At 61.6% G+C, this 54122-nt stretch carries 64 protein-coding genes and 1 pseudogene; 10 read left to right on the top strand and 55 right to left on the bottom strand.

Features of this window, described 5'->3' with window-relative positions; translation table 11 throughout:
- Nucleotides 1–76: 76 nt before the first annotated feature.
- Nucleotides 77–202, top strand: a complete 126-nt coding sequence (locus M653_RS1000000138130; protein WP_084636826.1) for a hypothetical protein — start codon at nucleotides 77–79, stop codon at nucleotides 200–202.
- A gap of 57 nt (nucleotides 203–259) precedes the next feature.
- Here the strand turns inward: M653_RS1000000138130 and M653_RS0123965 are convergent, their stop codons facing one another.
- The 6 genes from M653_RS0123965 to M653_RS1000000138125 form a co-directional block, all read right to left on the bottom strand.
- Nucleotides 260–625: a PRC-barrel domain-containing protein gene (locus M653_RS0123965; RefSeq protein ID WP_027145612.1), complete on the bottom strand. Its 366-nt coding sequence runs from the start codon at nucleotides 623–625 to the stop codon at nucleotides 260–262.
- Nucleotides 626–708: 83 nt separating this feature from the next.
- Nucleotides 709–912, bottom strand: a complete 204-nt coding sequence (locus M653_RS0123960; RefSeq protein ID WP_027145611.1) for a dodecin family protein — start codon at nucleotides 910–912, stop codon at nucleotides 709–711.
- 78 nt (nucleotides 913–990) lie between these two features.
- Nucleotides 991–1833: a 3-deoxy-8-phosphooctulonate synthase gene (gene kdsA / locus M653_RS0123955; protein WP_027145610.1), complete on the bottom strand. Its 843-nt coding sequence runs from the start codon at nucleotides 1831–1833 to the stop codon at nucleotides 991–993.
- Nucleotides 1830–2714, bottom strand: coding sequence for a VOC family protein (locus M653_RS0123950; RefSeq protein WP_027145609.1), 885 nt, complete (start codon nucleotides 2712–2714; stop codon nucleotides 1830–1832). The genes kdsA and M653_RS0123950 overlap by 4 nt, the downstream gene beginning before the upstream one ends.
- A gap of 178 nt (nucleotides 2715–2892) precedes the next feature.
- Nucleotides 2893–3183, bottom strand: a complete 291-nt coding sequence (locus tag M653_RS0123945; protein ID WP_027145608.1) for a Dabb family protein — start codon at nucleotides 3181–3183, stop codon at nucleotides 2893–2895.
- A 135-nt stretch (nucleotides 3184–3318) separates the two neighbouring features.
- Complete coding sequence (locus tag M653_RS1000000138125) at nucleotides 3319–3453, bottom strand: hypothetical protein (RefSeq protein WP_280940117.1); 135 nt, start codon at nucleotides 3451–3453, stop codon at nucleotides 3319–3321.
- A gap of 332 nt (nucleotides 3454–3785) precedes the next feature.
- Between M653_RS1000000138125 and M653_RS0123935 the strand changes: the two genes are divergently transcribed.
- A complete protein-coding gene (locus tag M653_RS0123935; RefSeq protein WP_027145607.1) occupies nucleotides 3786–5042 on the top strand; it encodes a cyclopropane-fatty-acyl-phospholipid synthase family protein in 1257 nt (418 codons plus the stop codon).
- A 150-nt stretch (nucleotides 5043–5192) separates the two neighbouring features.
- Here M653_RS0123935 and M653_RS0123930 read toward each other — a convergent pair whose 3' ends face one another.
- Nucleotides 5193–7172: a bifunctional 2',3'-cyclic-nucleotide 2'-phosphodiesterase/3'-nucleotidase gene (locus M653_RS0123930; protein WP_027145606.1), complete on the bottom strand. Its 1980-nt coding sequence runs from the start codon at nucleotides 7170–7172 to the stop codon at nucleotides 5193–5195.
- A gap of 151 nt (nucleotides 7173–7323) precedes the next feature.
- Entirely contained in the window at nucleotides 7324–8589 is a 1266-nt protein-coding gene (locus M653_RS0123925; RefSeq protein ID WP_027145605.1) for an NAD(P)/FAD-dependent oxidoreductase, read from the bottom strand.
- Nucleotides 8590–8752: 163 nt separating this feature from the next.
- Here M653_RS0123925 and M653_RS0123920 point away from each other — a divergent pair, with 163 nt between their 5' ends.
- Entirely contained in the window at nucleotides 8753–9412 is a 660-nt protein-coding gene (locus tag M653_RS0123920; protein WP_027145604.1) for a 5-formyltetrahydrofolate cyclo-ligase, read from the top strand.
- 68 nt (nucleotides 9413–9480) lie between these two features.
- On the opposite strand, the gene M653_RS0123915 is transcribed toward M653_RS0123920, so the two are convergent.
- Complete coding sequence (locus M653_RS0123915; RefSeq protein WP_015317948.1) at nucleotides 9481–9954, bottom strand: Lrp/AsnC family transcriptional regulator; 474 nt, start codon at nucleotides 9952–9954, stop codon at nucleotides 9481–9483.
- 157 nt (nucleotides 9955–10111) lie between these two features.
- Between M653_RS0123915 and ald the strand changes: the two genes are divergently transcribed.
- Nucleotides 10112–11227, top strand: coding sequence for an alanine dehydrogenase (gene ald, locus M653_RS0123910; RefSeq protein WP_027145603.1), 1116 nt, complete (start codon nucleotides 10112–10114; stop codon nucleotides 11225–11227).
- A gap of 220 nt (nucleotides 11228–11447) precedes the next feature.
- Here the strand turns inward: ald and M653_RS0123905 are convergent, their stop codons facing one another.
- From M653_RS0123905 to M653_RS0123885, 5 genes are all read right to left on the bottom strand, one after another.
- Nucleotides 11448–11915, bottom strand: a complete 468-nt coding sequence (locus M653_RS0123905; RefSeq protein ID WP_027145602.1) for a DUF1203 domain-containing protein — start codon at nucleotides 11913–11915, stop codon at nucleotides 11448–11450.
- 215 nt (nucleotides 11916–12130) lie between these two features.
- A complete protein-coding gene (locus M653_RS0123900; protein WP_027145601.1) occupies nucleotides 12131–12694 on the bottom strand; it encodes a GNAT family N-acetyltransferase in 564 nt (187 codons plus the stop codon).
- A gap of 4 nt (nucleotides 12695–12698) precedes the next feature.
- The gene (gene sseA, locus M653_RS0123895) at nucleotides 12699–13565 is read right to left on the bottom strand and encodes a 3-mercaptopyruvate sulfurtransferase (protein ID WP_027145600.1); all 867 of its coding nucleotides are present in this window, start codon (nucleotides 13563–13565) and stop codon (nucleotides 12699–12701) included.
- A 39-nt stretch (nucleotides 13566–13604) separates the two neighbouring features.
- Nucleotides 13605–14348 (bottom strand): alanyl-tRNA editing protein, encoded by a 744-nt coding sequence (locus M653_RS0123890; protein ID WP_027145599.1) that lies wholly within the window; start codon nucleotides 14346–14348, stop codon nucleotides 13605–13607.
- Entirely contained in the window at nucleotides 14348–15382 is a 1035-nt protein-coding gene (locus M653_RS0123885) for a cysteine synthase A (protein ID WP_027145598.1), read from the bottom strand. Before M653_RS0123885 ends, M653_RS0123890 begins: the two co-directional genes overlap by 1 nt.
- Nucleotides 15383–15590: 208 nt before the next feature.
- On the opposite strand from M653_RS0123885, the gene M653_RS0123880 reads away from it, so the two are divergent.
- Together M653_RS0123880 and M653_RS0123875 are read left to right on the top strand one after the other, a co-directional pair.
- A complete protein-coding gene (locus M653_RS0123880; RefSeq protein ID WP_027145597.1) occupies nucleotides 15591–16412 on the top strand; it encodes an SDR family oxidoreductase in 822 nt (273 codons plus the stop codon).
- Between the two features lie 92 nt (nucleotides 16413–16504).
- Entirely contained in the window at nucleotides 16505–17479 is a 975-nt protein-coding gene (locus M653_RS0123875) for an alpha/beta fold hydrolase (protein ID WP_027145596.1), read from the top strand.
- 105 nt (nucleotides 17480–17584) lie between these two features.
- Here the strand turns inward: M653_RS0123875 and M653_RS0123870 are convergent, their stop codons facing one another.
- On the bottom strand, nucleotides 17585–19009 hold the full coding sequence (locus M653_RS0123870) for a DEAD/DEAH box helicase (protein ID WP_027145595.1): 1425 nt from the start codon (nucleotides 19007–19009) through the stop codon (nucleotides 17585–17587).
- A gap of 411 nt (nucleotides 19010–19420) precedes the next feature.
- Between M653_RS0123870 and M653_RS0123865 the strand changes: the two genes are divergently transcribed.
- Nucleotides 19421–20953, top strand: coding sequence for an acyl-CoA carboxylase subunit beta (locus tag M653_RS0123865; protein ID WP_027145594.1), 1533 nt, complete (start codon nucleotides 19421–19423; stop codon nucleotides 20951–20953).
- A 26-nt stretch (nucleotides 20954–20979) separates the two neighbouring features.
- Here M653_RS0123865 and M653_RS0123860 read toward each other — a convergent pair whose 3' ends face one another.
- Nucleotides 20980–22509, bottom strand: a complete 1530-nt coding sequence (locus M653_RS0123860) for a bifunctional ADP-dependent NAD(P)H-hydrate dehydratase/NAD(P)H-hydrate epimerase (protein ID WP_027145593.1) — start codon at nucleotides 22507–22509, stop codon at nucleotides 20980–20982.
- Nucleotides 22510–22866: 357 nt separating this feature from the next.
- Between M653_RS0123860 and M653_RS0123855 the strand changes: the two genes are divergently transcribed.
- Complete coding sequence (locus M653_RS0123855; RefSeq protein ID WP_006205430.1) at nucleotides 22867–23205, top strand: P-II family nitrogen regulator; 339 nt, start codon at nucleotides 22867–22869, stop codon at nucleotides 23203–23205.
- 61 nt (nucleotides 23206–23266) lie between these two features.
- Nucleotides 23267–24676 carry a type I glutamate--ammonia ligase gene (gene glnA / locus M653_RS0123850; RefSeq protein ID WP_015317961.1) on the top strand — a complete coding sequence of 470 codons (1410 nt, stop codon included), beginning with the start codon at nucleotides 23267–23269 and terminating at the stop codon, nucleotides 24674–24676.
- A gap of 664 nt (nucleotides 24677–25340) precedes the next feature.
- On the opposite strand, the gene M653_RS0123845 is transcribed toward glnA, so the two are convergent.
- Nucleotides 25341–26381: a glutamine synthetase beta-grasp domain-containing protein gene (locus M653_RS0123845; protein WP_027145592.1), complete on the bottom strand. Its 1041-nt coding sequence runs from the start codon at nucleotides 26379–26381 to the stop codon at nucleotides 25341–25343.
- 312 nt (nucleotides 26382–26693) lie between these two features.
- Here M653_RS0123845 and M653_RS0123840 point away from each other — a divergent pair, with 312 nt between their 5' ends.
- Nucleotides 26694–26888, top strand: coding sequence for a DUF2735 domain-containing protein (locus M653_RS0123840; protein ID WP_027145591.1), 195 nt, complete (start codon nucleotides 26694–26696; stop codon nucleotides 26886–26888).
- Nucleotides 26889–26967: 79 nt separating this feature from the next.
- On the opposite strand, the gene M653_RS0123835 is transcribed toward M653_RS0123840, so the two are convergent.
- From M653_RS0123835 to tuf, 38 genes and pseudogenes are all read right to left on the bottom strand, one after another.
- Complete coding sequence (locus M653_RS0123835; RefSeq protein ID WP_027145590.1) at nucleotides 26968–28857, bottom strand: MFS transporter; 1890 nt, start codon at nucleotides 28855–28857, stop codon at nucleotides 26968–26970.
- A gap of 184 nt (nucleotides 28858–29041) precedes the next feature.
- Nucleotides 29042–29833 (bottom strand): ATP12 family chaperone protein, encoded by a 792-nt coding sequence (locus M653_RS0123830; RefSeq protein ID WP_027145589.1) that lies wholly within the window; start codon nucleotides 29831–29833, stop codon nucleotides 29042–29044.
- Nucleotides 29834–29845: 12 nt separating this feature from the next.
- Nucleotides 29846–30718 (bottom strand): DMT family transporter, encoded by an 873-nt coding sequence (locus tag M653_RS0123825; protein ID WP_051442781.1) that lies wholly within the window; start codon nucleotides 30716–30718, stop codon nucleotides 29846–29848.
- A gap of 47 nt (nucleotides 30719–30765) precedes the next feature.
- Nucleotides 30766–31746: an RluA family pseudouridine synthase gene (locus tag M653_RS0123820; RefSeq protein WP_027145587.1), complete on the bottom strand. Its 981-nt coding sequence runs from the start codon at nucleotides 31744–31746 to the stop codon at nucleotides 30766–30768.
- A 104-nt stretch (nucleotides 31747–31850) separates the two neighbouring features.
- On the bottom strand, nucleotides 31851–32225 hold the full coding sequence (crcB, locus tag M653_RS0123815) for a fluoride efflux transporter CrcB (protein WP_027145586.1): 375 nt from the start codon (nucleotides 32223–32225) through the stop codon (nucleotides 31851–31853).
- A gap of 48 nt (nucleotides 32226–32273) precedes the next feature.
- Nucleotides 32274–33863, bottom strand: coding sequence for a hypothetical protein (locus tag M653_RS0123810; RefSeq protein WP_245262286.1), 1590 nt, complete (start codon nucleotides 33861–33863; stop codon nucleotides 32274–32276).
- Between the two features lie 307 nt (nucleotides 33864–34170).
- Nucleotides 34171–34992 (bottom strand): aspartyl/asparaginyl beta-hydroxylase domain-containing protein, encoded by an 822-nt coding sequence (locus tag M653_RS0123805; RefSeq protein WP_027145584.1) that lies wholly within the window; start codon nucleotides 34990–34992, stop codon nucleotides 34171–34173.
- Nucleotides 34993–35149: 157 nt separating this feature from the next.
- Entirely contained in the window at nucleotides 35150–35827 is a 678-nt protein-coding gene (locus M653_RS1000000137800; protein WP_245262285.1) for a DUF930 domain-containing protein, read from the bottom strand.
- A 5-nt stretch (nucleotides 35828–35832) separates the two neighbouring features.
- The gene (locus M653_RS0123795; RefSeq protein WP_027145582.1) at nucleotides 35833–37140 is read right to left on the bottom strand and encodes a replication-associated recombination protein A; all 1308 of its coding nucleotides are present in this window, start codon (nucleotides 37138–37140) and stop codon (nucleotides 35833–35835) included.
- Between the two features lie 145 nt (nucleotides 37141–37285).
- Nucleotides 37286–38779, bottom strand: a complete 1494-nt coding sequence (locus M653_RS0123790) for a DegQ family serine endoprotease (RefSeq protein ID WP_027145581.1) — start codon at nucleotides 38777–38779, stop codon at nucleotides 37286–37288.
- Nucleotides 38780–38956: 177 nt separating this feature from the next.
- Nucleotides 38957–39385: a 50S ribosomal protein L17 gene (gene rplQ / locus M653_RS0123785; protein ID WP_027145580.1), complete on the bottom strand. Its 429-nt coding sequence runs from the start codon at nucleotides 39383–39385 to the stop codon at nucleotides 38957–38959.
- 104 nt (nucleotides 39386–39489) lie between these two features.
- Entirely contained in the window at nucleotides 39490–40500 is a 1011-nt protein-coding gene (locus M653_RS0123780; RefSeq protein ID WP_006205443.1) for a DNA-directed RNA polymerase subunit alpha, read from the bottom strand.
- Nucleotides 40501–40602: 102 nt separating this feature from the next.
- On the bottom strand, nucleotides 40603–40992 hold the full coding sequence (rpsK, locus tag M653_RS0123775; protein ID WP_006205444.1) for a 30S ribosomal protein S11: 390 nt from the start codon (nucleotides 40990–40992) through the stop codon (nucleotides 40603–40605).
- Nucleotides 40993–41133: 141 nt separating this feature from the next.
- A complete protein-coding gene (gene rpsM, locus M653_RS0123770; protein WP_006205445.1) occupies nucleotides 41134–41502 on the bottom strand; it encodes a 30S ribosomal protein S13 in 369 nt (122 codons plus the stop codon).
- A 216-nt stretch (nucleotides 41503–41718) separates the two neighbouring features.
- Nucleotides 41719–42315, bottom strand: coding sequence for an adenylate kinase (locus M653_RS0123765; RefSeq protein ID WP_027145579.1), 597 nt, complete (start codon nucleotides 42313–42315; stop codon nucleotides 41719–41721).
- The gene (gene secY / locus M653_RS0123760) at nucleotides 42312–43652 is read right to left on the bottom strand and encodes a preprotein translocase subunit SecY (RefSeq protein ID WP_027145578.1); all 1341 of its coding nucleotides are present in this window, start codon (nucleotides 43650–43652) and stop codon (nucleotides 42312–42314) included. The genes M653_RS0123765 and secY overlap by 4 nt, the downstream gene beginning before the upstream one ends.
- Before the next feature lie 194 nt (nucleotides 43653–43846).
- Entirely contained in the window at nucleotides 43847–44320 is a 474-nt protein-coding gene (rplO, locus tag M653_RS0123755; RefSeq protein WP_027145577.1) for a 50S ribosomal protein L15, read from the bottom strand.
- Nucleotides 44321–44342: 22 nt separating this feature from the next.
- On the bottom strand, nucleotides 44343–44540 hold the full coding sequence (gene rpmD, locus M653_RS0123750; protein WP_006205449.1) for a 50S ribosomal protein L30: 198 nt from the start codon (nucleotides 44538–44540) through the stop codon (nucleotides 44343–44345).
- Nucleotides 44541–44564: 24 nt separating this feature from the next.
- A complete protein-coding gene (gene rpsE, locus M653_RS0123745) occupies nucleotides 44565–45128 on the bottom strand; it encodes a 30S ribosomal protein S5 (RefSeq protein ID WP_032933400.1) in 564 nt (187 codons plus the stop codon).
- 128 nt (nucleotides 45129–45256) lie between these two features.
- On the bottom strand, nucleotides 45257–45616 hold the full coding sequence (gene rplR, locus M653_RS0123740) for a 50S ribosomal protein L18 (RefSeq protein ID WP_027145576.1): 360 nt from the start codon (nucleotides 45614–45616) through the stop codon (nucleotides 45257–45259).
- A gap of 138 nt (nucleotides 45617–45754) precedes the next feature.
- The gene (rplF, locus tag M653_RS0123735; protein WP_013895694.1) at nucleotides 45755–46288 is read right to left on the bottom strand and encodes a 50S ribosomal protein L6; all 534 of its coding nucleotides are present in this window, start codon (nucleotides 46286–46288) and stop codon (nucleotides 45755–45757) included.
- An 88-nt stretch (nucleotides 46289–46376) separates the two neighbouring features.
- On the bottom strand, nucleotides 46377–46775 hold the full coding sequence (gene rpsH / locus M653_RS0123730) for a 30S ribosomal protein S8 (protein ID WP_006205453.1): 399 nt from the start codon (nucleotides 46773–46775) through the stop codon (nucleotides 46377–46379).
- A 12-nt stretch (nucleotides 46776–46787) separates the two neighbouring features.
- Complete coding sequence (gene rpsN / locus M653_RS0123725; protein ID WP_010909282.1) at nucleotides 46788–47093, bottom strand: 30S ribosomal protein S14; 306 nt, start codon at nucleotides 47091–47093, stop codon at nucleotides 46788–46790.
- A 27-nt stretch (nucleotides 47094–47120) separates the two neighbouring features.
- The gene (gene rplE, locus M653_RS0123720) at nucleotides 47121–47699 is read right to left on the bottom strand and encodes a 50S ribosomal protein L5 (protein WP_032935916.1); all 579 of its coding nucleotides are present in this window, start codon (nucleotides 47697–47699) and stop codon (nucleotides 47121–47123) included.
- Nucleotides 47692–48006 carry a 50S ribosomal protein L24 gene (gene rplX, locus M653_RS0123715; RefSeq protein WP_006205456.1) on the bottom strand — a complete coding sequence of 105 codons (315 nt, stop codon included), beginning with the start codon at nucleotides 48004–48006 and terminating at the stop codon, nucleotides 47692–47694. Before rplX ends, rplE begins: the two co-directional genes overlap by 8 nt.
- A 12-nt stretch (nucleotides 48007–48018) precedes the next feature.
- Nucleotides 48019–48387: a 50S ribosomal protein L14 gene (gene rplN / locus M653_RS0123710; RefSeq protein ID WP_006205457.1), complete on the bottom strand. Its 369-nt coding sequence runs from the start codon at nucleotides 48385–48387 to the stop codon at nucleotides 48019–48021.
- A gap of 84 nt (nucleotides 48388–48471) precedes the next feature.
- Complete coding sequence (gene rpsQ, locus M653_RS0123705) at nucleotides 48472–48711, bottom strand: 30S ribosomal protein S17 (protein ID WP_010909280.1); 240 nt, start codon at nucleotides 48709–48711, stop codon at nucleotides 48472–48474.
- An 11-nt stretch (nucleotides 48712–48722) separates the two neighbouring features.
- Complete coding sequence (gene rpmC, locus M653_RS0123700) at nucleotides 48723–48923, bottom strand: 50S ribosomal protein L29 (RefSeq protein ID WP_006205459.1); 201 nt, start codon at nucleotides 48921–48923, stop codon at nucleotides 48723–48725.
- A 13-nt stretch (nucleotides 48924–48936) separates the two neighbouring features.
- The gene (gene rplP / locus M653_RS0123695) at nucleotides 48937–49350 is read right to left on the bottom strand and encodes a 50S ribosomal protein L16 (RefSeq protein ID WP_006205460.1); all 414 of its coding nucleotides are present in this window, start codon (nucleotides 49348–49350) and stop codon (nucleotides 48937–48939) included.
- A gap of 27 nt (nucleotides 49351–49377) precedes the next feature.
- Nucleotides 49378–50103, bottom strand: a complete 726-nt coding sequence (gene rpsC / locus M653_RS0123690) for a 30S ribosomal protein S3 (RefSeq protein ID WP_013895697.1) — start codon at nucleotides 50101–50103, stop codon at nucleotides 49378–49380.
- A complete protein-coding gene (gene rplV, locus M653_RS0123685) occupies nucleotides 50103–50492 on the bottom strand; it encodes a 50S ribosomal protein L22 (protein ID WP_006205462.1) in 390 nt (129 codons plus the stop codon). The genes rpsC and rplV overlap by 1 nt, the downstream gene beginning before the upstream one ends.
- Nucleotides 50493–50494: 2 nt before the next feature.
- On the bottom strand, nucleotides 50495–50773 hold the full coding sequence (rpsS, locus tag M653_RS0123680) for a 30S ribosomal protein S19 (protein WP_006205463.1): 279 nt from the start codon (nucleotides 50771–50773) through the stop codon (nucleotides 50495–50497).
- Nucleotides 50774–50789: 16 nt separating this feature from the next.
- A complete protein-coding gene (gene rplB / locus M653_RS0123675) occupies nucleotides 50790–51623 on the bottom strand; it encodes a 50S ribosomal protein L2 (RefSeq protein ID WP_027145574.1) in 834 nt (277 codons plus the stop codon).
- Nucleotides 51624–51645: 22 nt separating this feature from the next.
- Nucleotides 51646–51939: a 50S ribosomal protein L23 gene (locus tag M653_RS0123670; protein WP_010909275.1), complete on the bottom strand. Its 294-nt coding sequence runs from the start codon at nucleotides 51937–51939 to the stop codon at nucleotides 51646–51648.
- Nucleotides 51936–52556, bottom strand: a complete 621-nt coding sequence (gene rplD, locus M653_RS0123665; protein WP_027145573.1) for a 50S ribosomal protein L4 — start codon at nucleotides 52554–52556, stop codon at nucleotides 51936–51938. The genes M653_RS0123670 and rplD overlap by 4 nt, the downstream gene beginning before the upstream one ends.
- Nucleotides 52556–53278, bottom strand: coding sequence for a 50S ribosomal protein L3 (gene rplC / locus M653_RS0123660; RefSeq protein WP_023757978.1), 723 nt, complete (start codon nucleotides 53276–53278; stop codon nucleotides 52556–52558). The genes rplD and rplC overlap by 1 nt, the downstream gene beginning before the upstream one ends.
- 61 nt (nucleotides 53279–53339) lie before the next feature.
- On the bottom strand, nucleotides 53340–53648 hold the full coding sequence (rpsJ, locus tag M653_RS0123655; RefSeq protein ID WP_010909272.1) for a 30S ribosomal protein S10: 309 nt from the start codon (nucleotides 53646–53648) through the stop codon (nucleotides 53340–53342).
- Between the two features lie 69 nt (nucleotides 53649–53717).
- A pseudogene (gene tuf, locus M653_RS0123650) lies at nucleotides 53718–54122 on the bottom strand (elongation factor Tu); the annotation flags it as partial.

Genomic DNA, 54122 nt, shown 5'->3' with positions numbered 1-54122 from the left:
TCATAAGTCATGCCACCACACGCGCATTCCAGGTTATGGATGTTGTCGCGCGGGGCGAAACAGGAGGAGTTTCGCCATGTCTGAGTTGAGCGGTATCGTCAGTCTGTTCCTGATCGCCGCGGCGTTCCTGACGTCATGCGACAATCAGCAGTCACCGCCAAAAGCCTTTGCGCCTTTGGCGGCTTCGCACATCAGCGAGTAGCGTTGCCTTGAATCGAAAAGGGGGCCGTCGAAACGACCCCCTTTTTCGATTGTGGCGTCAATGCCAATAGGGCCTGACTTTGTAATACTGATAGGACTCGTCGCGCGCGCTCTCGCCATCCGCGCCGGCCAGTTCGTTGATCGAATGGGCAGGCGCTGCCTTCAGCTGTTCCTTGGTGAAGGGTACGACATAGCCGCCTCTTGCCTCATCATAGTCGAGGCTTGCCCAAGGAATGGCGTGGTACTTCTCGCTAATGCCGAGAAAGCCACCGAAACCGATCACCGCGAACATGATGCCATTCGACGTCTTGTCGAGCATGACATCCTCGATGCTGCCGATGCTGTCGCCTTGGGTGTTGTAGACGGTAGTGCCGATGACTCGCGAAGCGGCAATGGCTTCGGTGTGGCCTGTCTGGGTTGTCATTATCGTACTCCTCGTTGTCGTTGATCTCTGCCTGACAATGAGGGGCGCGGGCGAAAGTTCCAGACTTTTTGGTGGCTGCCTGATCACTCAGCGAGGATGAAAGTCACCTTCATGTTGACGCGATAGGCCGTGATCTTGCCGTCCTCGACAACGATCTTCTGGTCCTGGATCCAGGCGCCCTCGACGTTCTTCAGGGTCTTCGAGGCGCGCGCAATTCCCTGCTCGATGGCGTCCTGAAAGCTCTTACTGGACGACGAGGTGATTTCGGTGACGCGGGCGACAGACATTGGCTTCCTCCTGCCAAAACGCTCATTTGCAGGACAAAGCGTATAACCGGGGCTTGTTCGCTACAAGGCGGTGGCTTTTCAGCCCTTTGCGATCCTGTCGAAGGCCATCAGCCTTTCCAGCAGTGCCGGCATGTCTTTCAGCGGCACCATGTTGGGACCATCGGAAGAGGTCGAATTGTCGGGGTCCTGATGGGTCTCGATAAAGACGCCGGCAACGCCGACGGCAACGGCCGCGCGGGCCAGCGTCTCGACAAAGCGGCGCTCCCCGCCAGACGACCCGCCCTGCCCGCCCGGCTGCTGCACCGAATGGGTGGCGTCGAAGATCACCGGGGCGCCGATCTCGGCCATGACAGGCAGAGCGCGCATATCCGACACCAGTGTGTTGTAGCCGAAAGAAGCGCCACGCTCGGTGGTCAGCACATTGGCATTGCCGGAACCGGTGATCTTGGCGACCACGTTCTTCATGTCCCAAGGCGCGAGGAATTGCCCCTTCTTGACATTGATGACCTTGCCCGTCCTTGCGGCGGCGACCAGCATATCGGTCTGGCGCGACAGGAAAGCCGGTATCTGCAGCACATCGACATGCGGAGCAACAATCGCGCACTGCTCCTCGGTGTGGACGTCGGTCAGCACGGGAAGCGAGAATTCCTTGCGCAATTCGTCGAAGACGGGAAGCGCGGCGTCCATGCCGGCACCACGCGTTGCCGAAAGAGACGTGCGGTTGGCCTTGTCATAGCTCGTCTTGTAGACGAGGCCGATGCCGAGCCTGCCGGTCAGTTCCTTCAGCGCACCGGCCATATCGAAGGCGTGCTGGCGCGATTCAAACTGGCACGGGCCGGCGATCAGCGCGAGGGGCCCCGCATTGTCGAAGACGACATTGCCGACGGTTACCGACGAATTGGGCGCCAGGGGGTTGCTCATTGGATCTCCCGAAAGATGAAAGCCGCGCCCTGCCCGGGTGCCGGCCGCACGATGATGTCATTGCCCGACATATCGTGTTCGATGGCATTGGCCGCAAGCAGGCTTGCGGCGGCGTCAATGTCGCGGATCGAAAAAACCACGGCGGCGAAGCGCAATTCTGATGGCGCCCCGGCCGACATTCCAAAGCGCGCCGTGAAAGAGGCGGCGTCCAGGACGGTCAAGATCGCGTTCGGCAGATGAAAAGCGCCGCCTTGCGTATCCGCGGACGGGTCGTTGACCGCCACTGAAATCAGCCGGTGCTGCTCGGCGGGGGCGCCGCCGCTGATTGCAATCACCTCGACAATTCCGTCGACGCCGTTGGGGTGAGCCTGCAATGCTGCGCGGTCCACTTTCGGCGCATTGACGCGTTGGCAGGTAAAAAGAAATGCGTCCGTTTGGCCGTGAGCCGCAGCAAAGGCCAGCTTGAACGAGGCCGTATCGCTTTTGCCCGCCGCGTCGGTGAAGGTTCGCGAGAAGCTCAGCGTGTCTCCCGCCGACAGGCCGGCTTTGACATAGCGTTCATGGTCGCCATCGGCATTGTCCGTGCCAAGAACCACCGCGGAAAATCCCTCGTTGCCATGGCTTTCGCGATAAAGGCGGTCGCGCGCAACGAAGACATTGCCCTCGGCAGCCGCCTCTGTCGCAGCCTGTTCACTGCCAATCGCAAGCGGCTCCAGATAGGTGCCGTCGGCAAGGAAAACGCAGCAGTTTTCCGTGCCAAAGGGATGGATGCCGGTCGGAGCGACAACGAAGCCAAGCGCGTCGAGCCGGGCGCGCGCGGCATCGAGGCTCTGTGTCGGCAAAACCAGATGATCGAGCGGATGAATGCCTGATGAGGTCATGGAAGCGCGATGTGCATCATTCGGAAGATCGGTTCAAGACCTTGATCGCCGGCGGCGCACGTCGCGCTGGACGAATTGCGGGCCTGGCGGAAGGCCATCGACCTTCCCGGCGGCCTTCACGTGCTGCCGGTTGTTTCACGGGGCGCCGCGAACGGCACCTTCTGGAGCAAGCGCTGGATCAGCTTCCGGCCACGACATCAGCGGAATAGCGCAGTTCGCGCATTGGTTTGACGTTGCTGGTGGTCTGCGCATAGAGCGGGTGCGCCTTGTAGGCGGCCAGCGCCGCGTCATCGGCGAATTCCGCGTAGACGACGACATCAACTTCATCCGACAGCGGGTCGACCTTGGTGTTCAACGTGACCTCGAAAAGGCTGGAATGAGGAATATCGCCGAGCGCCAGCAGCCCGGTGCGAACAGCTTCCACATCTTCCTTGCGCCGTGCGCTGAAGAAAACGATATGCCGGATCAATCCCGCCTCCTCGATCTGAATATCGGGGTCTTTTGTGACGGCGGTCTCTTCGCGTCAACCGGTCATGGCGCCACACGTCTTGCGACGCGCCTCGATCGGGGCAGGACCTCAGTTGCCAATTTGAAGGGGGGATGTCTAGGTCTTGCCGGTGACGTAGCGCACCGCATGGGAAACCTCCCTGACCGTGAAGTCGAGATACCGGCCCTGATTGTAGAGGCCGTCCCAGATCAGGAAGAACGCGATGGCGGCAATGACAATTACATAACGCATGGCTAAAGCTATCGCACTAGCGCTGCTGCTGCCATAGGCGTTTTTGATTGGGCTGCAGCGGCCTTACGCAAGGCGTCAGATGCCGGGCGCCGCGTGGCACGGTCCAGCTTTCGGCATGCCTCTTGAAGTTCCCCCTCATGACGTGGAAGATTGTGGCAGGCATTCACTGGAAGCGCTGAAGCTCTGGCTAAGGGGCGCGCTTTCGTTCGAGCCCGCCTGTCGCCGGATCCGCAAGCTACCGGTCGAGGCAAGGGCGTTCGAACCCGGCGGATGATCCAAGGGAACCGTAGCTCGGCAATTGCGCCGACGCCACGGAGATCCAGGGGCATGGAATGGGACACGGGGAACATCACGGCACAGTGCCGAGCGAAGCGGTCAGGCTTGATGAATTCAATTTCGCCGAGATCGTCAAGGGCCTGCCGGCCAAGGCGCGCATGGTGCTGTCGGCGGCCATGAGCCTGCCGCGCGGATCGCTGAAGGTCAGGATGCCGGACGGCCGCGCCGTTCTCGTCGGCGGCAAGGCGCCGGGTCCCGACGCCGAACTCGTGCTCAAGAACTGGCGTCTGCCAGGCCGCGCCTTTTCCGGCGGCACGATCGGCGTTGCCGAATCCTATATGGACGGCGATTGGGAAAGCCCTGACGTCACCAGCTTCCTCGAACTGTTTGTGGTCAACTCGGCGATCGGCGAACGCGTCGCGGGCGGCGCCAGCTGGCTCATCAACACGGTCCAGCGCATCCGCCACTGGTTCAACGAGAACACCCGCACGGGGTCGAAGCGCAATATCTCGGCGCATTACGATCTCGGCAACGCCTTCTACAAGGAATGGCTCGACCCGAGCATGACCTATTCCTCGGCGCTTTACGCCAATGGCGCCAACGATCTCGAGAGCGCCCAAGCCGCCAAATACCGGGAGCTGGCCAGGGATACGGGCATAAGTGGCAAGGATCATGTGCTGGAGATCGGCTGCGGCTGGGGCGGCTTTGCCGAATTCGCGGCGCGCGAAATCGGCTGCCGGGTTACCGGATTGACCATCAGCCGCGAGCAGCACGATTTCGCCAAGGCGCGCATCGCCAAGGCCGGGCTTGCCGACAAGGTCGACATCAAGCTGCAAGATTACCGCGATGAAACCGGCACTTACGATCGCATCGCCTCGATTGAGATGTTCGAGGCTGTCGGCGAGAAATACTGGCCGGTATTCTTCTCCAAGATGAAGGCTTGCCTGAAGCCCGACGGCACCGCGGGGCTGCAGATCATCACCATCAACGAAGCCGCCTACGACACCTACCGCGCCAGGCCGGATTTCATCCAGCGCTACGTCTTCCCGGGCGGCATGCTGCCGACGCCGTCCATCTTGAAGTCGCTTGGCGCGACGCACGGCCTTGCCCATCTACGCGAACGCGTTTTCCCCGAGGACTATGCCCGCACGCTTGCCGAATGGCGCCAGCGTTTCCGGGGGTCGTGGGAGAAGATCGTGCCGCTCGGCTTCGACGATCGTTTCAAGAAGCTCTGGGAATTCTACCTGCATTATTGCGAGGCCGGTTTCCGCACCAGCTATATCGACGTGCGCCAGGTGGTCTACAAGGCCTAAGGCTGGCCAGGCTGACAGGGCTTTTCCACGGATGCGCTGGATCTTGTCATGCCGGTGATCAAGGGCGATCCGCGCCGCCACCCCTCCAAAGAGCTGACGGAGGCCTTGGGATGCGGCCAGGACTGACCGCATCCGGCTTTGACGACCTTATCAGAGAAGAATTCGATATCTGGCAAAACCAGCTTCGCCCTCGCCGGCAGGCTCGATCCTCAGCGACTTCACATCGGCAATGAAGTCCTTTGCCTTGACGCCTGTCTCGAAGACGACGCTGGCTCCCGGCAACGGCGCGAACGACCAGTTGCCATCCGCCGTCGGGTTGATGGTGCCTTGGCTGATGACGTAGCGGACGATGACGTCGCGGTTGGTGTCAGGCGCCTCGTAGATGATCTTCGAGGCATTGATGTCGGGAAAGTTGCCACCGCCGCCGGCACGATAGTTGTTGGTCGCAACGATGAATTTCGCTGCTGGATCAATCGGCTTGCCGTCGAATTTCAGGTCGACAATTCGATTGGAACCGGCATTGGCGACGCCGCCCTTCGAATCGTATTTCGGCGGCTGCGACAGGTCTATCCTGTAGCTGACGCCATCGATGACATCGAAATTGTAGGAGGGGAATTCAGGGTCGATCAGCGGCTGGTCAGCCTTCCCTGCCTCGATCTTCTTGAAGATGCCGGCCGACATCTCCAGCCATTCCTTCACCTGCGCACCCGTGATCTCAACCGCGCGAACCGTGTTCGGATAGAGATAGAGGTCGGCGACGTTCTTGATTGCGATGTCGCCCACCGGCACGTCGGTGTAGTAGTCGGCGCCGCTGCGCCCGCCAGCCTTGAAGGGCGCCGCCGCCGACAACATCGGCACGTCCTTCCACTGGGTGCTCTTCAGGATATCTTTGAGATACCAGCTTTGCGCCTGGTTGACGATTTGCACCGACGGATCATCGGCCACCAGCGCGAAATAGGAATAGAGCGGAGCCGAGGTCTTGCCAACAGGGCGGCGCACATAGGCGAGCGTCGCCTCGTGGTCCTGCTCGAGAGCGGCAATGATGCGCTTGTCGTCCGGGACGATCGGCTTGTTCTTGTTGTCGACACGCTCGAAGATCGGCCGCGCCTCCGATGTCGCCGAGACCACTTTCCACTTCGACCCGTCGCGTTCCAGCATCAGGTCGATCAGGCCCATATGCGAGCCCCAGAAACCGCCCATGACGGCGGGTTTGCCTTGCAGCGTCCCCTTCTGTGCGTCAACGCCCTCTAGCGCCTGGAAATCCTTCTTGCCGGGGAAGACCAGGTGCTGGTGGCCGGTGAAGACCGCGTCGATGCCTTCGACGCCGGCGACGAAGAACGAGGCGTTCTCCATCATATCACCCTGTTTGACGTCGATGCCGGAATGGGAGAGCGCGATGACGATATCGGCACCCTCCTCCTTCATCTGCGGCACCCAGGCTTTCGCCGCCTCGACGATGTCGCGCGTCTTGACGTTGCCTTCGAGATTCTTGAGGTCCCAGATCATGATCTGCGGCGGTACGAAACCGATGATGCCGATCCTGATCGGCTGTTCCGCGCCTGACCCGTCCTTGATCTTCTTGTCCAGGATTATGTAGGGCTTGAGGTAGAGCTTGTCGTCGCGCGGGTTGGCGGCAAGCTCGGTGCCCCGGATGAGATTGGCGCAGACGAACGGGAAATTGGCGCCGGCCAGTACCTTGTCCAGAAAGGACAGGCCGTAGTTGAATTCGTGGTTGCCAAGTGTCGAACACTCATAGCCGAGCAGGTTCATGCCTTTCATGATCGGATGGAGATCGCCCTCCTTCAGGCCCTTCTCATAAGCGATGTAGTCGCCCATCGGATTGCCCTGCAAAAGGTCGCCGTTGTCGATCAGCATCGAATTGGCGGCTTCCTTGCGCACGGCGTCGATCAGGGACGCCGTGCGCGACAGGCCCATCGTGTCATTGGCTTTGTCGGCGTAGTAATCATAGGGCAGCACGTTCACATGGATATCGGTGGTTTCCATGATTCTCAGATGCGCCTGGTTGGCCTGCGCACGGGCGAAGAAGGGATGAAGCATGATCAGCGCCCCTGTGGCAGCGGCCCCCGCAAGGAGACCACGGCGAGAGACGGGATGGAGCAGTTGCGACATGTTTTCTCCTTACTTCGACGACCTGACAAGCCCTGCCCCGAAGCGAACTTCGCGCCGAAACCGGCTCAAGTCCACTCAAGAAGTCGCGCGCATCGGCACGCCAATTCATCAGCTACAGATGACGGCCGGATGAAAAGCGCGGTGAAGAAAGTCAGGTCTTGTCGTCGTCGCCCTGGGTGATCAGCCGGGCGCTGCGCTGGCCTGTGACGTAGATCCATAGCCAGCTCAGCGAAACCGCAAGCCGGTTGCGGAAACCGATCAGGAAATAGATATGGGCGATGCCCCAGAGCCACCAGGCGAGCCAGCCGGTCAGCTTGATCCTGCCGAAATCGATCGCGGCCGCGCGCTTGCCGATCGTCGCCAGATCACCGGCATGCTTGTAATGGAAAGGCCGCGGGCTCGTGTCGCCGGCAAGCCTGGCCTTGACGGTCGCGGCAACATGCCGTCCCTCCTGCTTGGCGGAAGGTGCCACGCCGGGCACCGGCCGTCCGTCGGGCCGCAGCACAAGTGCTGCGTCGCCGATGACAAAAATTTCCGGGCTGCCGGGCACACTGAGATCAGGCGCGACCAATACCCTGCCGGCTCGGTCCGCCTTCGCTCCCAGCCATTCGGCGGCGGGCGAAGCGGCAACGCCGGCTGCCCACAGGATCGTGCGGGCCGGCAGAACCGTGTCGCCAAAAACCACGCCTTCGGCATCGCAGCGCGTGACGGCCCGGCCAAGCTCGACCACAACACCAAGCCGTTCCAGCGCCTTCCCGGCATAGTCGGAGAGCGTCGGCGCGAAATTGGCCAGAATGCGGTCGCCGGCCTCGATCAGCACCACGCGCGTCTGGCGCGTATCGATGTTGCGGAATTCGCCGCGCAGCGTGTCATGCGCCAGTTCGGCAATGGTTCCGGCAAGTTCGACGCCGGTCGGCCCGCCGCCGACGATGGCAATGGTCAGCAGCGCCTGGCGCCTGGCGGGGTCGGGTTCCCGCTCCGCCTGCTCGAAGGCCAGAAGAATGCGGCGCCGAATGGTGGTGGCGTCCTCCAATGTCTTCAGGCCCGGTGCGAAAGGCTCCCATTCGTCATGGCCGAAATAGGCGTGGCGCGCGCCGGTGGCGAGCACCAGCGTGTCGTAGGCGACGGTGCTGCCATCGTCGAGCAAAACACGTTTGCCGGCCCGGTCGACTCCCGTGGCATTGGCCAGCAGCGTGGTCACATCCTTGCGCTTGCGCAGGAGATGGCGGATCGGCCAGGCAACCTCCGAGGTCGCCAGCGCCGTGGTTGCCACCTGATAGAGCAGCGGCTGGAACAGATGATGGTTGCGCTTGTCGATCATGGTGATGCGCACTGGCGCACCGGCCAGCGCGCGGGTGAATTCAAGGCCACCGAACCCGGCGCCGACGACGACGACATGGTGTCTGGCACCGCTCATTTCATTCACCCTTGATGGGCAAGATTGCCTGCCTAGATGTAGGTATTTTGTGCAATGCAACAATGGCAGGACAGTGCGCGAGACTCGTCGTGCCATGTCGTGAATGCGCAAGTTGTATCGTATCGTGAGGTATAGCGTCATCGAACGCGAGATGAGGTGAGGCATGGCTAAAGATCATGACGAACAGGGTCCGGCACAGTATGCCTCGCCGCCCTGCTTCCTGCATGAGCTCGATCCCGCGTTCCAAGCACCGCTCAGCGACTGGACCGACGTCAGGCGCTGGCGCAAGGCCGAGCGTGAGCGTCTGATCGCGGCGCGCCTTGCCGTTTCCGCCGATGCGCGAACGGCAATGTCGCAACGCATCGCGGAAGGCCTCGACGCCGTGATCGGTGGCATAGGAGGCCGGATGGTCAGCCTCTACTGGCCGTTTCGCGGCGAGCCGGATTTGCGGCCATGGATGGCGTCGATCAACGCGCACGGCGGCCGCACCGCGTTGCCCATCGTCGTCGAAAAGGGTCAGCCGTTGATCTTTCGCGCCTACAAACCGGGCGACCGGCTGGAGAAAGGTGTGTGGAACATCCCGATCCCGGCCGAAGGCGATCCGGTGCTGCCGGACATCGTTATCTCGCCCATTGTCGGCATTGATCCGGCAAGCTATCGGCTGGGCTATGGCGGCGGCTTCTTCGACCGCACGCTGGCCGCCATGTCGTTCAAGCCACTGGTCATCGGCGTCGGCTACGAATTGCAGCGCATCGCCACCATCTATCCGCAGTGGCACGACATCCCCATGGACCGGATCGTGACGGAGGCTGCCACGGCATAAGTTAGAGCCCGTTTCGAAGGCAGAAAAACGCCTTCAGATGGCCATAGGAACGAGGTTTCGGTCGGGCTCTAAGCCATTTCCGGCTTCAATCCCATGGCCGTTCGGTCGACGATTTCACGCAAGGCGAAGGACGAATTGATCTTTGTTACATGCGGCATCGCCGACAACCATTCCTTGTGGATGCGCTCGTAGTCGACGAGATCCTTCGCCGCGATCCTCAGGATATAGTCGTACTCGCCCGACATCAGGTGGCACGACAGTACGTTCGGACAGCGTTTGATCGCCGCTTCGAAGTCCGACAGCGTCTTCTCGAACTGGCCGGAGAGGGATATGTGGACGATCGCCGTCATCTGGTGGCCAAGGGCTGCATTGGAAAGCCGGGCGTGATAACCGCGAATGGTTCCGGATTTTTCCAGATTGTCGAGCCGGCGCGAACAGGCCGACTGCGACAGGCCGACCTTTTCCGCAAGGGCCGCGTTCGGCATCCGGCCATCCTTCTGCAATGTCTCCAGAATGGCGATATCAATCCTGTCGAGCGGCATTCTTCGTGATTCCTGCGAACATCAGTACATTTTTCGCAACGATTATCGAAGGACGCGCGCTCCTGCAAGCGCATTCGCAAACACCTGCGCGCCGATTCATGGTTCACTGCGTCCACACAGGGAGTGAGCCCAAAAGGGCCCGGATCAGGAGAAGAAAATGCGCGTCGGCTGCCCCAAGGAAATCAAGAACCACGAATACCGTGTCGGCCTCACGCCGGGCTCGGTCCGCGAATATGTCGCCCATGGCCATGAAGTTCTGGTCGAGGCCGGCGCGGGCGCCGGCATCGGCGCCGATGACAATGCCTATCGCGCCGCCGGCGCCACCATCGCCAAGACGGCCGCCGACGTGTTCGCCAAGTCGGACATGGTCGTCAAGGTCAAGGAGCCGCAGCCCAACGAGTGGGTACAGCTGCGCGAAGGCCAGATCCTCTACACCTATCTCCACCTGGCCCCGGATCCGGAACAGACCAAGGGCCTGCTCGCTTCGGGCGTCACTGCGATTGCCTATGAAACCGTGACCGACGATCGTGGCGGGCTGCCGCTTCTGGCGCCGATGTCGGAAGTCGCTGGCCGCCTGTCGATCCAGGCCGGCGCCACGGCGCTGCAGAAGGCCAATGGCGGCCGCGGCGTGCTGCTCGGCGGCGTGCCCGGCGTGCTGCCCGGCAAGGTCACCGTGCTCGGCGGCGGCGTTGTTGGCCTCCACGCGGCCCGCATGGCCGCCGGCCTTGGCGCAGATGTCACCATCATCGACCGCTCGATCCCGCGTCTGCGCCAGCTCGACGACCTCTTCGACGGCCGGGTCCACACCCGTTACTCGACCGTCGAGGCGCTCGAGGAAGAATGCTTCTCGGCCGACATCGTCGTCGGCGCCGTGCTCATCCCGGGCGCTGCCGCGCCGAAGCTCGTCACCCGCGAAATGCTGTCCGGCATGAAAAAGGGCTCGGTACTGGTCGATGTCGCCATCGACCAAGGCGGCTGCTTCGAGACCTCGCACGCGACCACCCATGCCGAACCCACCTACGAGGTCGACGGTGTCATCCACTACTGCGTCGCCAACATGCCTGGTGCGGTGCCGGTCACTTCGGCCCATGCGCTGAATAACGCAACGCTGCACTATGGCCTGCAGCTCGCCGACAAGGGCCTGAAGGCCCTGGTCGACGACCATCACCTGCGCAACGGCCTCAACGTCCACAAGGGCAAGATCACCAACCGCGCGGTCGCCGAAGCGCTCGGCTATGAACTGGTCGAGCCGAAGGCAGTACTGGCAGCTTAATACACCCGAAAGCTTCCTTCAGTCCCCGCCGGCTCAAACCGGCGGGTTTTTTCTTGAGCGATGGGTGCAGAGAACAAAAAAGCGGAGCCAAAGCCCCGCTTCCTCGATATCGAGATTGCCGCCGGTTCATCCGCGGTCGGCCAATCGATCGACAACGGCTTTCTAGCGCGTCCATGCGACAGCAGTGCGACAGAAGCTTTCTTTCGGCAATCGTTGCATCTCATGCGCGCTCGATACGGCACTGGTAGCAATTGTTCCGCGCCGAGCGGACATGCACATAGGCAATGTCTTCACGCTCGAACAAGGTCTCGGCTCGTGCGGCAATTGCTTGGGTCGGGATGACGCCACCGCTACCGTAGACGATACGATCATCGCTGCCATAGCCGCGCACGATATAGTCCGGGCTATCGAGAATCTCCGGCGGCAGCCCTGCCCCGGCGGCACGCTCGCACTCCTGGGCATGCAGGAAGATCGGCCCTGTTTCAGCGTAGGGCTGAGGGTTCGGAAATGGCCGGTAGGCGAGGATTAGGTAGACATCCCCGGCGGCGATATTCCTAAGGCAATGCCGGCAAGGCATGCCATCACCGTCGGAGATTTTCCGCTCGGGCGTCTGGCCATAGGCATCGGGGCCGCCGCGCTGCAGGGCCCTTACATCTTCGGTCGGCAGAGCTGTGAACTGGATGGTCATGGCAAGATCTCCGGTGCTATCGACCGGAAACTACCCGCTCACGACAGGGCTTCCCACCCGATTCCCGCCAAGCATCCGGGAACCGATCCGATGTGAGAATCGGCCCCCGTAGACCTTCGATAGGATCACCGGCATCTTCAGACAAAAGCCGGCTAATCAGTGCGGCAAATCACTTGATGAAATCGTCGAAGCGGCGGTTCAGATTCCGGCTGGAGTTACGGCCGCATGACGCTGGCCGAGCGCTCGGCGAAAGGCAGGGGATGCACGACCTCTTTCTTCTGAGCGACCGGCTTGAAACCGAGCTTCTGGTAGAGCGGCAGGGCTGCGGGGTGGTCGAGCGTGCAGGTCTGCACCGTCACCCGTTTCGGCCCATACGACCATGCCGCCGCAATCGCCGAGCCAAGGAACCAGCGGCCGATGCCTTGCCCGGTGGCGTGTTCCATCATGCCGAAATAGGCGAGTTCGACTTCCTCGGGCAGATGCGGCTTGAGGTCGAAGAAGCCTGCCGGCGAACCGTCGAGATAGAGCACCCTGATGTCGCGATCCTCGCGGTGGATTCCGGCCGACAGCTCGTCGTCATTCAGCCTTAGAACATTCACCCAGTGCCATTTGCGCCCCACCCGGTCCATCAGGTAGCGGTAGAAATGCAAGGGAATATCCCTGGTCTTCAGCAGTGCGACCTGGCGGTTGTAGGGCACCGGTGGCGAGGCGGCCTGTGGGGCATGCATCTCCAGAAAAGTCACCGTGACTTCAATATCCTGCAGCACGCCGTTTTCCATCAATTCATTCCTTGCCGGTCGTCGCTGGGCCGGTCACGACCGGTGTATCGGACAGCCCGCCCCATTCGGTCCATGAGCCGTCATAAAGCCTGTTGTCGGTGTGGCCAAGCGTCTCCAGCGCCAGCGTGACCACCGCGGCGGTGACGCCGGAGCCGCAGGATGTGACCACTGGTTTGGACAGGTCGATACCGGCGTCCTCTATCACCTTGCGCAAACGGTCTTTCGGCAGCAGCCTGCCGTTTTCGGAAAGCGCCGAATAAGGGATGTTGCGCGCGCCCGGCATATGGCCGGAGCGGATGCCAGCGCGGGGCTCGGGCTCGACACCGGTAAAGCGGCCCGGTCCCCGGGCGTCGGCAATCTGGCTTGCTTTCGTATCGACGATCCGGCGCACGTCGGCCAGACCGACGACGCGACCGGCATCGAAATCAGCATGAAAGACGCTTGGCGCGATCTTGGTCGGCTCGGCCGTTACCGGCCGGCCGGATGCCTTCCAGCCGTCGAAGCCGCCGTCCAGAATATAGGTCTGGAAGACGCCCATGATGCGGAACATCCACCATGCCCGGGGCGCCGAGAAGAAACCCGGGCCATCATAAACGACGATGGTGTCATCGGCCGAAACGCCCATCGAGCCGACATACTGGGCGAAATGCTGCGGCGATGCGAGCGTATGCGGCAAGGCGGCGTCGGGATCCGAGACGGCATCCTGGTCCAGGAAACGGGCGCTTGGAATATGGGCTGCATCATACTCGGCGCGCGCGTCGCGTTTTTGCGCCGGCAGATACCAGGAGGCATCTATAATCGTCAGGCCCGGCTGGCCCAAGCGCTCCTGCAGCCAGTCCGCGTCGACGGTGAAAGGACTGTCTTCGGCCATCTTTTTTTCTCCTACCGCCTTTCGACGGTGTCTGTCTGTTCAGTTCGCCGGCATGGGGCCGAAGCGGATGCGGAAGCGCCTGTTCTCCCGGCCCTTCTTCTCGATCTTGCCGATGTGGATCTCGCCGATTTCGCCGGTGCTCTTCACATGGGTGCCTCCGCAGGGCTGGCTGTCGACCGAGGCGCTTTCGCCGATGCAGACGAGGCGGATATTGCCCGTGCCAACGGGCGGTCGGACATTCTTGGATTTCACCAGGCCGGGATTGGCGGCCAATTCCTCGTCGCTGATCAGCCTGGTGAAGATGGGATGATCTGCCCTCACCAGGTCCATCATGCCGGCAGTCACATCTTCCTTGGTGAAGCTGGCGTCCGGAATGTCGAAATCGACACGGCTGTCGTCCTCGGAAACCGCCGCACCGGTGATCGGGAATGGACAGACGACGGTGAGCAGGTGGCAGGCAGCGTGCATGCGCATCAACAGATGCCGACGCTCCCACAAGATTGCCAGCTTCACCCGCTCGCCAACGGCCGGTGCTGCCTGCTCCGGCGCCGGCACGTGGATGATCTCGTCCTTGGTTTCGCCTGTAATCGTGGCGGCGATCTCGATGCGGCTGCCGTCGGCACACTCCAACGTGCCGCTATCGCCCGGCTGGCCGCCAGAAGTGGCATAAAAGATCGTCCGGTCGAGGATGATGCCGCCGCGCTCATTGATGGCGACGACCGTGGCGTCAGCCGTCCTGAGATAGGCATCGTCGCGAAACAGCGCTTCTGTCTTGTGCGCCATCACGCGACCTTTTCGAACGGCACCGAGATATTGCTCTGCAGTTCCATCCAGCCCGGCACAGGCAGCTTCTTGTCGCGCAGGAATTCCGGGTTGAACAGCTTCGACTGATAGCGCGTGCCGTAGTCGCAGAGGATCGTCACGATGGTGTGGCCCGGGCCCAATTCCCTGGCCAGCCGCATCGCGCCGGCAACGTTGATGCCGGTCGAACCGCCGACGCACAGGCCTTCCTCCTGGATCAGGTCGAAGACGATCGGCAGCGCGTCCTCATCCTTGATCTGGTAGGAGAAGTCAGGCGTGAAGCCTTCGAGATTGGCGGTGATGCGCCCCTGCCCGATGCCTTCGGTGATCGAACTGCCCTCGGACTTTAATTCGCCGCTGGTGTAGAAACTGTAGAGGGCGGCGCCGAGAGGATCGGCGAGCGCAATCTTGACGTTCTTGCTCTTGGCCCTCAAACCGAGCCCGACACCGGCCAGCGTTCCGCCCGAACCCACCGCCGAGACGAAACCATCGACCTTGCCGCCGGTCTGGGCCCAGATTTCCTCGGCCGTGGTACGGATATGACCATCGCGGTTGGCGACATTGTCGAACTGATTGGCCCAGATGGCGCCGTTCGGCTCGGTTCTCGCCATCTGCTCGGCCAGCCGCCCCGACAGCTTCACGTAATTGTTGGGGTTCTTGTAAGGCACGGCGGGCACTTCGATCAGCTCGGCGCCGAGCAGCCTGATCGTGTCCTTCTTTTCCTGGCTCTGCGTATCCGGGATGACGATGACCGTGCGATAGCCGAGCGCCTTGGCGACGAGCGTCAACCCGATGCCGGTGTTGCCGGCCGTCCCCTCGACGATGACACCGCCCGGCTTCAACAGGCCACGTTGTTCGGCATCGCGGATGATGAACAGCCCGGCGCGATCCTTGACCGACTGGCCCGGATTCATGAACTCGGCCTTGCCCAGGATCTCGCAGCCGGTCTCTTCGGAAGCTTTATTGAGGCGGATCAGAGGCGTGTTGCCGATCGCGTCGATCACAGAACGGGGCATTCAGGATTCCTTGTGTACGTGCGTCGAAACCCTAGAAACCCAACGCTTCGGTTTCAAGGCAAGAATTCGTCTGGTCCAGTCGCATTTCCGGCGCTGCGGTGCATGGATGTCGCTGGGGACCATTTGCACCTGGCGTCGAGAAGCACCCTTTTCATTCGATTTCTCCACCGCTAGAGCAAGACACCAATAACTCGGCGGGGGCGCAAGCATGACACTCTATCGGGCCGATCCGAAACACGGCGTCGCATGGGTCACGGGCGGCAGCAGCGGCATCGGCCGCTCGCTGGCCAGGGATCTGGCGTCACAAGGGTATGCGGTGGCGGTGACAGCGCTGGACGACGATCCGATCGACACGCTCATCGTCGAGACCGCACAGATGCCGGGCAAGGTCGTGTCCTTTCCCTGCGACGTCACCGACGAGCCGCGCATGGCAAAGACGGTGGCGGCGATCGAGAAGGACCTCGGGCCGATCGTGCTCGCCATCTTCAATGCCGGACACTACATCGCGACACCTGGAGAGTCGCTCGTCGTCAACGACTTCCGCCGCTCCTTCGAGGTCAACTATTTCGGCATCATCAATGGGCTGGTGCCTGTGGTCGAGCATATGCGGGTGCGCGCGCGTGGCCATGTCGTTCTGGTCGGCTCGGTGACCGCCTATTTCGGCTGGCCGACCACGGCAGCCTATGGTGGCACCAAGGCGGCGATCAACATCCTGGCCGAGTCGCTGAAATATGATTTCGACAAGATGAACATCCGCGTCCAGGTGGTAAACCCCGGTTTCGTCGACACGCCACTGACCGAAAAGAACATGCTGCCGATGCCGGGCCTGATGCCGGTTGGCCGTGCGACGCGCCGCATGGTGAAGGGAATCAAGTCCGGCGGCTTCGAAGTCACCTTCCCGTACAGAACGAGCTGGCCGCTGAAAATTCTTGGCATGCTGCCAAGGCCTTTATGCAGATGGGTGATCAACCTGACGACCAGCTGGAAGGCACGGCCGCTGCAGTATGAGCGCAAACCGCCCAACAAATAGATGCCCACAGGATTGGTGGCTTGGCTGCCTGAACGGCCGTTGCCTGTGCATGGCCACCACCATAGCTTGAATGTTGTTGCGTGGAGTCTGCGATGGGGCGACGGATCGTGTTTGCTGTGCTGGGCCTGATCGCCGTCCTCGCACTGGCCTTTGTATTGGGTCCACGCGTACCGGTCGACACCACGATCCGTTTCGATCCTTCCGTCATCGGTGACGACCCACAGGCCTATGTGGCAAAGGTTGAAGCCGCCATGCCCGGTATTCGCGACGGGCTGGAGAAGGAGATCGTCTGGGCGAACCCGATGGTGCACGCCAAGACGCCGCTGTCGATCGTCTACATCCATGGCTTTTCCGCATCGAAGGGCGAGGTCCGGCCCTTGCCCGACGACGTTGCCGACCAGCTCGACGCCAACCTGTTCTACACCCGCCTCACCGGTCACGGGCAGGACGGCGCGGCGATGACGCAAGGCAGTGTCAATGCCTGGATCAACGACTATGAGGAGGCGCTCGCCGTCGGCCGGGCGATCGGCGACAAGGTGATCGTCATCTCAACGTCGACCGGCGGCTCGCTGGCGGCCTGGGCGGCGACGCAGGCCGGTGCATCCGAGGGCGTGGCGGCCATTGCATTCATCTCGCCCAATTTCGGCGTGAAGGCATCCGGCGCCGAGGTCCTGACCATGCCATGGGGAAAGCAGATCGCCGAACTCGTCGCCGGCAGGGAACGCAGCTTCGCGCCGCGCAACGCGCTGCATGAGAAATTCTGGACCACCAGATATCCGATCGCAGCGACAATGCCGATGCAGGCCCTGACGGAGCTAGCCTATGGCGCGCCCGTGGAGAAGGCGACCATCCCGGCTTTGTTCATCTTCTCGGATTTGGACAGAGTGGTGCGGGCCGACCGTACCCGCGAAATCGCCGCGCGCTGGGGTGGCCCGCATGAGCTGGTCCCCATCGAAAGCAGTGGTGATCCCGACAATCATGTCATCGCCGGCGACGCGCTGTCGCCATCCACCACGGCTTTCCTGGCGCAGCGGATTGCTGTCTGGGTCGAGGCGGTGGCGAAGTAAGGTTCGGAGACGAAAAGGGCTGATGAAGCATTGCTTCATCAGCCCTTTTCTTTGTTGGTCAGTCACCAGCCAACCACCAAGGGTTGGCCAACTGCACAAGGCGTATTAAGCAGCTCGCGCCGCCGGACGCTTGCCGCCGAAGCGGCGCTTGTTGTTGCCCTTGAAGGGCTTGGCGCCTTCGGGCTTGCGTTCTCCGGCAAAGGCCGGCTTGTCGCCGAAGCGCTTCTTGCCGAAGCCGTTGTTCTGCTTCTTCTCGCCGCCCGGTCGCCGGCCGTCGCGACGCCCATTGCGGTCGCTGCGATCATTGGCGGGTTCGAAGCGCTCGTTCTTTTCCGCCGGATTGCGTGCCGGATCGGGGCTGCCGAGATGGTCGGCAACAACAGGCAGCTTGGTGCGGATGATCCGCTCGACCTGGCGCAGCTTGCTGTTCTCCGAAGGATCGCAAAGCGTGATCGCGATGCCATCCATCCCGTTGCGACCGGTGCGGCCGATGCGGTGGACGTAGCTTTCAGCCTCGTCCGGCAGGTCGAAATTCACGACATGGCTGATGCCGGGCACGTCGATGCCGCGCGCGGCGATGTCGGTCGCAACCAGGATGCGCACCGAACCGTCGCGGAAATCATTCAGCGCCTTCTGACGCGCATTCTGCGACTTGTTGCCGTGGATGACGGCGGCCTTGAAGCCGTCGCGCTCGAGGTCCTTGGTCACCCGGTCCGCACCATGCTTGGTACGCGAAAAGATGATGACGGACTTCATCGCCTCATCGGCGAGCATCGTCGACAACACCTGGCGCTTCTGCTTGGTGCGGGCGAAGACGACCCCCTGGACGATTTCGGCGGCCGCGGTGCTTTGCGGCGAGACTTCGACACGGACAGGGTTCTTCAGGAGGCCCTTGGCGAGCTCAGCGATCTCGTCCGGCATGGTGGCCGAGAAGAGCGCCGTCTGGCGATCGGGCGCGGTCGCCTTGGCGATGCGCTTGACGTCGTTGATGAAGCCCATGTCGAGCATGCGGTCGCCCTCGTCCAGCACCAGCCATTTGGTGTCGGAGAGGATGAGGTCGCCCTCGCGCACGAGGTCGGTCAAGCGACCGGGCGTGGCGATGAGGATATCGACGCCGGGAGCAACCTTCTTCACCTGGCTGAAGCGCGAGACGCCGCCCAGCACGAGTGCCGTCGAGACATGCGCGCCCTTGGCGAGGATCTTGATGGTATCCTCGATCTGCACCGCGAGTTCGCGGGTCGGCGCCAGGATCAGCGCGCGGGTCGTCTTGGCGCGCCGCTTGGTGCCGAGCGCGATGATCTTCGATAGGATCGGCAGCGCGAAGGCCGCGGTTTTGCCGGAGCCGGTCTGCGCGATGCCGAAAATGTCACGGCCTTCCAGCTGCGGCGGGATGGCCTGCATCTGGATCGGCTTCGGTTCGGCGAAGCCGGCATTGTGGGTGGCCTTGAGCAGCGCACCCGTAATTCCCAGCGCCGCGAAACCGGAAAGTTCCGCGGTGTCGTTGCCGGGCAAAGTGTTTTCGTTGGTCAAAATAATCTTCTTTCACGCGGCCTCTGGCCGCAAACGTCAATCGCGGCAGGGCGCAACCTGCCGTCGAAAATTTGATATGAAACGACAAGGCGGGCGGACACGTGCGTCCACTCGGCTGCGCTGTCGTGCCCGCAGGCATCATGCCACGGGGCTTTTTCGCCACTTTGTGATGTACCGGAAAGAGGGGCCGATATACCGGAAAGAGGGAAAACAGACGCAACCAGTCTCATTTGTCGAGAAGGCCGGAATCTCCCGGCCCAAGCGCCTATGGGTTGCATATGGCTGAGTTCGCCCCGGAATGCAAGAGGCGCGATGTTGCGGTGCAGCAAAAACCAGCCAGAAGCCGACGCTTGCGCTCCCCGACGGGCATCATTACCACAAACGCAGCTTCCGTTTTCTGGGGACCGAGCGATGAAAGACGTGCTGAAGGAACTCGAGCGGCGGCGTGACATCGCCCGCATGGGCGGCGGCCAGGCCCGCATCGACGCCCAGCACAAGAAGGGCAAGCTCACAGCGCGCGAGCGCATCGAGGTGTTCCTCGACGAGGGCTCGTTCGAGGAGTTCGACATGTATGTCGAGCACCGCTCGACCGACTTCGGCATGGAGAAGACCAAGATCGCAGGCGATGGCGTCGTCACCGGCTGGGGCACGGTCAACGGCCGGCCGGTCTATCTCTTCGCCAAGGATTTCACGGTGTTCGGGGGCTCGCTGTCGGAAGCCCATGCCGAAAAGGTCATCAAGGTGCAGGAGATGGCGCTGCGCAATCGCGCGCCGATCATCGGCCTCTACGATGCCGGGGGCGCGCGCATCCAGGAAGGCGTCGCCGCACTCGGCGGCTACGCCGAGATATTCCAGCGCAATGTGCTCGCTTCGGGTGTCATTCCGCAGATCTCCGTCATCATGGGCCCTTGTGCCGGCGGTGACGTCTATTCGCCCGCCATGACCGATTTCATCTTCATGGTGCGCGACACCTCCTACATGTTTGTCACCGGGCCGGATGTGGTGAAGACCGTTACCAACGAGACGGTGACCGCCGAGAGCCTCGGCGGCGCTTCCGTCCACACGACGAAATCCTCGATCGCCGACGGCGCCTATGACAATGACGTCGAAGCACTCCTGCAGATGCGCCGGCTGGTCGACCTGTTGCCAGCTTCCAACACGTCGGAGCTCCCCGAGATCGAATGCTACCAGTCGGTCACCGACCATGACATGTCGCTCGACCGGCTGATCCCCGACAATGCCAACAAGCCTTACGACATCAAGGAGCTGATCCTGAAGGTCGCCGATGAGGGTGATTTCTTCGAGATCCAGCAGAGTTTTGCGAAGAACATCGTCACCGGTTTCGGCCGGGTCGAGGGCCGCACGGTCGGCTTTGTCGCCAACCAGCCAATGGTGCTGGCGGGCGTGCTCGATTCCGACGCCAGCCGCAAGGCGGCGCGCTTCGTGCGCTTCTGCGACTGTTTTTCTATTCCCATCGTCACCTTCGTCGATGTTCCCGGTTTTCTGCCCGGCACGGCGCAGGAGTATGGCGGCCTGATCAAACATGGCGCCAAGCTGCTTTTCGCCTATGCCGAGGCGACCGTGCCGAAGATCACCGTCATCACCCGCAAGGCCTATGGCGGCGCCTACGACGTCATGGCGTCGAAGCATCTGCGCGGCGACATGAACTATGCCTGGCCGACGGCGCAGATCGCCGTTATGGGGGCGAGAGGCGCGGTCGAGATCATCTACCGCAAGGACATCGGCGATGCCGAGAAAATCGCTGCCCATACAAAGGCTTACGAGGACCGCTTCCTGTCGCCATTCGTAGCCGCCGAGCGCGGCTATGTCGACGAGGTGATCATGCCGCACTCGACCCGCCGCCGTATCGCCCGAGCGCTTCGCATGCTGCGCAACAAGGATATGCAGAACCCCTGGAAGAAGCACGACAACATTCCGCTGTGAACTGGTGTCGCGGGCATCGCGGTTGATCAGCGCCCGCCTCCGGCAGCCACCAGTTCGCGCAGCACCGGCACCATTGCCAGCGGCAAATCCTCGGCGATCAGCCCCGGCCCGAACCGACTGCCGGTCTCGGCATGGATCCAGACCGCCGTGCAGGCCGCTTCGAAGGCCGGCATGCCTTGGGCAAGCAGTCCGGCCGTGATGCCGGACAACACATCGCCCGACCCTGCGGTGGCAAGCCAGGCCGCGCCATTGGAATTGATCGCTGCCCTGCCGTCCGGAGCGGCGATCACCGTATCGGCGCCCTTGTAGACGATGACGGCATTGGCGCGCGCTGCCGCCGCGCGTGCCTTGTCAAGCTTCGATGAGGCATTGTCATCGGCGATGCCAGGAAACAGCCTGGCGAACTCCCCTTCATGCGGTGTCATCACCAGCGCGGGCGCGTCCGGCCCGCGGGCGGCTTCGAACAAGGCATCCGGCGCCTCACGAAACGAAGTGATCGCGTCGGCGTCGAAGACCAGCCCGGCAATTCCAGTGGACGCGGCCGCTGGCTTGCCCGACGCGAGCAGCGCAAGCGCGAACGCCTGGGTTTTTTCACCGACGCCAAAGCCAGGCCCGAGAACAAAGGCCGATGGCCGGCGCTCCTCGACAAATGCCTCAATGTCGGCAGCGTCGTCGGCCCTGCGCAGCATGATTGAGGTCAGGTGCGCGGCATTGACCTGCATGGCGTTGCCCGGCGACAGGACCGTCACCGCCCCTGCCCCGCTTCGGGCAGCGCCAAATGCAGAGAGCCGCGCCGCGCCGGTGGCATTGGGGCCACCGGAAAAGACACCGACATGGCCGCGCTTGTATTTGTGCGCGTCGACGGCCGGCACCGGCCAATCGCGCAACCAAAGCGCTGGTCCGTTCTCGAACGTCCGGGGCTGGAGCGTTGCAATGATCTCCGCCCCGATGCCGATATCGGCAAGCACGATCTCGCCGCATCGCTCCCGGCCGGGCAGGAGCAGATGGCCGGGCTTCTTGCGCGCAAACGTCACTGTCAGCTCGGCCGAAAACGACCTGCCGAGCACCTTGCCGCTGTCGCCGGAAATGCCGGAAGGCAGGTCGACCGCGACAACCGGCAAATGCAGGTCGGTGACCAGATCGACCGCCCTGGCGGCCTCGCCCGACAGCCGCTTGGACAGCCCTGCCCCGTAAAGCGCATCGACCACGATCGAGCCGGAACCGGCATCAAAGTCCAATAGCGGCCGGGGCTTGATTGGGCATTCGACGGCGGCGAGCACCGCATCGCTATGCGGCTTCGGCGGGGCAGACGCCCAGACCGTCGTGGCGACGCCGCTGCCGGCAAGGATCCGGGCAACGACATAACCGTCGCCACCATTGTTGCCCGGGCCGCACAACACATGGACGTGCGCCGCCGCGGGATAGCGCCTGAGCACTTCGGCCGCGACGGCTTGCCCGGCACGTCGCATCAATCCAATGCCGCCGGGTGGACCTGCTGCAATTGTCAGCCGATCCGCCTCGCCCATCTCGGCGGAAGTAAGAAGTTCGTGGCTCATGGATTGCCGATCCGCATTCGATCAAGCATTGTCCAGTTTTCGGCTCGACGCAAACGGGGAGGAGCTGGCGCTGTCATGACCATGTCGATCGGCGCAAGGATCGCAGGCACCAAGCTGCGCACCAGATGAGCAATTTGCCCAGATATTGGGCAGACATGCACAGGAGTGCCGGATAGGCTACAGCCGTTCATGCCGCTTCCAATGCAGCGCATGACGCGAATTTGCATCTGGGGGTGACATAGCTTTGAAATCGTATGACACCGCTTCTGTTCCCTCCGACTGGCACAGTTCGTGCTTGATTGAGGCGCAAGCGGGGGCTCACAACCCGTTTTTTTGGCAGTGGAGGCCACTTTTTACATGAAAAAGATCGAAGCGATCATCAAGCCATTCAAGCTGGACGAAGTGAAGGAAGCGCTTCAGGAGGCCGGACTGCAAGGCATCACCGTAACCGAGGCCAAGGGGTTCGGGCGCCAGAAGGGTCACACTGAACTCTACCGCGGCGCCGAATATGTCGTCGACTTCCTGCCCAAGGTGAAGATCGAGGTCGTGCTCGGCGACGATGCCGTGGAAGGCGCGATCGAGGCCATCCGCAAGGCGGCCCAGACCGGCCGCATCGGCGACGGCAAGATCTTCGTCTCCAACATCGAGGAAGTCGTGCGCATCCGCACCGGCGAAACCGGAATGGACGCGGTTTGAGCCGGCCATCCTCTAAGAAACGTCATCCATCAAAAAACGTCAGCACACAGGGATACATGACATGACGACAGCCAAAGACATCATGAAGCAGATCAAGGACAACGACGTGAAATTCGTCGACCTGCGCTTCACCGACCCGAAGGGCAAGCTGCAGCACGTGACGATGGATGTTGTCGAGGTCGAGGAAGACATGTTTGCCGACGGTGTCATGTTCGACGGCTCCTCGATCGCCGGCTGGAAGGCCATCAATGAGTCCGATATGGTGCTGATGCCCGATCCGGACACAGTCCACATGGATCCGTTCTTCGCGCAGTCGACCATGGTCATCCTGTGCGACATCCTCGATCCGGTCTCGGGCGAATCCTACAACCGCGATCCGCGCGGCACGGCCAAGAAGGCCGAGGCCTACATGAAGTCGGAAGGCATCGGCGACACCATCTATGTCGGCCCGGAAGCCGAGTTCTTCGTGTTCGACGACGTCAAGTACAAGGCCGATCCCTATAACACCGGCTTCAAGCTGGATTCGACCGAACTGCCGTCGAACGACGACACCGATTACGAGACCGGCAATCTCGGTCACCGCCCGCGCATCAAGGGCGGCTATTTCCCGGTGCCGCCGATCGATTCGGCACAGGACATGCGCTCCGAAATGCTGACGGTGCTCGCCGAAATGGGCGTGCGCGTCGAAAAGCATCACCATGAGGTGGCCGCCGCCCAGCACGAACTCGGCATCAAGTTCGACACGCTGGTCCGCAACGCCGACAAGATGCTGATCTACAAGTACGTCGTGCACCAGGTCGCCAACGCCTACGGCAAGACGGCGACCTTCATGCCGAAGCCGATCTTCGGCGACAACGGCTCGGGCATGCACGTCCACCAGTCGATCTGGAAGGGCGGCAAGCCAACTTTCGCCGGCAATGAGTATGCCGGTCTTTCGGAGAGCTGCCTGTTCTACATCGGCGGCATCATCAAGCATGCCAAGGCGATCAATGCCTTCACCAACCCGCTGACCAATTCCTATAAGCGACTGGTGCCGGGCTACGAGGCGCCGGTGCTGCTCGCCTATTCGGCGCGCAACCGTTCGGCGTCCTGCCGCATCCCGTTCGGCAGTTCACCGAAAGCAAAGCGCGTCGAGGTCCGCTTCCCCGATCCGGGTGCGAACCCCTATCTCGCTTTCGCCGCCATGCTGATGGCCGGCCTCGACGGCATCAAGAACAAGATCCACCCGGGACAGCCGATGGACAAGGATCTCTACGACCTGCCGCCAAAGGAACTGAAGAAGATCCCGACCGTCTGCGGTTCGCTGCGCGAAGCGCTCCAGAGCCTCGACAAGGATCGCGGCTTCCTGAAGGCCGGCGGCGTCTTCGACGACGACCAGATCGACAGCTATATCGAGCTCAAGATGGCCGAAGTGATGCGCTTCGAAATGACCCCGCATCCGGTCGAATACGACATGTACTATTCGGTCTAAGATTCCGCTCGGATAGTGTTTCGAAGCCCTTGAAGGATTTCCCCCCTTCAAGGGCTTTTTTGCTGATCCAAGGAGGACGCATCTGAGCTCGGGCAGCCGGCCCTCTTGGCCGCCGCAGAAGACCTCGGGTTGGGTGGCAAAAAACCCGTTCGAGGACGTTGGCGGATGGCCTTTCGGGACACAATCGAACGCCAGGAGCGAGCGGCGCACTGCCTCAGGCTGCAATGCCCGCTCGTCCGGCGCCCCCGCCAATGCCGTCGTTCACGAAACCCCCGCCCCGTTCGAACAGCATCGCTTTGGCGTAACCCCCAAGGCGACGAATACGCATGCCGCGGCGTGGCCTGTCAACGCCGCCTGCCGGAGGCACAAATCGCCGATTTCGATGTATGAACAGTGGCTTATATAAAGGATCGGTGGTGTACGGACGAGCTGAAACAGGCTGTTTTCCGGGCTTTTTCAATGAACTCGGAAATGCATGAGACGAGTGGCGGCAAGGGGCGTCAACCAAAGCCTCTCGTTCGGCTAAAATTGCCCGTCCCTTTTCAACCTGACTTTTTTTGGGGGAATTCGCCGTTCCGGCAAAAAGGCCCGGGCGTTTCCGCCCGGGCCTTTTCCACAATGAACATCCGCGTGCGGCGCGGAGCTGACCACGCCGCAAAGAGAATCAGGCAGCGGCCGAAACCTCTGCGCTCGCCGGCACCGAAGCGATCGTCTTCAGGATCTGCGAGGCGATCTGGTAGGGGTCGCCCTGAGAATTCGGACGGCGGTCTTCCAGATAGCCCTTGTAGTCGTTCTTGACGAACGAATGCGGGACGCGGATCGAGGCGCCGCGATCGGCGATGCCATAGCTGAACCTGTTCCAGGGCGCTGTCTCGTGCTTGCCGGTCAAACGTTTGTCGTTGTCCGGGCCGTAGACGGCGATGTGGTCCATCAGGTTTTTGTCGAAGGCCGCCATCAGCGCTTCGAAATAGGCCTTGCCGCCGACTTCACGCATATAGGACGTCGAGAAATTGGCATGCATGCCCGAGCCGTTCCAGTCGGTGTCGCCGAGCGGCTTGCAGTGGTATTCGATGTCGATGCCGTACTTCTCGGTCAGGCGCTGCATCAGATAGCGGGCCATCCACATCTGGTCGGCGGCCTTCTTGGAACCCTTGCCGAAAATCTGGAATTCCCACTGGCCCTTGGCCACTTCGGCATTGATGCCTTCGTGGTTGATGCCGGCCGCGAGGCAGAGATCAAGATGTTCCTCGACGATCTGGCGCGCAACGGAGCCGACATTCGAATAGCCGACGCCGGTATAGTACGGGCCCTGCGGCGCGGGATAGCCGCTTTCGGGGAAGCCGAGCGGACGGCCATCCTTGTAGAAGAAATACTCCTGCTCGAAGCCGAACCAGGCGCCTTCGTCGTCGAGGATGGTGGCGCGCTTGTTGGATGCATGCGGCGTAACGCCGTCGGGCATCATGACTTCGCACATGACGAGCACGCCGTTGGTGCGGGCCGGATCGGGATAGACGGCGACCGGCTTCAGCACGCAATCGGAGCTATGCCCCTCGGCCTGCTGCGTCGAGGACCCGTCGAAACCCCACAGCGGCAGCTGCTCGAGCGTCGGGAACTCGGCGAATTCATTGATCTGCGTCTTGCCGCGAAGATTGGGGACCGGGGTGTATCCATCGAGCCAGATATACTCGAGCTTGTATTTGGTCATTCTAGAGCCTCTCGTTGCTTGGACACCGCAAGCAGGCGATGTCGATGCATGGCCGAAACAGGCCGGCCTGCCGATGGTTAAAAAGCAATTCGTATGCCACTCGGCCTCCGACGGGTGCGGCAAAATGGTCATGCCAAGGCTTTGATTTTGCTGAGCCGTCTCAGCAATGCGTCAAGATCGGCCAAACGGCAATACTGCTTAAATCATAGGCAAATCATGATCTTTTCCTGAGCATATTGCCTAAATGAATCGCAGAACCTATTTTGATGAGAACTGAATCGGCAAGCTTCTGAAAAAGCAGGGAGACCGGCAATGCAAGTCACGCAATCGCGTCCGTCGGCGAAAATCCTGATGTTCCCGCTGGCAGCGCGCAAGCCTGCCTTAAATTTAGGCGCCAAGGCCAAATTCGCGGCAGAGCTTGCCGCGCTTCGCGGCGAGCACGCCGATTCCGATGGCTGGTATCACGAGGCCGCCGTCGAGGAAGAGAACCCGCAACGGAAGAGCTGAAGCCCTCCACGTCGATCTCACATGAAAAAGCCCGGCGCGATCGCTCGCGCCGGGCTTTTCGTTCGTATCGGCCGATCGGCTACTCCTTGGCGTGCAGGTCGGTACCGAGCGTATCCTTGACGAAGATCATGCCGATGATCAGCGTCATTGCCGCAATTACCACCGGATACCAGAGGCCATAGTAGATATCGCCCTTGTAGGCGCTGAGCGCGAACACCGTCGCCGGCAGCAGGCCACCGAACCAGCCATTGCCGATGTGGTAGGGCAATGACATGCCAGTGTAGCGAATGCGAGTCGGGAACATCTCGACAAGGATCGCCGCGATCGGCCCGTAGACCATGGTCACGAACAGCACCAGGATGAACAGGATACCGATTGTCATCGGCCAATTCACCGCCGCCGGATCGGCGAACATGGCGAAGGCGCCGCCGCCCGGTATGTTGTAGACGGTGACCTCGGGCGCGCCCGCTGCCTCCTCGGTAGTCAAGAGCTTGTCCTTGACCGCCTGATCAATCGGCACAGTCGCCTTCTCACCGGCACGGATCGCGGCGGCGTCCAGCTTCAGTTCCGGGTTGGCGGCAACAAACGCATCGAGTTTCGGGTCCGCAACCTTGATCGCCGCACGCTTCAGCGGATAACCGCCGTCCCGCAGGGACATGTTGACAGCCTTGGCGAAGGCCGCGTCCTTGGCCTTGGCCTGATCGCCGGCGGCGACCGCGTCGTAGGACGCCACCGTCTCTGTACCAATCTTGACCGACGCGGCCGTCCCGGGCGCGGCCGTCGACACCACATCGTACGGAACCGAGTTCTTGGTCAGGAACGAAGTCGCGATGTCGCAGGACGTCGTGAATTTCGCGGTTCCGACCGGATTGAACTGGAACCTGCAGTCGCCGGGTGCTGCCGTCACAGTTGCCCGAGTGCTCTGCTGTGCCTTGGCGAGCGCCGGATTGGCGGCCCAGGTCAATGCCTTGAACAGCGGGAAGGTGCAGACTATGGCAAGCGCCAGGCCAGCCATGATGATCGGCTTGCGGCCGATCTTGTCGGAGAGCCAGCCGAACACGACGAAGAAGATCGAGCCGAGCGCCAGCGCGACGGCGATCATGATGTTGACCGACTGCGCGTCGACCTTCAGCACGTTTTGCAGGAAGAACAGCGCGTAGAACTGGCCATTGTACCAGACGACGGCCTGACCGGCGGTGAGGCCGAGCAGCGCCAGGAGAGCGATCTTCGCGTTTTTCCACTGACCAAAGGCTTCCGAGAGCGGCGCCTTGGAGCCCTTGCCCTCGTCCTTCATCTTCTGGAAGGTCGGGGACTCCGAGAGAGACAACCGGATCCAGATCGAAATGGCGAGCAGCAGGAAAGAGACGATGAAAGGAATGCGCCAACCCCAGGCGGCGTAGCTCTCCTTGCTCAGCGATCCCTGCACAATCAGGATGACGATCAGCGACAGGAACAGGCCGAGCGTCGCTGTCGTCTGGATCCAAGAGGTGTAAAAGCCGCGGCGGTCATCGGGCGCGTGCTCGGCGACATAGGTCGCCGCACCACCATATTCGCCGCCCAGCGCCAAACCCTGCAGCATGCGCAGGACAATCAGGATCACCGGAGCAGCGATGCCCAGGGTTGCATAGCCGGGCAACAGGCCGACCAGGAAGGTCGACAGGCCCATGATCGTCATGGTGACCAGGAATGTGTATTTGCGGCCGACGAGGTCGCCGATGCGACCGAACAGCAGCGCGCCGAACGGGCGCACCAGGAAACCTGCGGCAAAGGCCAGCAGCGCGAAGATGTTGCGCGTTGCCTCGGGAATCGTCGGACTAAAAAAGGTCGAGCCAATGAAAGCCGCCAGCGAGCCGTAGAGATAGAAATCATACCATTCGAAAACGGTGCCGAGCGAGGAAGCGAAGATGACTTTCTTCTCCTCCCGCGTCATGCCCCGGCTCCTTCCGCCGGCGGTCGATGCCATTGCCATTGAGTTATCCTCCCGTGAGACCCAGTCCTAGATGCTGTGCGCCAACGTCCGCGTTCTCCTCCGAACGCGGACTCAAAAAGCGCAGCCAGCACATGAAAAATGGCAGAAAGCGCCGGGGAAAGGCACCGCGACGATGGGATTATGACTTTCGTATTAGGTGCAGTGCGAAGGCGGAGCGAAGCGCTCAGCCCCGCAGCGCTTCGAGCAAGCTGACAGCGGCCATCATGTCTCGTTTGCGGGCGGCACGACGCGCGGCTGCTTCGGCGTCCTGTCCCCACTGCGCGATCTGCCAGTCCTCGTCGACATGGCCGGCGGCCCAGGCCTCCTCGCCGTCGAGCTCGCCGAAATCGACCGCCAACGCCAGCAATGCCGAGCCGGTCAGCGATGTCATGACATGAATGGCGGCCAGGCGCAGCGGCTCGGCGCGCTGCGCCAGGTGGCTGCCCAGCACGGCAATGGTTTCGCGCGGCTGCTCGACATGGATGATACCCTCGGCAAGGTTGAAGCGAACCCCAAGCGCGGCGCGTGCCCAGTCGATGACAGGATCCCACTGTTCGTTCTGCCGCTCGACCAGCCCTTGCGGGGCATCGGCGCGATAACAGAGCAGATCCGACGAGGCAAACCGCAGAATGTCTTCCAGCACCGCCTGCGGATCGCTGGCCACGCCATCGATGGCGGTGTTGACCAGCCGCATCACCGGCATTGTCACCGGATTGATCGTCTCGCCCTGTTCCGCGAACTCGCCGGCAACCAGCGCCGCGGCCGCTTCAGTCGGCAGCGCCAGCAGCGCCTTGCCGGGCGTGCGCACCGGCCTGCCGTCGAGTTGCACCGCAAAACCAGCTTCCACCGGCACGACCGAGACCTCCTTGTAGAAGCGCTTGGGCAGCGGCGTCTTCATCTGGATCTGGGCGCGACGTACCGGATCCGGATCGGAAAGATACTTGCCCACTTCAAGGTCGTTGAGGATGTCACGCATGAAGTCTCTTTCTCACACCGGCGTCAGCTTACGTGCCGGCCGGTTGACGATGATCAGCCCCGTCGCAATCAAGCCAAGTGCCAGAAAAATGCGAATGGTCAGCGGCTCGTTCAAGATGATCGCACCGCATAAAACACCGAAGACCGGCGACAGGAAGGTGAAGCTCGACAGGCCGGAGGCCGGATAGCGGCGCAGCAGCCAGAACCACAGCACGTATGTAAAGGCGACGATATAGATTGCCTGGAAAAGCAGCGCCAATGTCGGCAGCAAGGCTGGATCGCGAACGGGTGGGCCCGCGAGAGGCATTACCAACACGCCAACGATCGCCGCGCCGGCGAGTTGATAGAGCAGCAGCTTCTCCGCGCTTGCCTCGACCAGTTTCGATCGTTTGATGAGGATGTTGGTCAGGGCCCAGAAAAACCCGGAACCAAGGCTCAGGAGATCGCCGAACAGCATGTCTCCGCTACCGCCGAGCTTGTCGGAAAAAACGGTGGCGAGACCCGCGAAAGCCAACAGCAGGCCAAGGAACTTGCGCGTGGTGATCTGTTCGCCGAGCAGAAAGTGGCCGCCGATCAGCATCCAGAACGGCATTGAGTTGACCAGCAGCGTGTTGCGGGCAACGGTGGTGTGCTCCAGCCCGACATAGAGGCAAAGGAACTCGACGCCGAAAAGCACGCCGACCGCGATGCCGGCCAGCAATGTCCCATCCCTGGTGAACAGCGCAATGCCGCGCCAGCGGCACCAGAGGAAGACGCAGAAGCCGCCGATGACCGAGCGTGCGATTGACAGGAAGACGGGGTCGTAGCCGGCGTAGGAGATCTTGGCGGCGACGTAGTTCAGGCCCCAGGAGAAGGTCAGCCCGACCATGATGGCGGCGGCGGCCATATCGACTGTATCGCGCCGATCGAGCGCGTCGGTGGCGCCGCTCACGATCAATCCTCCGCGCTGGCGTCGTCGAAGCCGATCAGGTTCCAGCTCTGGCGCATGTGCGGCGGCATCGGCGCGGTGACGTCGATGACGCCCTTGTCCGGGTGCGGGATAATGATGCGGCGCGCGTGCAGGTGCAGGCGGTTTTGAATGCCGCCGGGAAAATCCCAGTTGGTGTCGGCTTCGAAGTATTTCGGGTCGCCGATGATCGGGCAGCCGATATAGGCGGCATGGACGCGGAGCTGGTGGGTGCGGCCCGTATAGGGCTCCATCTCCAGCCAGGTCATGGTCTGCGCCGCCTGCTCGATGATGCGGTAGTAGGACACAGCATGGTCGGCGCCCTTTTCACCATGCGCGGCCACGCGCACGCGGTCGCCATCCTCTGTCGGCTCCTTGATCAGCCAGGTCGAGATCTTGTCCTCGCGCTTGGGCGGCACGCCTTTGACCAACGCCCAGTAGGTCTTCTTGGTTTCTCGCGCCCGGAACGCCTCGGAGAGCTTCATGGCGGCAAGCCTGGTACGGGCGACAACCAGTACGCCCGACGTATCGCGGTCGAGCCGATGCACCAGCCGCGGCTTCTCGCCCTTCTGGCTGCGCCAGGCTTCCAGCATGTCGTCGACATTGCGCGTGACGCCGGAGCCGCCCTGAACCGCGAGGCCCGCCGGCTTGTTGAAGACGAAGACTTTCGGGTCCTCATGGAGCAGCATCTTGGCGAGCACATCCGCGTCGCCCTGGTTGCGGATCGAGTGGCCCGTGAGCGCGCTCTCGCCCTTCTTGTCCACCTCGAGCGGCGGCACACGCACCATCTGGCCCGGCTCGACGCGGGTGTCGGCCTTGACCCGGCCGCCATCGACGCGGATCTGGCCGAAGCGCAGCAGCTTCTGCAGATGGCCGAAGCCAAGTCCCGGGAAATGCGTCTTGAACCAGCGATCGAGCCGCATGCCCGCCTCGCCGGCCTCCACCGTGATCTGTTCAACGCCTGCCATTTTTTCGCTATCCGTTTTCCCGAGCAGGGCTCTTGGCCTGCGCTTGGCGCGGCAATAGCACTAATGCATGCCGGCCAAAACCATAAAGCATGCCATGGCGTGCTTTATGGCAGGCTTCTTGCGAGCCAAAGTCCCAGAAACAGGGCAATGATCGCGCCAATGACGCTTGCAAGCGCGTAACCGAACGCAGGCAGCGTGGCTCCCCGTTCCCATAGCGCCGCGAAATCGAGCGAAAAGGCAGAGAAGGTGGTGAAGCCGCCAAGGATGCCGGTGGCGACGAACAGTCTGAGCTCGTTCGATCCGCCGCGGCGCGCCAAAATGCCGATGAACAGCCCCATCGCAAAGGAGCCGATGATGTTGATCGCCATCGTGCCCCAGGGATAATTGGGGCCGACAAGGCGCAGCGCGCCCATACTGGTCAGATGGCGGATGCCTGCACCGATGCCGCCGCCGACCATAACGAGAAGCAGATTGAACATGGAAGTTTACTGCCTCACACGGTAGCCTCGGTCAATGCCGATCGGCCGTCACCACTCAGGCGTTGTCCAGCCTGGATATTTCTTCCTGAATTCGCCGTACAGGGCATCGATTTCCTGTTTGCTGACCGGACGCATCTGCTCGTAGAGATAGCCGGTAACGTTGCCCGACAGCTGGTATTCCGCAATGCGTCTGTATGCGGCTCCGATGCCTTTCCCCTGAACAATGTATTGCGCAGGCATTGTAATGCAGATCTGCGCACCCGGCTGCAGGTGGGTCACTGGCGGGTCGGTTACAACAATATATCTGGACTTCAACGGCTCCACGCGGAATTGGTCGCGGCTGTCAACCTGGCAAGACAAGGTAAGGTGGGGAAAAAGATCGGGATTCATAACAAACAGCAGAGAATCACTCATCACCGAGCTTGAGGCGAATACGGAGAAACGGTCTCCGGATTTCGTTTTGTTGACCAGATCATCAATGAGGCGTTTATATTCTTCCAAATTGTCAAGTCGAAGGGGAAGCGTTGCTTCCCTGGCGAAGACGAATCTGACCGGCGACAGCCACTGGCGGCCGACCGGTAAAAGGGTACCGAAATACGCAAATCCGGCGACAACGGCTATGGCGACGGTTGACCATCGCGATCTCAGTGCCGGCATCGAAACGATGGCCACGATTGCCTGGGCGTATGCAGGAAAGAGCCAAAGGAAAAGTGGCATCGAATGATGCCGATCCAGGTCCTGCGTGCGGGTAAAAAGAAGAAACGTGAGTATGGAGGCCACGACGCAGAACAGGGAAAAATTATTGCGACGTATGATAGAGTAGTAAATTCCTACAAAAATCAGCAGCCAGTTCACGTAGCTGAGACGAGATTCTATTTGGTCGACTTGGGAGACGAAGGTCGTCCTGTATCCGCTGTAAAGGTCGCCATAGCTGGTTCCCAGGATCCTGGCGATCAGGGGCAGCTGGAAATTCCATGCGGTTCCAAGAATAACGAGAATTGCACAGGCACCTCCTAACACGGCTTTCCAGAGGGTCGGGATGTTTCGGTCCTTCGCGACCTGCAACAAGCAAAAGAACGCCGCGGAGAGCATTATCCCCATCGCACCATATGCATACCAACGGCGCAGCATGAACGCAGACCACAGACACACGCCGACGCAAATCCCGCTGATCACCGGCTCGCGGGTCAGGAACTTTGACCTCCAAAGAAAATACGTTGCCGCGGCAAGCGTGAAACAGCCGGCAATATCAGGTAACCCGCGAAGCGTCGCCGCCCAGAACGGAGTGTAGAGAAAGGCCGCAATCCAGACGGCGACCCAGCCACGGGATGGCGACGTCTTGGAGACAGCCTCCAGGTAGCTCATTCTCGCTATGAAAAGGACTGTGGGAACCAGATAGACCGTGACTATTCCGATGATGAATGGAAGCCTTGAACCTCCAAAAAGCACATAGAACGGCAGCAACGGCACCAAAATTGCCAAACCGTAATCATCCGTCTGGATAGACAGGCCCAATCGATTCAGGCACTTGAGAGGGCTCTCAACCAAGAGAGCACCGAGTTGATTAAATCCGTTGAAATAAGCAATAAAGTCCCAGTAATAGACTTTCTCTTCAAGATTTAAATAAACGACGCACAAGGAGATTCCTATCAATGCGCTACAGAGATAGGTCCCGACCCAAAATCGGAATGCTTTGTTCTCCGTCAACCGACCCACCCAAGGAAGCCACAGTGAAGAAATAGGCATTTAAACGCATTGGCGCCGCCAGCGTGGTGGATACGCTAAAAAAATTACCGCTTGGATAAATTGTCAGAGACAGGATCTCATAAGATCCAATGTTCAAAATGCATACTAAGATGGTGCGAGCGGCCACCAAAAATGCCGCTCCTTGCGCAGGAAGCGGCTGCGCTGCCGGCGGACCAGGCAGCTTCAGCCGCTCTTCAGATCAGGTGGTTTTCGGCTTGGTCGAACCGATCATCTTCCAGTTCTTGTAGAACATCGAATTGATGCGCTCGACGCTCACCGAGACGATGGCGAGCATGCCGGCGATCAGGCGAGGCACCGGGGACGGCCTGATAATATCCATGAACACGCAGTAGCGGCGGCCATCATATTCGTTGACCGAGCGATGCAGCAGCGTGTCGTCGAAAATGAACTGCGGATTGTCGTACCAGTAGTTCTTGACGTTGCCGCATTCGACGAAAATCTCAGCTTTCACCGGGATCAGATTGTAGAGGATGCGCAGGCTGAGCCGCAGCGGCCCGAAATGCCAGGAGGTCGATTCGCGCTTGCTGAAGACGGAAACGGCGATCGTCTTGATGTATTTGAAATCCTTGTTGAATTCCTCGACGTTGTCTATCCTGTGCTTGCCGTACCACTGGTAGACATACATGCCGCGCCGGCCGGCGCCGAAATTGGCGTCGATATCGGCGATGATCTCATCCTTGCGCGCCTTGAAGACATCAAGGACCTCGTTGACCTCACGCTGATAGTCGGCGGGAAACTGCTCCAGCTTCCACACGCCCGGATTTCTGTAGCACAGAAGATCGACCAGCAGGTTGAAGGGTGAGAGCAACCAGGTGAAAAGCCCGTTGCCAAGGAAGTAGCCGCTGAACAGCGCCAGATCCTTCCTGTCGTTGCGCAGCACATCGATCAGACCACAGACGATGAAGATCGTCGTCAGGATCGGTATGAAATAGAAGCCAAGGGCAAGAATCGGGATGGCAATAGCGAATTTGCGAAGCGATTTGCGAAGGGTTTTTGTCATTTTTCCACGCGCGATGCGCGATCCTGTTGCGAATGAGGTGCCCAAATCATGGCAACGGCCACCGCCCGACCGTGCGCCTTGATAAGGTTTTTTGGGTCACCGCACAACGGCCATGGTATCCGGCCGGGCTGGCTGCCTGGTGGAGCCTGCCGGGCTGTCAATGCACCGCCGGCAAGCCAAGCTCGTCCCATTTGTCCCTGGCCACGGGATCGCCGACCAGGAACTCAAAGCCAATGACGCTTTCGCCGTCCTGTGCGAGCTGGCATTTGAACTTCAGACTGTACCAGTTTTTGCGGCTGCGGAAAGCCGCACCATCAGCGGCGATCGTCGTGCCGGTGATCTTTTCCTCGGCGGTTGCGTAGGGCACCACCCGCTCCGGCTGGAAATCCGCATGCCATTGGCGGATCTGATCCATGGGCTCCAGACTGCAAAGCTGCACCATGCGCTCGTCGGATGCGAAGGTCTTGAGATCGGCGCGCGCCTGCCTGCTGCGCGGATCGGCCAGGGTCTTGGCCGATAGCATCCGCGTCGGGCGAATCATGGCAGGCGCGGCGGGCGGTTGGGTTTTGGGCGGGTTCGAAGCAGGCGGTGGCTCTGCCGCCCGTGCCGCCGGTAGCGCCGGAGCTACGGAGGCCGGCGGCGGTTTCGCCGATGCCTCGAACTGTTCAGGCGTCAGGATGTCGACCGACACCCGCTCTTCCTCCAGCCGGTTCGGCCGCTTCGGCAACGGCATCAATGCCAGTGTCCCGGCGAACAGTGTATGGAGGACGACCGAAGTTGAAATGCCCCAGGGCGAAGCCTCGTCCCGAAGCGTGACGACCACCGGGCGACGCAAACCGGCTATTCCCGCTCTTTGCGCAGCTTTGCCCAGTAGTCGAGCCGCTTTCTGATATCGCGCTCGAAACCACGCTCGGGCGGATCGTAGAAGGTCTGTCGACCCATCTTTTCGGGAAAATAGTCCTGGCCTGAAAAGGCGTCCGGCTCATCATGGTCGTAACGGTAGCCGGCGCCGTAGTCCTCCTCTTTCATCAGCTTGGTCGGCGCGTTGAGGATGTGCTTGGGCGGCAGCAGTGAGCCATGTTCCTTCGCGGCCCGCGTGGCTGCCTTGAAGGCCGTATAGACGGCGTTGGATTTGGGCGCGGTGGCGAGATAGACGGTGGCCTCGGCGAAAGCGAGTTCGCCCTCCGGAGAACCGAGATAGTCATAGGCATCCTTGGCGGCGTTGGCGATGACCAGTGCCTGCGGATCGGCCAGCCCGATGTCCTCCATCGCCATGCGTACCAGCCGGCGGCCGAGATAGAGCGGATCCTCGCCGGCATCGAACATGCGCGCGAGATAGTAGAGTGCGGCATCCGGATCCGAGCCGCGCACCGACTTGTGCAGCGCCGAGATCAGGTTGTAATGGCCATCCTGGCCCTTGTCGTAAATCGGCGCACGGCGCTGGACGATGCGCTGCAGCCCTTCGGGATCGAATATCTCGCCAGGCTTGGCGGCACGCCAGACTTCCTCGGCCAGCGTCAGCGATGCACGTCCGTCGCCATCGCTCATGCGGATCAGCATCGCCCGCGCCTCGTCATCGAGCGGCAGCGCCCTGCCCTCGGTCTCCTCCGCGCGCGTCATCAGCTTGGCGACACTGTCTTCGCCGAGCGAATGGAAGACCATGACTCGCGCGCGCGACAACAAGGCCGCGTTGAGTTCGAAGGACGGGTTTTCAGTTGTGGCGCCGACCAGGACGACCGTCCCATCCTCCATGACGGGGAGAAAAGAATCCTGCTGGGCACGGTTGAAGCGGTGGATCTCGTCGACGAAAAGCAGGGTCTGGCGGCCGTTGGCGCGGCGCAGCTTGGCCGCCTCGAACACTTTCTTCAGATCGGCGACGCCGGAAAAGACGGCCGATATCTGCTCGAAGGCAAGGCTGGTCTCGCCGGCAAGCAGCCTTGCCACCGTGGTCTTGCCGGTGCCGGGCGGCCCCCAGAAGATCATCGAGCCCAGTGAACCGGAGCCGATCAGCCGGGTCAGCGCGCCATCGGGGCCCGTCAAATGCTCCTGGCCGACGACCTCGCCAAGGTTCTTCGGACGCAACCTGTCGGCCAGCGGCCGCCCGGGCAGCACCTTTTCCGGTTCGTCGACGCTGAACAGATCGGCCATGCACTTCCTCAGAGCAATTCCGGGAAAAGCGTGAAGCCTTTTTCCGTCCGGAATTACGTCAAAACAAGGAGATAGAGCGGATCGGCGTTTCGGCAAAACGCCGATCTGCTTTAAGTTTGGAGCGCAATCCCATCAGGGGTCGAACTCAGTAACGCAACACCTGGCGCAGTATCTGCCCACCGCGCTCGACGGTAAAGCGCCACCAGCGCGTATCCTGCTGGGCTACCTGCGCCAACATTGCGGCGGTGTCGATGCTGGTGCCGTTGACCTCGCGCACGATGTCGCCCGGCTGGAAGCCGAAATCGGCGGCCGGCGAATCACGGTTGATGTCGATCACGGTCACGCCCTTGAGATCGGTGCGCAGGCCGAGCTTCTGGGCCAGCCGCGGCGACAGTTCCGAGACCTTGGCGCCCGAGAACGGGCTGCGGCCATGCAGCGTCACCTCCGAGGCTTTTGCACCCTCCGGCGCGCGCTCCAGCGCGATATCCAAGGCTGCTTGCTGGCCCTTGGTCAGGATCGCGAAATTTGCCTTGGTGCCGATCGACAGGGTCGCCATGCGATAGTCCAGCGCCTCGATGCTCTCGACCGGCTTGCCGTTGATCTGCAGCACGACATCGCCCGGCTTCAGCCCTGCCTTGCCGGCGGGACCCGTCGCGTCGACCGAGGAGACCAGCGCCCCGATTGGCTTTTCCATTCCGAGCGATTCGGCGATCTGTGGCGTCACCGCTTCGAACTCGGCGCCGATATAGGGCCGTTCGAAGAAATCGAGGCCGGCCTTGGCGGCATCGGCGAAAGCCCGCACCATGTTTGCGGGGATGGCAAAACCGATACCGATCGAGCCGCCGCTGCGGCTGTAGATGGCGGTGTTGATGCCGACAAGCTGGCCGCCCATATTGATCAGCGCACCGCCGGAATTGCCGGGATTGATGGCGGCATCGGTCTGGATGAAATAGCCAGAGTCCGAAACGCCGATATGGCTGCGCGCAAGAGCGGAAACGATACCGCTGGTGGTGGTCTGGCCGACGCCGAAGGGATTGCCGATGGCCAGCACCAGGTCGCCGACCTCGAGCGCGTCGGAATCGCCGATGGCGATGACCGGAAACGACTTGTCGGACTCGATCTTGAGCACGGCCAGATCGAGCGTTTCGTCCTTGAGCATCACCTTGCTGGCGAATTCGCGGCCGTCGGCGGTCGCCACCTTGACCTCGTCGGCGTCCTTGATGACATGGAAGTTGGTGACGATGACACCGCTCGGATCGACCAGCACGCCCGAGCCCAGCGAAGACTGCGCACGCGGCTGGGCGCGGCCGAAAAACTCCTCGAAGAAGGGATCGCCTTCGAAAGGCGAGGTCACCTTGGCCGTCTGCGAGGCATAGACATTGACCACGGCCGGCGCCGTCTGCTTGACCAGCGGCGCGAAGGAAAGCTGGACCTCCTCGCGGCCGAACGGCACGCGCTTGTCCGGGCCGGAAGTGGCATTCTCGCCTTCGACGCCATGCAACAAATCGGTCAGCACATCGGAGAGCCCCGGATCGGCTGGCTTGGCGGCGTCCTCGGCTAGCGCCTGCCGGACTGCCGGTGCGGCTGCGAACACCATGAAGGCGCAGAGCAGAACAAGGGACAGTTTTTTGGCGCGCATTGCGAATCCTCCAAGCGAGTTCGGGCGCATTGTCCCGACGAATGTGCAAAATGAAAGGCTAAGCCGCTGAAATCCGATTATTTTCGCGGCAATCAATATTTTTGGGTACGCCTTTGCGCGCGGAATATGAAAAAGGGGCCCGCAGGCCCCTTTAAATCAATCTGGAAAGACGAAACCTTATGCGGCTGCGGCTTCGTCCGTGCCTTCGGCTTCGATGCGAGCGCGGTCGCCGGCGCCCTTGGCCGAGGTGTCGCGGTCGACGAACTCGATGACCGCCATCGCGGCATTGTCGCCGTGACGGAAGCCGGCCTTCATGATGCGCAAATAGCCGCCGTTGCGGGTGGCGTAGCGCGGGGCGATGGTATCGAACAGGCGCTTGACGACGCCTTCATTGCCGATCTGCGCGATCACCTGGCGGCGGGCGTGCAGGTCGCCGCGCTTGCCGAGCGTCACCAGCTTCTCGACGATGGGACGCAGGTCCTTCGCCTTCGGCAAGGTGGTGACGATCTGCTCGTGCTCGAGCAGCGACACCGCCAGGTTGGCGAACATCGACTTGCGGTGGCTTATGCTGCGGGCGAAGCGGCGGCCTTTGAAACCGTGGCGCATGGCTCTTTTCCTTCTTCAGTTGTTCAAGAGGCCACGGCCTCTGATGGTTTTCCGCACGACCGTCGGATCGAGCGGCTCACGCCGCCGATCCTTGGAGTTCATGCTCAATATTGGTCTTCGTAACGTTTTGCGAGGTCTTCGATGTTTTCCGGCGGCCAGTCCGGCACTTCCATACCGAGGTGCAGGCCCATCGCCGCCAGAACTTCCTTGATCTCGTTCAGCGACTTGCGGCCGAAGTTCGGGGTGCGCAGCATCTCGGCTTCGGTCTTCTGGATGAGATCGCCGATGTAGACGATGTTGTCGTTCTTCAGGCAGTTGGCCGAACGCACCGAAAGCTCGAGTTCGTCCACCTTCTTGAGCAGCGCCGGATTGAAGGCGAGCTCGGTGACGGCTTCCGCGGCGACTTCCTTCTGCGGCTCGTCGAAGTTGACGAACAGGCCAAGCTGGTCCTGCAGGATGCGGGCGGCGAAAGCCACCGCATCCTCGCCCGAGATCGAACCGTCGGTCTCGATGGTCATGGTCAGCTTGTCATAGTCGAGAACCTGCCCCTCGCGGGTGTTCTCGACCTTGTAGGAGACCTTCTTGACCGGCGAATACAAACTATCGACCGGGATCAGGCCGATCGGCGCGTCTTCGGCGCGGTTGCGCTCCGCAGGCACATAGCCCTTGCCCGTGTCGACGGTGAATTCCATGCGGATTTCAGCGCCTTCATCCAGCGTGCAGATGACGTGGTCGGGGTTGAGGATCTCGACGTCGCCAACCGTCTGGATGTCGCCGGCCAGAACCGCGCCCGGGCCCTGCTTGCGCACGACCATGCGCTTGGGGCCATCGCCTTCCATGCGGATGGCGATTTCCTTGATATTCAAGACGATGTCGGTCACGTCCTCGCGCACGCCGGCGATGGACGAGAATTCATGCAGAACACCGTCGATCTGCACGGCGGTGACAGCCGCACCGCGCAGCGAAGACAGGAGCACGCGGCGCAGCGCGTTGCCGAGCGTCAGGCCAAAGCCGCGCTCGAGCGGCTCGGCGACCAGCGTGGTCAGCGTCTTCTTCTTCGACGAGAACTCGATCTTGTTCGGCTTGATCAGTTCCTGCCAATTTTTCTGGATCATGATGCTTTCCTTCCGTTGACCCGCCACCATCCAATCGTGGCGGGCGACCTGGAATACCGCGGAGGAGCGCCCTGGGCGCTCACGCGGCGTTCGATAAATTGCTTAGACGCGGCGCTTCTTGCGCGGGCGGCAGCCATTGTGCGGGATCGGCGTCACATCACGGATCGAGGTGATGGTGAAGCCGGCCGCCTGCAGGGCACGCAACGCCGATTCACGACCGGAGCCCGGTCCGCAGACCTCGACTTCGAGCATGCGCATGCCGTGTTCCTGGGCCTTCTTGGCAACGTCCTCGGCAGCCATCTGGGCGGCGAATGGGGTCGACTTGCGCGAACCCTTGAAGCCCTGGGCACCGGCCGACGACCAGGCGATCGAATTGCCCTGCGCGTCGGTGATGGTGATCATCGTGTTGTTGAAGGTCGAATTGACGTGGGCAACGCCCGACGAGATGTTCTTGCGTTCGCGGCGGCGAACACGTGCGGCTTCCTTGGCCATGGTAGTCCTTTCAGTTGATCTCTACACCGCCGTAATGCCAGCGGCTCCACCTGGAAAAATGAATAGTGAATTGGTGAGTAACGACGAGGTGCAGGCGTTAACGCCGGTTCTCACTACTCACTAACAGCTACTCACTCCCAATTACTTCTTCTTGCCGGCGATCGACTTGGCCGGGCCCTTGCGGGTACGTGCATTGGTGTGCGTGCGCTGACCGCGAACCGGTAGCGAGCGGCGGTGACGCAGGCCGCGGTAGCAGCCGAGATCCATCAGACGCTTGATGTTCATCGACACTTCGCGGCGCAGGTCGCCTTCGACCTGGTAATCGCGGTCGATGGTCTCGCGGATCTGCAGCACTTCCGCGTCGGTCAGCTGGTTGACGCGGCGCTCGGCCGGGATGCCGACCTTGTCGACGATTTCCTGGGCGAACTTCTTGCCAATGCCGTGAATGTACTGAAGCGCGATGACGACGCGCTTGTTGGTCGGAATGTTGACGCCGGCTATACGAGCCATGTTCTTCTCTTCTCCATATGGGCCGGTCAACCCTCAAAAAGGCAGATCCGGCGCTATCCACATTGCCCCGCGTCCGGTGGAGGCCGGCCCTTGCGGGAGTTTCCAGTTCAAAGCGACTGCCTTGCCCTTGCGGACAAGCAAAGTGCGCACCTGATAGGAAGACGGGCCGCCATACCGCAGCGAGCCGCCTCCGTCAAGCTTAATCTTTAAATTCCCTTACCGCGCCTTCGCGGCCGCCACGACCACGGCTTCGATCTCCGCGGTCACCGCGTCGATACTGGCCATGCCGTCCACGGTCTTGAGCTTGCCCTTGGCGTAATAGTAGCCGGTCAGCGGAGCGGTTTTCTTGTAGTACTCCCGCAGGCGCTCTTCGAACACAGCGGGATTGTCGTCCTTGCGCACTGGCTGGCCAGCCGCCTTGGCATCATCGGCGCGCTTGACGATCCGACCGACCAGGGCCCTGTCGTCGACGACAAGTTCGATGACCGTATCGAGACCAATGCCGCGCTCCAAGAGCATCGATTCAACCGCATCGGCCTGCACCAGCGTACGCGGATAACCATCGAGGATGAAACCCCTGGCGCAGTCGGCCTGATCGATACGCTCTGCGACGATGGCGTTGACGATGGTGTCCGAGACCAGCTCGCCGGCATCCATCACCGCCTTGGCGCGCTTGCCAACCTCGGTACCCGCCTGGACGGCGGCACGCAGCATGTCACCCGTCGAGAGCTGGGGTATGCCGTGTTTTTCTACCAGTCTTTGTGCTTGTGTCCCCTTGCCCGCCCCCGGCGGCCCAAGCAAAATCAACCTCATCTGGCTTTCTTCCCCCCGCGCAGCTTCGACTTCTTGATCAGCCCTTCATACTGGTGCGCGATCAGGTGACCCTGAATCTGCGCAACCGTATCGAGCGTGACACTGACCACGATCAGAAGCGATGTGCCACCAAGGTAGAATGGTACGCCAGTCGCCGAGATCAGGAACTCCGGCAGCAGGCACACCAGCACCAGGTAGATGGCGCCGACGACGGTGATGCGGGTGAGAACGTAATCGATGTAGTCGGCGGTGCGCTCACCCGGGCGGTAGCCCGGGATGAAGCCCGAATGCTTCTTGAGCTGGTCGGCGGTGTCCTTCGGATTGAAGACAATCGCAGTGTAGAAGAAGGCGAAGAACACGATCATCGCCGCGTAGAATGCCATGTAGAGCGGCTGACCGTGGCCGAGCGAGGCCAGGATGGTGCTGGCCCAGGCCGGCATATTGGTGGTCTGCGAGAAGCCGGCGACGGTGGCCGGCAGCAGGAGCAGCGACGACGCGAAGATCGGCGGGATGACGCCCGACGTGTTGAGCTTGAGCGGCAGGTGCGAGGTATCGCCCTGGAACATGCGGTTGCCGACCTGGCGCTTCGGATACTGGATCAGCAGGCGGCGCTGGGCGCGCTCGAAGAAGACGATGAGCGCGATGACGACGATGGCCAGCACGATGATCGCCAGGATCAGGCCGGTCGACAGCGCGCCGGTGCGGCCAAGTTCCAGCGTGCCGGAAATGGCACGCGGCAGGCCGGCGACGATGCCGGAGAAGATGATCAGTGAAATGCCGTTGCCGATGCCGCGCGCGGTGATCTGTTCGCCAAGCCACATCAGGAACATGGTGCCGCCGACCAGCGTGACGACGGTCGAGAGACGGAAGAACATGCCGGGATCATTGACGATGCCGTTACCGTTCTCCAGCCCGACCGAAATGCCGTAGGCCTGCACCAGCGCCAGGAGCACGGTGCCGTAGCGCGTGTATTGGTTGATGACCTTGCGGCCCTGCTCGCCTTCCTTCTTCAGCCCTTCCAGCGAGGGAATGACCGAGGTCATCAGCTGCATGATGATGGAGGCGGAGATATAGGGCATGATGCCGAGCGCGAAGATCGCCATGCGCTGCACGGCACCGCCGGCGAACATGTTGAACATGCCGAGCACGCCCTTGCTCTGCGAGGAGAAAGCCTGGGCGAAGGCGTCGGGATTGATGCCGGGAAGCGGGATGTAGGTGCCGAGGCGATAGACAAGCAACGCGCCGATGGTGAACCAGATGCGCTTCTTCAGGTCCTCCGCCTTGGCGAAGGCCGAGAAATTCAGATTCGAGGCTAGTTGTTCAGCAGCCGAAGCCATGCCTGATTCTCCGCTTGGTAACGCTTGATGGCCCGTGGGGGTCAGGCGGTGCGTTTCACCGAAGCTCACGAGATAAGCTCCGGGCTGTAAACATGCAAGCGGCCGCGTTGACGCGGCCGCTAAATTGAGCAGATCAAAGCGCGATCGAAAGCAAAAACGAATGCCACTCTTGCCGACCGCGCTTCAAATTGCCGTTACTCGGCAGTTGCCTTTTCCGGCAGCTTGACCGAACCACCGGCCTTTTCGATCTTCTCGATCGCGGCCTTGGAGGCGCCGGCGACGTCGAAGGCAAGCTTGGCCTTGAGTTCGCCGTCGGACAGCACGCGCACGCCATCCTTGACGCGACGGATGACGCCGGCGGCGACAAGCGTTTCGGCCGTCACGGTTGCCTTGACGTCAAGCTTCTTGGCATCGACGGCTTCCTGGATACGGGCCAGCGACACGACAACGAAGCTCTTGGCGAAGATGTTGTTGAAGCCACGCTTCGGCAGGCGCCGGTAGAGCGGCATCTGGCCACCCTCGAAGCCGTTGACGGCAACGCCGGAGCGCGCCTTCTGGCCCTTGACGCCGCGACCAGCGGTCTTGCCGGAACCTGAGCCGATGCCACGGCCGAGACGCTTCTTGGAGTGCGTCGCGCCGTCCTTGTCACGCAGATCGTTGAGTTTCATCTTGCTTCTCCTGCGCTTTGGCTCAGCCCTCGTCCACGACGCGGACGAGATGCTGGACGGCAGCGATCATGCCGCGCACGGAGGGCGTATCCTCCAGCGTGCGCTGCTTGTGCATCTTGTTGAGGCCGAGGCCGACCAGCGTCGCGCGCTGTTCCTTCGGACGGCGGATCGGCGAGCCGATCTGCTCAACGGTGATGGTCTTGGTTGCTTTCTTGGCCATGGTCAAAATCCCTGGTCAGATCGACTATTCTTCAGCCGCAACGGCGGTGCCGCGGCGGGCCTGAAGGGTCGAATACTTGATGCCGCGCGCCGCAGCCACATCCTTGGGATGCATCTGGCTCTTCAGCGCGTCGAAGGTGGCGCGAACCATGTTGTAGGGGTTCGACGAACCCATCGACTTGGCAACCACGTCATGCATGCCGAGCGTCTCGAAGACGGCGCGCATCGGGCCGCCGGCGATGATGCCGGTACCCTGCTTGGCGGCGCGCAGCAGCACGCGGCCCGCACCCCAGCGTCCCTCGACGTCGTGATGCAGCGTGCGGCCCGAGCGCAGCGGCACGAAGATCATGTCGCGCTTGGCGGATTCGGTTGCCTTGCGGATGGCTTCCGGCACTTCGCGCGCCTTGCCGTGACCAAAGCCGACACGGCCCTTCTGGTCGCCGACGACGACGAGTGCGGCGAAGCCGAAGCGGCGGCCACCCTTGACGACCTTGGCGACGCGATTGATGTGGACGAGCTTGTCCACCATGCCGTCATCGCGCTCTTCACGCTCGCGGCCGCGGCCGCCTTCCCTACGTTCCTGTGCCATATCCTGTTCCTTGTTCTTTTCCGGAAGCACGGGTTGCTGATTGCTGATGCCGCTTTTGGGTCATCAGCGGTGAACTTCTCCTTTGCATGATCTTGTCCGAAAAGTCTGCAACTTTTCGGGATCACGCATTAGAAGCTGAGACCGCCTTCGCGGGCAGCCTCGGCCAGCGCTTTGACGCGGCCGTGATAGATGTACGGGCCACGGTCGAAGACGACTTCCTTGATGCCGGCCTTGGTGGCGCGCTCGGCGATCAGCTTGCCGATCGCGGCGGCGGCGGCGGTGTCGGCGCCGGTCTTGAGCGAACCCTTGAGGTCCTTCTCGAGCGTCGAGGCGGCGGCGATGGTGTGCCCCTTGGCGTCGTCGATCACCTGGACGTAGATGTTCTTCGATGTGCGGTGCACAGAAAGGCGCGGACGCTCGCCGGCGACTTTCTTGATCTGGCGGCGGACGCGTTGCGCACGGCGCTGGATGGCTTCCTTGGTACCCATAATGTCTTCCTTGCCTTCAAAAAACGGGGGCCGCCATATGCGGCAGGCGAAGCGCCTCCCGCGACCGCTCCCCGCGGCGTTACACTTCCGTGGCTTGGCCCTGTCCGAAAAGTCTGTAACTTTTCAGGGCCAAGCAGACTACTTTTTCTTGCCTTCCTTGCGGACGATCTTCTCGCCGGCGTAACGGACACCCTTGCCCTTGTAAGGCTCAGGACCGCGGTATTCGCGGATTTCCGCGGCGACCTGGCCGACCTGCTGCTTGTCGATGCCGGCCACGGTGATTTCGGTCGGCTTCGGCACGGTGATCGTGATGCCGGCCGGCGTCTCGTAGACGACATCATGGCTGAAGCCAAGAGCCAGCTGCAGGTTCTTACCCTGCAAGGCAGCGCGATAGCCGACGCCGGTGATCTCGAGCTTCTTCTCGAAGCCGTCCTTGACACCCTGCAGGATGTTGACGATCTGCGTGCGCGACATGCCCCACTTGGAGCGAGCTGTCTTGGTCTGGTCGCGGGGCTGGACAGCGATCTCGCTGCCTTCCATCTTGACCAGCACTTCGTCGTTCACCACGAACTTAAGCTCGCCCTTGGGGCCCTTCGCCGTCACGGTCTGGCCGTTGACGGTCGCGGTCACGCCCTGCGGCAGCGAAACGGGTTTCTTTCCAATACGAGACATTTTGTTGTCCTCGTCACTTCTCTTGTTTCAGGTCTCTGTCTTCGGAACGATCCGAAGACCGGATTCCAATTTGCGGTGAGCTGCCAGATCAGAAGATCTGGCAGAGGATCTCGCCGCCGACGTTCTGCTCGCGTGCTTCGTGGTCGGCCATCACGCCCTTCGGCGTCGAAAGGATGGCGATGCCGAGGCCGTTGGCGACGTGCGGGATCGACTTGGCCGAAACGTAAACGCGGCGGCCGGGCTTCGAAACGCGGGCGATTTCGCGCACGACCGGAGCACCGTCGAAATACTTCAGCTCGATTTCGATCTCGGACTTGCCGTTGTCGAAGTCGGTCTGGCTATAATCGCGGATATAGCCTTCAGCCTTCAGCACGTCGAGGACGCGGGTGCGCAGACGCGAGGCCGGCGTCGAGACACTCGACTTCTTGCGGCCATAGGCGTTGCGGATGCGGGTCAGCATATCGCCGAGAGGATCGCTCAATGACATGTTATGTCCTCCTTACCAGCTCGACTTGACCAGGCCCGGGATCTGGCCGTTATTGCCGAGATCCCGAAGCGCGATGCGCGATACTTTGAGCTTGCGATAGTAGGCACGCGGACGGCCGGTGACTTCGCAGCGGTTACGGATGCGGATCTTGGCCGAGTTGCGCGGCAGGGCAGCAAGCTTCAGCTGAGCGCGGAAGCGCTCTTCCATCGGCTTAGACTGATCCATGATGATCGCCTTCAGCGCGGCGCGCTTGGGACCGTACTGGTCTGCAAGCTTGCGGCGCCTGTTGTTCTTCTCGACTGAGCTGGTCTTTGCCATTTCAGATTTTTCCTTTTCTCGCTGCCGTTACTGGCGGAAGGGGAAGTTGAAAGCCTTGAGCAAAGCCCTGGCTTCGTCGTCCGTCTTCGCAGTCGTACAAACGATGACGTCCATGCCCCAGATCTGATCAACCTTGTCGTAGTTGATCTCCGGGAACACGATGTGTTCCTTGATGCCCATGGCGTAGTTGCCACGGCCATCGAAGCTCTTCGGATTCAATCCGCGGAAGTCGCGGACGCGCGGCAGCGCAATGTTCACGAGACGATCGAGGAACTCGTACATGCGTTCCTTGCGCAGCGTGACCTTGGCGCCGATCGGCATCTTCTCGCGAACCTTGAAGCCCGCGATCGAATTGCGGGCGCGGGTCACGACGGCCTTCTGGCCGGCGATCATCGCCAGGTCCTCGGCCGCGACCGAAGGCTTCTTCGAATCGGCGGTCGCTTCGCCCACACCCATGTTCAGCACGATCTTGTCGATGCGCGGAACCTGCATCTCGTTGTCGTAGCCGAATTGCTCCTGCAGCGCCTTGCGGATGGTCTCGTTGTAGACCTGCTTGAGGCGCGGCGTGTTGTTGGCAGTCGCCTGCTTGGTTTGAGCCTTAGCCATTGATGACTTCTCCCGAGCGCTTGGCGACGCGCACCTTCTTGCCGTCCTTCTGGAAGATGAAACCGACGCGGGTCGGCTTGCCATCCTTCGGGTCGGCCAGCGCGATGTTCGACAGCTGGATCGGCGCTTCCTTGGTGATGATCCCGCCCTCTTGGGACTGGGACTGCTTCTGGTGACGACGGATCATGTTGACGCCGCGCACCAGCGCGGTGTCATCCTTCGGCTGAACCGAGAGGACTTCGCCCGAACGGCCCTTGTCCTTGCCGGCCAGCACGACGACCTTGTCGCCTTTTCTAATCTTTTGCATTGGTCCGGCTCCTTACAGCACTTCAGGCGCGAGCGAGATGATCTTCATGTGGTTCTTGGCGCGGAGTTCGCGCGGAACCGGTCCGAAGATACGCGTGCCGATCGGCTCTTTCTTGTTGTCGACGAGAACGGCCGCGTTCTTGTCGAAACGGATCACGCTGCCGTCCGGGCGGCGGATGTCCTTGGCCGTGCGAACCACGACCGCCTTCATCACATCGCCCTTCTTAACGCGGCCGCGCGGAATGGCTTCCTTGATCGACACCACGATGATGTCGCCCACGGAAGCGTATTTCCGCTTCGAGCCGCCCAGCACCTTGATGCACATGACACGACGCGCGCCGGAATTATCCGCCACGTCGAGGTTTGTTTGCATCTGAATCATGACTGGCCGCCTTCTTCTTTTCTAACGGGACGGGCTCGAAGCCCCTCCCCGGTCTGTCCAAAATTCGTTGTTTACGCCCGGAGGTCAGGCTTGGTCCGAGGACACGACGATCCAGCGCTTGTCCTTGGAAATCGGCTTCGATTCCTGGATGAACACCTGATCGCCGACCTTGTGGGCGTTGTTCTCGTCGTGCGCCTTGTACTTCTTGGTCATGCGCACGGTCTTCTTCATCACGGGATGCGTGAAGCGCCGTTCGACCTTGACGACAACCGTCTTCTCGTTCTTGTCGCTGACGACGGTGCCCTGCAGAATGCGCTTTGGCATGGTTTTCGTCCTTAAGCCTTCTTGGCCGCGGACTTTTCCGCAGCGATGGTCTTGATACGCGCAATGTCCTTGCGAACCTGCCTCACGCGCGCGGTCTTCTCGAGCTGGCCGGTGGCCTTCTGGAAGCGCAGGTTGAACTGCTCCTTCTTCAGGCTGGCCAGGTCGTCGGTCAGCTGGTCCTGGGTCTTGGTCCGGATGTCTTCGGCTTTCATGATCAGCCCGTCCTTATTCTGCGATGCGCTGTACGAAGCGCGTCCTGACCGAGAGCTTGGCCGCGCCGAGACGCAGCGCCTCACGGGCGGTTTCTTCATTGACGCCGTCGATCTCGAACATGATGCGGCCCGGCTTGACGCGCGCCGCCCAGTAGTCGACCGCGCCCTTGCCCTTGCCCATGCGGACTTCGGTCGGCTTCGACGTGACCGGCACATCCGGGAAAATACGGATCCAGACGCGGCCGGCACGCTTCATTTCACGAGTGATCGCGCGGCGGGCCGCCTCGATCTCACGCGCGGTGACGCGGTTCGGCTCAAGCGCCTTCAGCCCGAAACCACCGAAATCCAGGTTGGTGCCGCCCTTTGCGGTACCATGGATACGGCCCTTGAACTGCTTGCGGAACTTTGTGCGCTTTGGCTGCAGCATCGTTCTAACTCCAAATTCCTAAATGTCTCAGGCGTTTTCGCGACGACGACCGCGTTCGCGATCACCACCACCGCCATGCGCAGCATCACCCTCGGTCGCACGACGCTCCGAAGCCATCGGATCGTGCTCCAGGATCTCGCCCTTGAATACCCAGACCTTGACGCCGCAAATACCGTAGGCCGTATTCGCCTCGGCCGTGCCGTAGTCGACATCGGCGCGCAGCGTATGCAGCGGCACGCGGCCTTCACGGTACCATTCCATGCGCGCGATCTCGGCGCCGCCAAGGCGGCCGGCGCAGTTGATGCGGATGCCTTCGGCACCGAGGCGCATGGCCGACTGCACGGCACGCTTCATGGCGCGGCGGAACGCGATGCGGCGCTCGAGTTGCTGGGCGATCGACTGGGCGACCAGGGTCGCGTCGATTTCCGGCTTGCGCACTTCGACGATGTTGAGGTGCGTCTCGGACTTCGTCATTTCCATCAGCTTCTTGCGAAGCTTCTCGATGTCGGCGCCCTTCTTGCCGATGATCAGACCCGGGCGCGCGGCATGGATGGTGACGCGGCACTTCTTGTGCGGACGCTCGATCACGACCTTCGAGATCGCGGCCTGCTTGAGTTCCTTCTCAAGATACTTGCGGATCTTGATGTCCTCATGCAGCAGCTTGCCGTACTCGCCGGTGTTCGCGAACCAGCGCGAATCCCAGGTGCGGTTGATGCCGAGGCGAAGACCGATCGGATTGACTTTCTGGCCCATTATGCGGCCTCCCCTTTTTCTTCGACTTCACGAACGACGATCGTGAGGTGCGAGAACGGCTTCTCGATACGGCTGGCGCGACCACGGCCACGAGCGTGGAACCGCTTCATGACGATTGACTTGCCGACATAGGCTTCCGCCACGATCAGCGCATCGACGTCGAGGTCGTGGTTGTTTTCCGCGTTGGCGATTGCCGATTCCAGCGTCTTCTTGACCGTGCCGGAAATCCGCTTGGCCGAGAATTCGAGATCGGAAAGCGCTGTCGCGACCTTCTTGCCGCGGATCAGCGCGGCAACCAGGTTCAGCTTCTGCGGGCTGATACGGATCGTGCGCAACACGGCGCGCGCTTCGTTGTCAGCAAGCCTGCGCGGAGCTTTGGCCTTGCCCATGATTATTTCCTCTTCGCCTTCTTATCCGCGCCGTGACCGTAATAGGTCCGCGTCGGAGCGAATTCACCGAACTTGTGACCGACCATGTCCTCGTTCACCGAGACGGGAACGTGCTTCTGGCCGTTGTAGACACCGAAGGTGAAGCCGACGAACTGCGGCAGGATGGTGGAGCGACGGCTCCACATCTTGATCACCTCATTGCGACCACCTTCACGAACCTTATCCACCTTCTTGAGAAGGTAGCCGTCGATGAAGGGGCCTTTCCAAATAGAACGAGTCACTTGGCGTTACCTCTTCTTAGCTCTTGCGCTGATGGCGCGAGCGCAGGATGAACTTGTCGGTCGCCTTGTTGGACCGCGTCTTCTTGCCTTTGGTCGGCTTGCCCCACGGGCTGACCGGATGGCGGCCACCGGAGGTGCGGCCTTCGCCGCCGCCGTGCGGATGGTCGACCGGGTTCATGGTCACGCCGCGATTGTGCGGACGCTTGCCACGCCAAACCGTGCGGCCGGCCTTGCCATCGTTGATGTTGCCGTGGTCCGGATTGGACACGGCACCGACGGTGGCCATGCAGGAGCCGTGAACGACACGCTGCTCGCCCGAGTTGAGGCGCAGGATCGCCATACCCTGGTCGCGGCCTACCAGCTGGCCGTAACCACCTGCCGACCGGGCGACCTGGGCGCCCTTGCCCGGCTTCAGCTCGATATTGTGGACGATGGTGCCGACCGGCATCGAGGCCAGCGGCATCGCATTGCCCGGCTTCACGTCGACCGCTTCGCCTGCGACGATCTTGTCGCCGGGAGCCAGACGCTGCGGGGCGATGATGTAGGACAACTCACCATCATCATACTTGATCAGCGCGATGAAGGCGGTGCGGTTCGGATCATATTCGATGCGCTCGACCGTGCCGACAACGTCGAACTTGCGGCGCTTGAAGTCGATGATGCGATACGAACGCTTGTGACCGCCGCCGATGAAGCGGGCCGTGATGCGGCCGTGATTGTTGCGGCCGCCCGATTTGGTCAGGCCTTCGGTCAGGCCCTTGACGGGCTTGCCCTTGTAGAGGCCCGAGCGGTCGACGATGACCAGCTGGCGGGTGCTCGGCGTTATCGGGTTGAATTTCTTAAGTGCCATTGTCCTGTCCTCGCGGCCTTGCTCAGAGACCCGTCGCGACGTCGATCGACTGGCCGTCGGCCAGTGTCACGATCGCCTTCTTGACGTCGCTCTGGCGGCCGATCGTGCCGCGGAAGCGCTTGATCTTGCCCTTGCGGACAAGCGTGTTCACGGCCATCACCTTGACGCCGAACAGCGCTTCGACGGCGGCCTTGATTTCCGGCTTCGACGCCTTTTTGGCGACGTTGAAGACGACCTGGTTCTGCTCGGAGGCCATGGTCGACTTTTCGGTGATCGCCGGCGAGACGATCACGTCGTAGTGACGAAGGTCGGTCATTTAAAGCGCTCCTCGAGAGCCTCGACGGCGGCCTTCGAAAGGACCAGCGTGCCGCGGCGCAGAATGTCGTAGACGTTGATGCCCTGGATGGGCAGCACGTCGATGTTGGGGATGTTGGTGGCTGCCAGCTTGAAGTTCTTGTCAAGCTCGGCGCCGCCAATCACCAGGGCGTTGGTCAGGCCCAGCGTCGCGAAATTCGCGATCAGCGCCTTCGTCTTGGCCTCGGTCAGCTTCAGCTCGTCGATGACGATGATCGACGCGCTCTTGGCCTTGGCCGAGAGAGCATGCTTGAGGCCAAGCGCACGAACCTTCTTGGGCAGTTCATGCTCGTGGCTGCGAACGACCGGGCCGTGGGCCTTGCCGCCGCCGCGGAACTGCGGAGCGCGTGCCGAGTGGTGACGGGCGCGGCCCGTACCCTTCTGCTTGTACATCTTGGCGCCGGTGCGCGCGATTTCGGCGCGGCCCTTTGCCTTGTGCGTGCCCTGCTGCTTCTTGGCAAGCTGCCAGCGCACGACGCGCTGCAGGATGTCTTCGCGCGGATCAAGGCCGAAAATTCCGTCGGAAAGTTCCACCTTGCCGGCGTCTTTACCGCCGAGCGTTGTGATCTTGAGATCCATTATTCCGCTCCCTCTGTGGCCGGAGCCTCGTTCTTCGCAGCTGCCGCGACAGCGCGGATCGCGGCGGGCTTCGGCGCATTGGCCGGCAGCGCCACCTTGGCCGCGTCGCGGACCAGGATCCAGGCGCCCTTCGATCCGGGAACCGCACCGCGGATCAGGATCAGGCCGCGGTCGGCGTCGGTCGAGACGATCTCGACATTCTGCGTGGTGACGCGGGTGTCGCCCATGTGGCCAGCCATATGCTTGCCCTTGAACACCTTGCCCGGGTCCTGACGCTGGCCAGTCGAACCGTGAGTACGGTGCGAGACCGAGTTACCGTGCGTCGCACGGCCACCACCCATGTGGTGGCGCTTGATGACGCCCTGGAAACCCTTGCCGATCGTCGTGCCCGTCACATCGACCTTCTGGCCGGCGACAAAGTGCTCGACGGTGATCTCGGCGCCAACATCGATCATGTTGTCGGCGGAGACGCGGAACTCGGCAACCTTCGCCTTCGGCTCGACGGAAGCGGTCGCGAAATGGCCGCGCATCGCCTTCGACGTGTTCTTCACCTTGGCGAGGCCAACGCCGAGCTGAACGGCGGTGTAGCCATTCTTCTCCTGCGTGCGCTGTGCCACGACCTGGCAGTTCTCCATCTGGAGAACGGTGACGGGAACATGTTCCCCGGCATCATTATAGATGCGGGTCATTCCCACCTTCTTTGCAATCACACCTGAACGCATCGGTTCAATTCCTTTAGAGTTCCGGGCCAGGGACACCGCCCCCTACCGCGCTCTCATTCCCTTAGAGCTTGATCTCGACGTCGACGCCAGCGGCCAGATCGAGCTTCATCAAAGCATCGACGGTCTGCGGGGTCGGATCGACGATGTCGAGCAGACGCTTGTGCGTGCGCATCTCGAACTGCTCGCGGCTCTTCTTGTCGACGTGAGGCGACCGGTTGACCGTGAACTTTTCGATCCGCGTCGGCAGCGGAATGGGGCCGCGGACGTTTGCACCGGTGCGCTTGGCCGTCGACACGATTTCCTTCGTCGAGGCGTCGAGCACGCGGTGGTCAAACGCCTTCAGGCGGATGCGGATATTCTGTCCGTTCATGCGTCACTTCCTTGTTCTGGCGCGGCGCGGGCAACTGCGGCGCCCGCGACAGATCGGTTTAAGTCCAAATTACTCTTTGATGGTGACGACGATGCCGGCACCGACGGTGCGGCCGCCTTCACGGATGGCGAAGCGCAGCTTCTCTTCCATGGCGATCGGCACGATCAGCTCGACATCGACCGTGATGTTGTCGCCGGGCATCACCATCTCGGTGCCTTCCGGCAGCGACACGATGCCGGTCACGTCGGTCGTGCGGAAGTAGAACTGCGGACGGTAGTTGGTGAAGAACGGCGTGTGACGGCCACCTTCGTCCTTGGTCAGGATGTAGGCTTCGGCCACGAACTTCTTGTGCGGCTTCACCGTGCCGGGCTTGGCCAGAACCTGGCCGCGCTCGACACCTTCACGGTCGACGCCGCGCAGCAGCGCGCCGATGTTGTCGCCGGCCTGGCCCTGATCGAGCAGCTTGCGGAACAT

This window comes from Mesorhizobium sp. WSM3626 (assembly GCF_000513935.1).
In the GTDB taxonomy this organism is placed as follows: Bacteria; Pseudomonadota; Alphaproteobacteria; order Rhizobiales; family Rhizobiaceae; genus Mesorhizobium; species Mesorhizobium salmacidum.
Note: the sequence above shows the minus strand (reverse complement) of the source record. Positions and strands in the feature narration are given on the sequence as shown.

What these genes read in the sequence shown, in the direction of transcription:
- glnA (WP_015317961.1), top strand. Translation starts at nt 23,267, where the DNA reads ATGACGACAGCCAAAGACATCATGAAGCAGATCAAGGACAACGACGTG.
- rplB (WP_027145574.1), bottom strand. Translation starts at nt 51,623, where the DNA reads ATGGCACTTAAGAAATTCAACCCGATAACGCCGAGCACCCGCCAGCTG.
- M653_RS0123835 (WP_027145590.1), bottom strand. Translation starts at nt 28,857, where the DNA reads ATGGCAATGGCATCGACCGCCGGCGGAAGGAGCCGGGGCATGACGCGG.
- rpmC (WP_006205459.1), bottom strand. Translation starts at nt 48,923, where the DNA reads ATGAAAGCCGAAGACATCCGGACCAAGACCCAGGACCAGCTGACCGAC.
- M653_RS0123920 (WP_027145604.1), top strand. Translation starts at nt 8,753, where the DNA reads ATGGCTAAAGATCATGACGAACAGGGTCCGGCACAGTATGCCTCGCCG.
- sseA (WP_027145600.1), bottom strand. Translation starts at nt 13,565, where the DNA reads ATGGCCGAAGACAGTCCTTTCACCGTCGACGCGGACTGGCTGCAGGAG.
- M653_RS0123900 (WP_027145601.1), bottom strand. Translation starts at nt 12,694, where the DNA reads ATGGAAAACGGCGTGCTGCAGGATATTGAAGTCACGGTGACTTTTCTG.
- M653_RS0123960 (WP_027145611.1), bottom strand. Translation starts at nt 912, where the DNA reads ATGTCTGTCGCCCGCGTCACCGAAATCACCTCGTCGTCCAGTAAGAGC.
- M653_RS0123925 (WP_027145605.1), bottom strand. Translation starts at nt 8,589, where the DNA reads ATGAGCGGTGCCAGACACCATGTCGTCGTCGTCGGCGCCGGGTTCGGT.
- M653_RS0123915 (WP_015317948.1), bottom strand. Translation starts at nt 9,954, where the DNA reads ATGCCGCTCGACAGGATTGATATCGCCATTCTGGAGACATTGCAGAAG.
- M653_RS0123935 (WP_027145607.1), top strand. Translation starts at nt 3,786, where the DNA reads ATGGGACACGGGGAACATCACGGCACAGTGCCGAGCGAAGCGGTCAGG.
- rpsH (WP_006205453.1), bottom strand. Translation starts at nt 46,775, where the DNA reads ATGTCATTGAGCGATCCTCTCGGCGATATGCTGACCCGCATCCGCAAC.
- rplD (WP_027145573.1), bottom strand. Translation starts at nt 52,556, where the DNA reads ATGGATCTCAAGATCACAACGCTCGGCGGTAAAGACGCCGGCAAGGTG.
- rplV (WP_006205462.1), bottom strand. Translation starts at nt 50,492, where the DNA reads ATGGGCAAGGCCAAAGCTCCGCGCAGGCTTGCTGACAACGAAGCGCGC.
- rplC (WP_023757978.1), bottom strand. Translation starts at nt 53,278, where the DNA reads ATGCGTTCAGGTGTGATTGCAAAGAAGGTGGGAATGACCCGCATCTAT.
- M653_RS0123930 (WP_027145606.1), bottom strand. Translation starts at nt 7,172, where the DNA reads ATGTCGCAACTGCTCCATCCCGTCTCTCGCCGTGGTCTCCTTGCGGGG.
- rpsC (WP_013895697.1), bottom strand. Translation starts at nt 50,103, where the DNA reads ATGGGCCAGAAAGTCAATCCGATCGGTCTTCGCCTCGGCATCAACCGC.
- kdsA (WP_027145610.1), bottom strand. Translation starts at nt 1,833, where the DNA reads ATGAGCAACCCCCTGGCGCCCAATTCGTCGGTAACCGTCGGCAATGTC.
- rplR (WP_027145576.1), bottom strand. Translation starts at nt 45,616, where the DNA reads ATGGGTACCAAGGAAGCCATCCAGCGCCGTGCGCAACGCGTCCGCCGC.
- M653_RS0123855 (WP_006205430.1), top strand. Translation starts at nt 22,867, where the DNA reads ATGAAAAAGATCGAAGCGATCATCAAGCCATTCAAGCTGGACGAAGTG.
- rpsK (WP_006205444.1), bottom strand. Translation starts at nt 40,992, where the DNA reads ATGGCCAAGGAAGCCGCACGTGTTCGCCGCCGCGAACGCAAGAACATC.
- M653_RS0123830 (WP_027145589.1), bottom strand. Translation starts at nt 29,833, where the DNA reads ATGCGTGACATCCTCAACGACCTTGAAGTGGGCAAGTATCTTTCCGAT.
- M653_RS1000000138125 (WP_280940117.1), bottom strand. Translation starts at nt 3,453, where the DNA reads ATGCGTTATGTAATTGTCATTGCCGCCATCGCGTTCTTCCTGATCTGG.
- rpsM (WP_006205445.1), bottom strand. Translation starts at nt 41,502, where the DNA reads ATGGCTCGTATAGCCGGCGTCAACATTCCGACCAACAAGCGCGTCGTC.
- rplX (WP_006205456.1), bottom strand. Translation starts at nt 48,006, where the DNA reads ATGCAAAAGATTAGAAAAGGCGACAAGGTCGTCGTGCTGGCCGGCAAG.
- M653_RS0123950 (WP_027145609.1), bottom strand. Translation starts at nt 2,714, where the DNA reads ATGACCTCATCAGGCATTCATCCGCTCGATCATCTGGTTTTGCCGACA.
- crcB (WP_027145586.1), bottom strand. Translation starts at nt 32,225, where the DNA reads ATGTTCAATCTGCTTCTCGTTATGGTCGGCGGCGGCATCGGTGCAGGC.
- rplF (WP_013895694.1), bottom strand. Translation starts at nt 46,288, where the DNA reads ATGTCTCGTATTGGAAAGAAACCCGTTTCGCTGCCGCAGGGCGTGACC.
- M653_RS0123905 (WP_027145602.1), bottom strand. Translation starts at nt 11,915, where the DNA reads ATGACCATCCAGTTCACAGCTCTGCCGACCGAAGATGTAAGGGCCCTG.
- rpsN (WP_010909282.1), bottom strand. Translation starts at nt 47,093, where the DNA reads ATGGCAAAGACCAGCTCAGTCGAGAAGAACAACAGGCGCCGCAAGCTT.
- rpsQ (WP_010909280.1), bottom strand. Translation starts at nt 48,711, where the DNA reads ATGCCAAAGCGCATTCTGCAGGGCACCGTCGTCAGCGACAAGAACGAG.
- M653_RS0123670 (WP_010909275.1), bottom strand. Translation starts at nt 51,939, where the DNA reads ATGACCGACCTTCGTCACTACGACGTGATCGTCTCGCCGGCGATCACC.
- secY (WP_027145578.1), bottom strand. Translation starts at nt 43,652, where the DNA reads ATGGCTTCGGCTGCTGAACAACTAGCCTCGAATCTGAATTTCTCGGCC.
- M653_RS0123965 (WP_027145612.1), bottom strand. Translation starts at nt 625, where the DNA reads ATGACAACCCAGACAGGCCACACCGAAGCCATTGCCGCTTCGCGAGTC.
- rpsE (WP_032933400.1), bottom strand. Translation starts at nt 45,128, where the DNA reads ATGGCACAGGAACGTAGGGAAGGCGGCCGCGGCCGCGAGCGTGAAGAG.
- rplN (WP_006205457.1), bottom strand. Translation starts at nt 48,387, where the DNA reads ATGATTCAGATGCAAACAAACCTCGACGTGGCGGATAATTCCGGCGCG.
- M653_RS0123780 (WP_006205443.1), bottom strand. Translation starts at nt 40,500, where the DNA reads ATGATCCAGAAAAATTGGCAGGAACTGATCAAGCCGAACAAGATCGAG.
- rplQ (WP_027145580.1), bottom strand. Translation starts at nt 39,385, where the DNA reads ATGCGCCACGGTTTCAAAGGCCGCCGCTTCGCCCGCAGCATAAGCCAC.
- rplE (WP_032935916.1), bottom strand. Translation starts at nt 47,699, where the DNA reads ATGGCTAAGGCTCAAACCAAGCAGGCGACTGCCAACAACACGCCGCGC.
- M653_RS0123875 (WP_027145596.1), top strand. Translation starts at nt 16,505, where the DNA reads ATGGGGCGACGGATCGTGTTTGCTGTGCTGGGCCTGATCGCCGTCCTC.
- M653_RS0123860 (WP_027145593.1), bottom strand. Translation starts at nt 22,509, where the DNA reads ATGAGCCACGAACTTCTTACTTCCGCCGAGATGGGCGAGGCGGATCGG.
- M653_RS0123885 (WP_027145598.1), bottom strand. Translation starts at nt 15,382, where the DNA reads ATGCCCCGTTCTGTGATCGACGCGATCGGCAACACGCCTCTGATCCGC.
- M653_RS0123880 (WP_027145597.1), top strand. Translation starts at nt 15,591, where the DNA reads ATGACACTCTATCGGGCCGATCCGAAACACGGCGTCGCATGGGTCACG.
- M653_RS1000000138130 (WP_084636826.1), top strand. Translation starts at nt 77, where the DNA reads ATGTCTGAGTTGAGCGGTATCGTCAGTCTGTTCCTGATCGCCGCGGCG.
- ald (WP_027145603.1), top strand. Translation starts at nt 10,112, where the DNA reads ATGCGCGTCGGCTGCCCCAAGGAAATCAAGAACCACGAATACCGTGTC.
- M653_RS0123840 (WP_027145591.1), top strand. Translation starts at nt 26,694, where the DNA reads ATGCAAGTCACGCAATCGCGTCCGTCGGCGAAAATCCTGATGTTCCCG.
- M653_RS0123890 (WP_027145599.1), bottom strand. Translation starts at nt 14,348, where the DNA reads ATGGCGCACAAGACAGAAGCGCTGTTTCGCGACGATGCCTATCTCAGG.
- M653_RS0123865 (WP_027145594.1), top strand. Translation starts at nt 19,421, where the DNA reads ATGAAAGACGTGCTGAAGGAACTCGAGCGGCGGCGTGACATCGCCCGC.
- rpmD (WP_006205449.1), bottom strand. Translation starts at nt 44,540, where the DNA reads ATGGCCAAGAAAGCAACCAAGACCATCACCGTTGAGCAGATCGGCTCG.
- rplP (WP_006205460.1), bottom strand. Translation starts at nt 49,350, where the DNA reads ATGCTGCAGCCAAAGCGCACAAAGTTCCGCAAGCAGTTCAAGGGCCGT.
- M653_RS0123765 (WP_027145579.1), bottom strand. Translation starts at nt 42,315, where the DNA reads ATGAGGTTGATTTTGCTTGGGCCGCCGGGGGCGGGCAAGGGGACACAA.
- M653_RS0123820 (WP_027145587.1), bottom strand. Translation starts at nt 31,746, where the DNA reads ATGGCAGGCGTTGAACAGATCACGGTGGAGGCCGGCGAGGCGGGCATG.
- M653_RS0123825 (WP_051442781.1), bottom strand. Translation starts at nt 30,718, where the DNA reads ATGGCCGCCGCCGCCATCATGGTCGGGCTGACCTTCTCCTGGGGCCTG.
- M653_RS0123790 (WP_027145581.1), bottom strand. Translation starts at nt 38,779, where the DNA reads ATGCGCGCCAAAAAACTGTCCCTTGTTCTGCTCTGCGCCTTCATGGTG.
- M653_RS0123845 (WP_027145592.1), bottom strand. Translation starts at nt 26,381, where the DNA reads ATGACCAAATACAAGCTCGAGTATATCTGGCTCGATGGATACACCCCG.
- M653_RS0123795 (WP_027145582.1), bottom strand. Translation starts at nt 37,140, where the DNA reads ATGGCCGATCTGTTCAGCGTCGACGAACCGGAAAAGGTGCTGCCCGGG.
- rplO (WP_027145577.1), bottom strand. Translation starts at nt 44,320, where the DNA reads ATGAAACTCAACGATCTGCGTGACAAGGACGGCGCGACGCACTCCAAG.
- M653_RS0123805 (WP_027145584.1), bottom strand. Translation starts at nt 34,992, where the DNA reads ATGACAAAAACCCTTCGCAAATCGCTTCGCAAATTCGCTATTGCCATC.
- rpsJ (WP_010909272.1), bottom strand. Translation starts at nt 53,648, where the DNA reads ATGAACGGACAGAATATCCGCATCCGCCTGAAGGCGTTTGACCACCGC.